Here is a 47,786-nt window from a genome sequence, read left to right as displayed (position 1 = left end):
CGTGCTTGGCCGGCCAGACACTCCGGCGGCCATTGCTTTGACCGGCATCGCCGGAAAACTTGCTGCCAGGCCCAGGGGCCTGACGGGGATGAAACTGGGCCTGCAGCCGCGTTAACGCAACATCGCCCATCAGAGGCAGCGGGGGCCTAGGTGGCTTCGGTATCGAACGGCGCGGGTTCGCCCGGAGGCAGCGACTGGACTACACGATCGGGACGGGAGGGACCCGTCCCGCCCGCGGCAACCGCCCCTGCACCGGCGACGGCAGCCACCGCTGCCGGCGCTCCGGCACTGACGGACTTGGTGTCGTCGTCCAGGAGGGCTTCCTTGATGATGCGCCGCGGATCGTACTGGCGGGGATCGTATTTCTTCCAGTCGACATCGTCGATGTCGATGCCGACTTCTTCCTTGATCTGCTCCCGGGCACCGGAGGCCATCCGGCGGACTTCCTTCACGAGATTCGCAAGTTTCTGGGTGTATTCGGGCAGCCGCTGGGGACCGATCACCAGGATGCCGATGATCAGCAGGAGGAAGAACTCCGGGCCGTTGATTCCAAACACTTTAGGAAGATTACCCTCTCCGGAGCCCCGCTGACGATTCCTGCCCGCCAGCGTCGCACAGTGCCTGCATCACGGAGCCAGCATCTCCCCGAGTTTGCGGATTCCCCGCGCCAACCGGACGGTGGGAGAGTCGTCCGCTGCGGTCGCCGGGGAGGCGGCAGGCGCGGTGCTGACACCCGCGTTAATTCCTTCTACGGCGAGGACGCTGAGCCGCTGCAGCACTGGAACGGCGTCATCAGCCTGCTCCGCCGGGAGGTCGGACACAACAGTGAAAGTTCCTGCAGTGGTCTCCACGGTGGCCGTCCAGGGCGCCAAGCTGCTGACCAGCAGCTTCCCCTCGTTCTCACCGAAGTTCTGTTCGGAGTTCTGTTCGGAGTTCTGCCCGGCGTCCTGACCCGACTCCTGCTGGGCGTCCACGGGATGGTGTTCCACGATGGTGGCATAGTGTTGCCCATCAGTCAGGTGCATTTCCACCGCCGGCCGCCCATTCAGCGTTATGGCATTGGCGCTCCGGACATGGAAGCCGAGTGATGCCAGGTCCGGACAGACCCAGCCTTCAGAGCGTAGGGCCAACAACTGCGGAGCACTGATCTCCCTGCCGTCGGCCGGTAGCTGGGCCGTATGCTGCACCAGGCTCCCGCTGATGGCCGATTGGGCGACGGGCAGGCTGTCCCCCGCCAGCGCAAACGCGCTGACGGCAAGAATTCCAGCGGCTGCTGCTGTCCCGCCGGCGGCAAGTGCCACGGCCCGCGCGGCCCGGTACGGGCTCGGGGCTGGCTCGGCCGCGGCCGCGAGCAGCTGCGTCCTGGCCAGCAGCCGGGCCGTCAGGTCCTCGCTGGCAGGCGGCACGGCCGCGTCACGGAGCCGCTCGATGTACTGGCGTTCACGCTTCAGCGCCGCTGCACATTCTGCGCAGGTCTGCACGTGGTCGGCGCCGCGGTGATGCCGGCGGCCGAAGGGGTTCTGGGGCGTCATGGTGCCGATCAGAGGATGCTGGCGATGCGCGGCAGCGAAAGCTTCGGCGTGCGTCCTTGCTGTGGCCTGGGATCGCGGTGGGCCAGCTTTTCGCGCAGCATGGTCCGGCCCCGGTGGATACGGGAACGGACGGTACCCAGTTTGACGCCGAGGGCAGCGGCCACTTCGTCGTAGGACAGGCCTTCCAGGTCGCAAAGCACGACGGCGGCGCGGAAGTCCGGGGGCAGCTCCTCCAAGGCAGCCTGCACATCGAGGTCCAGGTTGTTGTGTTCGAAGCTCTGTTCCGGTCCGGGTTCACGCCCGGGGATCCGGGACTCGGCGTCATCGGCCAGCGCGTCAAACCGGATGCGGGTTTTCCGGCGCGCCTGGTCCAGGAACAGGTTGGTGGTAATGCGGTGCAGCCAGCCATCCAGTGTCCCTGGCTTGAAATTCTCCAGTGACCGGAAGACGCGGACGAACACCTCCTGGGTGAGGTCCTCGGCGTCGAACTTGTTCCCCGTCAGGCGGTACGCCAGCCGGTAGACCTTGGCGGAGTGGTTGGCCACCACTTCCTCCCAAGTGGGCCTGACCCATACAGCGGCGGAATCTTGCGTCGCAGGGACAGGCGCCATACCTGATGCTGACATCGTCCACTCCCATCGTGGATTGCTATCGCCCGGATACTGTTGACATCTTTTGTTCGGCGCCGATCACCTCAGGGATGACCGGATATCCATCATTTCAAAGTTGGCTGGGAATTTCCTGACCGGGGCGGTTCTTCAGCCAGAGGCACAACGATTCCCTTCCGCGGCTGGCACCCCCGCACACAGTAGGCTGTACTAAACACTCCCCTGCCGCCCAGAAAGCGAATCACATGAGCGCCGACAAATCCACGAGCTGGTCCTATGCAGAAGATCTGCCCGCAGAGGATGAGGTTATGCTTCGTGCCAGGGAGCGCTCCTTCGAATTGGGCGTGACGCCCATCGGCGCAGGTGTTGGTGCGGTCCTGACGGTGTTGGCTGCGGGCTCGAAGGCCCAGACCGCCGTCGAAATCGGCACAGGCGCGGGTGTCTCGGGGGTATGCATCCTGCGGGGGCTCGGACCGCAGGCCGTGCTGACCACCATCGACGTGGACGTCGAACATCTGAAGGCGGCACGTGAAGCCTTTTCCGAGGCCGGCAGTCCGGCCAACCGCACGCGCACCATTTCCGGCCGCGCCGGTGATGTCCTGCCGCGCCTGACCGACTCCGCATATGACCTGGTGTTTGTTGATGCCGACAAGCCCGGCCTGCCCGGCTACGTGGAACAGGCCGTCCGGCTCCTGAAGGCCGGCGGGCTGCTCATCATCAACGACGCACTGGACAAGGACCGCGTGGCCAACCCGGCTGTCCGGGAGTCCAACACGGTGGTGCTCCGCCAGGTGGGCAAGGCAATCCGCGACGACGACCGCCTGGCGTCCGCGATGCTTCCCACGGGCGACGGCCTGCTGGTCGCGGTTAAGAAGTAGATCCACAGCAAATAAGCCAAGGTCCGCAGCGGGTTGGCTGCGGACCTTGGCCCTGCGGGATTATTCGGCAACGCCGAACAGGATTATTCAGTCACGCCGACGAGGCATTCCTTAAGGTTGGCCGCCTCCGCAGCGTTCAGTTCCACCACAAGCCGTCCGCCGCCTTCGAGCGGTACGCGCATGATCAGGCTACGGCCCTCTTTGGTGACTTCCATAGGGCCGTCGCCGGTGCGTGGTTTCATAGCCGCCATGAGGAATTTCCCCTCCATTTAGTCCCAGGACATATCAGCCCGGATGGGCTGTGTCCGCATGGTCAAATCAAGCCGCTATGGCGGCCCGTACTGATGCCGCCATGGCTGAACATTTCTGAATGCTTTTTGTCCCTGCTTACTTACTATTATCCCGTAATGACCCGCACGTAGCTAATCGATGGACATTTACGGCCGCGTCGGATTCCCCAATCCGCCGGCCAGGCGCCGCCCGCGATCACGGCGGATAATCGCCGCCGCCCGGAAGCTGCGCCCATGCCCACAGCCAGACGATCCACACGATCTGGAGCAGGACAAACATTGTCAGGACCGTGCCGCGGTATGCCTTCGACCGGGACAAGAGCGCGGCAGCCAGGGCCAACGGGAACAGCGGGAGCAGCATCCGGAAAGTACTGGTCTGGGGGTGGAGGAACACCAGGAGGTAGCCCATGTAGCAGGCGCACCACAGGCGCAGTTCCACACCAAGCCGGACCACCGGCGGGGAGAACAGTAGGAGGGCAAAGAGGCCCGCAAAGACGAATGGCGCCACGATCCCCAGGACGGGGCCAAAGAGGTCGACGCCGGCGTCGAACCAGGGCTTGAAGGGCACCAGGTCATGGCCGCGCCACACTGTTTCGGTTTTGGTATACGCCTCAATGTCTCCGGTGGCGGCCCAGGCCGCTGCCGGCCACAGCAGTGCCGAGGCACCGCACACCACGGTTAGGCCCGCCAGGGACGCCAGCTCCCCGAGGCTGTGGGTGCCCGGCCGCTCCCCGCGCCCCCGTTCGACCAGTCGCCAGAGGAAGAGAAGCCCCACCATGGCGGCAAAGGGAACACCCACGGGTCGGGAGAGGCACAGCAGCAGGACCACCGGCATGGCAACGAAATAATGACGCCTGATGACGAGCAGCAGGGCGGTGGCCAGCAGGAAAACGGTAAGGGGTTCCGCGTACGGGACCTGGAGAATGGCGGACACCGGAAAGGTCGCGAAGAATGCCACGCCCCAAAGCGCCGCAGTGTGCGAAGCCTTGTGCCTGAACAGGCGGTACAAAACCAGCGCCGCACCCAACCCCGCCAGCATGGCCACGACCGTCAGCGCCGCGGCAGGGCTGATTCCGGTCAGGCCTGCGAGCGCACGGCCCAGGGCCGGGAAGAGCGGATAGAAGGCCCACGCATTTTCCTGCACGTTGCCGGCGGCATCCGTTGGAAGCGGTGAGGGATAACCGTCGGTGATGATCCGGCCGTACCATCGCGCATCCCAGATATTGATGAAGTTCCAGTAGTCAGGGCCGGCCGGAAACCACGGGTTGGGCCCTTGGTGCAGGGCTGCTGCCATAAAAATGCAGGCACTTACCAGCCGGGCAGTGGCGTAGAGGGCGGCAACCTGCAGCCACCAGGGCCAGCGTTGGACCGCCCACTTGGCGCGGGCGCCGAATGCGGTGATCAACGCCGTCGGGCCCGTCCGGTCCCCCGTGTCAGTGCTCAAGCGCCGGCCTCCGGGCGCGCCGCCCGTTCCGATTCCAGCAGCCGCGCCCGGAGCCTGCCCATTTCTTCGTCTTTGGCCGCGATCTGGTCCCGCAGTTCGTCGAGGACCTGGTCCACCTGATCCATCCGGTATCCACGCAGGCCGAGGGAGAAGCGGACCCGGTCGACGTCGGCAGGTGCAGCGTCCGCGGGCAGCAGCACCGGCGGAAGGTTGGCGGGCGGCTGCCCGAACCCCGGGTAGAGAATCGGATTCTCCGGGACCTCGGAGCCCGCGGCCGGTTCACTGCCCCGGCGGAGGCTGCGCAGAATGCCGCGGCGGCCACCGGCGCCTGCCCACAGGGTGGCGGCGATCAGCACGATGGCGAGGTAGACCAGGAAAAAACTCACAGCACCCATCGTGCCAGATACGGGCCGACGGCCTATTCGGGCCGTTGCTCGCCGTTGGTGGAAACCGGGGGCGTCCAGTGCAGCACCAGTTGCACCGCTTCGGCGGGATCGTCCACCACCTGGATGAGGTCCAGGTCCTTTGCGGAGACCATTCCCTCGGCCACAAGGGTGCCTTTGATCCATTCGATCATCGGCCCCCAGAAGTCGACGCCGAGGAGCACGATCGGGAAGGAGGTCACTTTCCGGGTCTGGACCAGGACCATGGCTTCAAAGAGTTCATCCAGCGTTCCCAACCCGCCGGGAAGTACGATGAAGCCCTGGGCATACTTGACGAACATGGTCTTCCGGGCGAAGAAGTAGCGGAAGTTAATGCCGAGGTCCACCCACTGGTTCAGGCCCTGCTCGAAGGGCAATTCAATGCCCAGGCCAACGGAGACGCCGTTGCCTTCCACGGTGCCGCGGTTGGCGGCCTCCATGGAGCCCGGACCGCCACCGGTAATGACGGCCACACCCGCGGCTGCCAGCTTCCGGCCTACTTCCATGCCCATTTCGTAGTACGGGCTGCCGGGCTTGGTGCGCGCCGAGCCGAAGACACTGACGGCGGGCCCCAGATCGGCAAGCGCGCCGAACCCCTCCACGAACTCGCTCTGGATCCGGAGGACACGCCAGGGGTCTGAATGGACGAACTGTCCTGCGCCTTTGGTATCAAGCAAATGCTGGTCGGACATTTCCACAGCGGCCTGCTTGCGACGGAGTTCAAGGGGCCCCTTACGGCGCGGCTGGGAAGTTTTGGCCGGATCTGCGTTGATGCTCATCCCCCAAGGCTAATGCCAAGGCCAGCGTGCCTGTGGCAGGTATCTCTTGAATCACGATCCGCGCGAACTTGTCGTGATTCACCTCATAACCAGCCAATGTTCGCTAGATTCTTCTTTATGACTACTCATGTGCCCGGCGATGCGCTCGTCTCCCTGAATGGTGTGAATAAGCATTACGGTCAGTTGCACGTTTTGAAGGACATCAATCTCCACGTCCGTAAGGGCGAAGTGGTGGTGGTCATTGGCCCGTCAGGCTCAGGAAAGTCCACGTTGTGCCGTGCCATCAACCGTCTGGAAACCATCGAAGGCGGCACCATCAGCATTGATGGAAAGGTGTTGCCGGAGGAGGGGAAGGAACTGGCCCAGCTCCGCGCCGACGTCGGGATGGTCTTTCAGTCCTTCAACCTCTTCGCGCACAAGACCATCCTTGAGAACGTGACGCTTGGTCCCATCAAAGTCAAAGGCGTTGCCAAGGCCCAGGCCGACAAGGAAGCCATGGCATTGCTGGAGCGCGTGGGCGTGGGGCATCAGGCCCCCAAACTCCCGGCGCAGCTCTCCGGCGGCCAGCAGCAGCGCGTGGCCATCGCCCGTGCCCTGGCGATGAAACCAAAGGTCATGCTCTTTGATGAGCCCACCTCTGCGCTGGACCCCGAGATGATCAACGAGGTCCTTGACGTGATGATCCAGCTGGCCAAGGAAGGCATGACCATGGTTGTGGTCACGCACGAAATGGGCTTCGCCCGGAAAGCCGCCGACCGTGTGGTTTTCATGGCGGATGGCCAGATCGTGGAGGATGCCAAGCCGGAAGAATTCTTCACCAACCCGAAGAGTGACCGCGCGAAGGACTTCCTGTCCAAGCTGCTCACGCACTGATTCTCCATCAACGAACACACACTCCAGTTCGCACCCAGGCCGTGACCCACGGCCGACCAATGAAAGGAATGTCATGAAGGCATTTATGACCCGCCGGAAGTCGTTCTTCGTGGCGGCCACTGCTGCCCTGGCGTTGTCCCTGAGCGCATGCGGCGGCACCACCCCCGGCACCACCAGCGATCCCACTGTTGCCGACAAGCCGACGTTTGCCGCCGGCACCACCATGGCCAAGCTGTCCGCCGCGGGCACCATCAAGATCGGCACCAAGTACGACCAGCCGCTGTTCGGCCAGGTGGGCCTGGACGGCAAGCCGGTGGGCTTCGACGTCGAGATGGGCAAGCTGATCGCAGCCAAGCTGGGCATCGCCGCGGACAAGATCGAATGGTCAGAGACTGTCTCAGCCAACCGCGAACCCTTCATTGAGCAGGGCAAGGTGGACCTTGTCATTGCCACGTACACCATCAATGACAAGCGCAAACAGGTTGTCAGCTTCGCGGGCCCGTACTACGAGGCCGGCCAGGCGCTGATGGTGAACAAGGACAACACGTCCATCACCAAGCCTGAGGACGTCGCAGGCAAGAAGGTCTGCTCCGTCACCGGTTCCACCCCGGCCGCGACAATCGTGGACAAGTACAAGGCCGAGCTCGTGCCGGCAGCCACCTACTCCGCTTGCCTTGAGCCGCTGCGCAACAAGCAGGTCGAAGCGATCACCACGGACAACGTGATCCTGGCCGGCTTTGTGGACAAGGAACCGGATGCCTTCAAGCTGGCCTCGGATCAAACCTTCACCAAGGAGCCCTACGGCATTGGCCTGAAGAAGGACGACACCGAATTCCGCAACTGGATCAACGACCAGCTCGAGGCGTTTGCCAAGGATGGGTCCTACAAGAAGGCCTGGGAAGCAACGGCAGGCTCGGTCATCAAGACCGCCCCTGAACTTCCCGCCATCAACCGCTACTAGGTAGCCACGGCGGCTTCCGGGGAATTCGTTGAACGCGTTCCCCGGAAGCCGCCGGCCTGCTTTTTGACCGCCTACGCCCAGAGCCGAAGGATCCTATGGAAGTCATCATTGAAAACCTCCCTCTTTATTGGGAAGGCCTTCTCCGCACTCTTTTCCTGTCCGTCGTCTCCGGGATCATCGCCCTTATCCTCGGAACACTCCTGGCGGCAGCCCGCGTATCCCCCGTTGCGGCACTCCGGGGATTCAGCACCGTCTACGTGGAAATCCTCCGGAACACCCCACTGACCATTGCCTTCTTTTTCGCAGCGATCGTCCTGCCTCGCCTCGGCGTGACATTCCAGCAGTTCGAGGTCGCAGCGATCATCGCCCTCAGCGCCTATACAGCGGCCTTCATTGCTGAAGCCGTCCGCTCGGGCGTTAACAGCGTCCCGCTCGGCCAGGCTGAGGCCGCGCGCAGCATCGGCATGAACTTCGGCCAGGTCCTGAATCTCATCATCCTGCCGCAGGCGCTTCGGACCGTGATCCCGCCGCTGATCAACATCCTGATTGCCCTCGTCAAGAACTCGTCCGTCGCCGGCGCGTTCTTTGTCCTGGAACTGTTCGGCTACGGCCGCCAAATGGCCAACGCCAACGGTGACCAGGTCATGGCAGTACTGCTCGGCGTTGCGTTCTTCTATCTGCTCCTCACCATTCCGCTGGGCATCCTTGCCAGCACGGTGGAACGAAAGGTGGCGATTGCCCGATGACTTCAGTCCTCTACGACGTTCCCGGCCCCAAAGCGCGCCGGGTCTCGCTGATCGGTTCCGTGGTTGGAACCGTGCTGATCCTTGGACTTCTGGCATGGATTGGCATGACTCTCGCCCAGCAGGGCATTTTTGAAGGTCGCCGCTGGGCGATCTTCACCCGGGGCGACGTCTGGACGCTGCTCGCCAATGGCCTCGGCGCAACGCTCACCGCCGCCGCTCTCGCCGCAGTGATCGCGTTTCCCCTCGGCCTGATGTTCTGCCTGCTGCGCATCTCGCTGGTCGCCTGGATCCGGATTCCCGCCCGCGTGGTCCTGGAGTTCCTGCGCGGCATGCCGGTTGTGCTGATGATGCTCTTCGTCCTGCTGGTGTTCGGGACGAGTTCCTTCGTCGCGGTGGTGGCCGGGCTCGTCCTCTACAACACCGCTATCTTCGCGGAGATCATCCGGGCCGGCATCCAATCACTGCCGAAGGGACAGCGGGAGGCGGGCCTGACCATCGGCCTGACCAGCTTCCAGTCCCGGATGCTCATCGAGCTGCCGCAGGCTGTCCGCCGAATGATGCCGTCGCTGGTTGCCCAACTCGTGGTGCTCCTGAAGGACACCTCCCTGGGCTACATCGTGGCGTACGGTGAACTTCTGCGCGCAGTGCAGGTCATGGCGGACTTCCTCGGGAACGCGTTCCTGTTCCCCATCTTCTTTGTGGCTGCCGCCATCTACATTGTGATCAACATCTGCGTTTCCCGGCTCGCAATCTGGATCGAGCGCCGCGGTTCCACGAAGACGGCAGGCGGCGTTGCCAAAGCGCCAACCGCTGTGGTCGCACCGGAACTACCGGATATACGCGAATCCAAGTAGCCACATCCACCCCACACGCAGAAGGGTCCGCAGCCTGCAGGCTGCGGACCCTTCTGCGTGCAGGCTTACGCCGCGAGCCAACTCCGAAGCGCCCGCAGGCACTCCCGGATGGCGTCGGCGTCGACGTGCTCGTTGTCCTTGTGGGCCAGCAGCGGATCGCCGGGGCCGAAGTTCACTGCCGGGATCCCCAGTTCGCTGAAACGCGCGACGTCGGTCCAGCCGTATTTCGGTTTCGGCTCGGCTCCGACGGCGGCCACGAAGGACGCGGCAGCCGGGTGGTTCAGTCCCGGGCGCGCACCGGCGGCGGCATCCGTGCGGACCACAGCGAAGCCCGCCAACAGTTCTCGCACATGCGCCTCCGCCTGGTCCGGCGTCTTGTCGGGGGCGAAGCGGTAGTTGATTTCGACGACGCAGCGGTCCGGGATGACGTTGCCGGCCGTGCCGCCATTGATCTTCACGGCGTTGAGGCTCTCGCGGTAGTCGAGGCCGTCCACGTTAATGGTCTGCGGCTCGTAGGCTGCCAGCCGGGCCAGGATGGGTGCCGCTGCGTGGATGGCGTTGCTGCCCATCCACGCACGGGCAGAGTGTGCTGCCTCACCCACCGTCGTGGCCTCAAAGCGGCTGGTGCCGTTGCAGCCACCCTCGACGGTGCCATGGGTCGGCTCCAGGAGGATGGCAAAATCGCCGCCCAGGAGGCTGCCGTGGTTGCGGACCAGCCGGCCCAGTCCGCTCTTGACCTCTTCCACTTCCTCGTGGTCGTAGAACACGAAGGTGACGTCGCGCTGGGGTGCCGCGCCGCCGTCGAACATTGTGGCCGCCAGCGCGAGCTGCACGGCGACGCCGCCCTTCATGTCCGTTGCCCCGCGTCCGTAGAGGATGCCGTCCCCCGGGATGCCTGAATCCCAGGTGGACGGGACGGTACCGCGCGCGCCTTCAGTAACCGGCAGCGGCACTGTGTCCAGGTGTCCGGCGAGGATGACGCGTTCCGTCCTGCCGAGTTCCGTGCGGGCGATGATGGCGTCACCGTCGCGGACCACCTGGAGTTCCGGGATGGCCCGCAGCGCCACTTCGACAGCGTCCGCCAGTTCCGTCTCATTCCCGGAGACACTGTTGATGTCCATCAGGGCGGCGGTCAGCACGGAGACGTCCTGGCGGAGGTCCAAAGGCGCGGTGATCGATTCAGGGGCGGTTTCGGCAGTCACGTTGCCAGTCTAGTTCGAACCCGGTGCCCGCCTCTCGGTACACTGGGGCCATGACTGAGACCGCTACCTCCGCCGCGCCCAAAGACCAGAACGCAACTTCCGAAGCCCGCTCCGCCTACGGCTTCGGGTTGGCAACCATCGCCAGTGCCACGGGCGAGGATAATGCCGAAGCCACGGTCCTGGACGTCTGGTTCCCGGCGCCGGCGCTGGGCATCGCGGCCGATAACCTGCGTGCCGTGGAGAATGCGGACGAAACCCTGGTCCAGCTCGCCGAGAGCGGCATCGACGCTGACCGCGGGACCGAGCAGAAAGTGGTCTTCGTCCAGATCAACCTTGACGAAGCTCCGGCTGACACCGCAGACGCGTACCTCCGGCTGCACCTGCTCTCCCACCGGCTGGTCCGGCCCAACACGATCAACCTGGACGGCATCTTCGGCAAGCTGCCCAACGTGGTGTGGACCAACTTCGGCCCCGCCGCGGTGGAAGGCTTCGAACTGACCCGCGCCAAACTTCGCCGCCGTGGTGCCGTCACCGTCTACGGCGTGGACAAGTTCCCCCGCATGGTGGACTATGTGGTGCCCGCCGGCGTCCGGATCGCCGACGCCGACCGTGTCCGTCTCGGTGCCCACCTCGCCGAAGGCACCACCGTGATGCACGAAGGCTTTGTGAACTTCAACGCCGGCACCCTGGGCGCCTCCATGGTGGAAGGCCGCATCTCCGCCGGCGTCGTCGCCGGCGACGGCAGCGACGTGGGAGGCGGCGCGTCGATCATGGGCACCCTCTCCGGGGGCGGCAAGGAAAAGATCGTCATCGGTGAGCGCGTCCTGCTGGGCGCCAACTCCGGCGTCGGCATCAGCGTCGGCGATGACTCCGTGGTGGAGGCCGGCCTCTACGTCACCGCTGGAACCCGTGTGCTTGTTCCCGGGCCTAAGGACGAGAACGGCGAAGACACCGCCAAGATCGTGAAGGCAGCCGAGCTGTCCGGCGTCCCCAACCTCCTGTTCCGGCGCAACTCCACCACCGGCGCCGTCGAGGCGCTGCCGCGCAAGGGCCAGACGGTGGAACTCAACGACGCCCTCCACGCCAACTGACCCGTCGGTGGCACGTGGACGCAGTTTCGTTCGCCCCACCGTGCTGCTGCTTACCCTGGCGCTGGCGGGCGCCGGCATCTACACAGCAGTCTCCTTCCTGCAGCGCTCCGAAACCCTGGTCTCGGAGCGCTGCACGGCCGACGTCGGGACCCAGAGCGCAGAGCTTGCAACGGACCAGGCGGTTAATGCCTCACTGATTACAGCGGTGGCGGTGCAGCGCGGGCTGCCTCCCCGGGCAGCCAGCATCGCCCTTGCCACCGCGATGCAGGAATCCAAGCTGCGCAATATCGCCCATGGCGACCAGGCCGGCCCTGACTCCCGTGGACTCTTCCAGCAACGTCCCTCGCAGGGGTGGGGAACCGAGGCCCAGGTGATGGACCCGTACTACGCTGCCAATGCTTTCTACGATGCCCTGGTCAAGGTTCCCGGCTACGAGTCCCTGGAAATCACCGACGCCGCCCAGCGTGTCCAGCGCTCGGCCTACCCCCTCGCGTACGCCCAACACGAAGATATGGGCCGGTCCTTTGCGTCCGGCCTGACCGGTCAGGCGCCCGCCTCCGTGCTGTGCACTTTGCGTGCCCCGCAGGAACCGGGCATCCCCGCCGCCGTCGAGTCCGAGCTGGCCCAGGCGTACGGGCCGCTCGCCATCACCACGGAGAATGATTCGCTCGTGGTGGCAGCTGACGGCACCCAGGCCTGGTCCGTGGCGCAGTGGGCAGTTGCCAATGCCAAGGGCCTGGCGGTGACGCGCGTGGATGTTGCAGGACGGGGCTGGGACCGTGAGGATCAGGGCGGCTGGCAGGAATCCGACGCGCCCGCCGGACAGGTCCGCATTACAGTGGCACCGGCCGGCACCGGCAGCTGACGGCCTGGCAGCTACAGGCCGGGGTGCTGATGCCCCGGACGCTGACCGCCCACCCTCAGACCAGGATGTCCACCACGGGCTGGACGTAGCTGCGGAAGAGCTCCGGCGCGGACATGAGGTTATGGCTCATGATGATCTTGTCCGGCTCCACATACCAAGCCCGCTGTTCGTTCAGCGGCAGTTCGATGATGGTCAGGGTGAAGTCCCGTGACCGCCGGCCCACCTCCAGCAGGCGGTCATCCACCATGTCGCCCAACAGCTGGTCCGAACCGCTGGCCACCCGTTCTGCTTCCAGCCGGACGTACTCGCTGCGGCGTTCCCGTGCCCAGGTCAGCGCGGACCCGAAATGCGCCTGCAGGACGCGCTGGAGGGCGGGGGAATTTCCGAATTCTTCAAAATCCGGTGGGGACAGCTCCGGTGACGTCTGGGGGTGCGCCTTCAGCAGCTGCTCCCACCAGGCTTCCCATTCGGTCTTGAGTGCGCTCAGCCCGCCGACGTCGGAGGTGAGATGCGAGTGGTCGGCATGGCGGATCTTCGGCGCGGCATGCGACAACGCGGGGTGGCCGGCGCCGTCGAGTCCTGCCGCATCACGGACAAAGAGCGCGATCATCAGAGGCCCGGACGTGTCCGTAGTAATCTGCCAGCCGGAACCACCTGTGTGATGCATCCCTACTCCTCCTGTGGCCTGCCTTTACCGGCCTGACCAGCCGGTTCCGCTCCCCCGGCTCCCAGTCTATTCCCGATGCCACCGGACGGTAATGTCAGGCGGCCAGGCTCTTCAGGTGCCGGTCCAGGACGTCATGGCACATCTGTGCCGTCATCCAGGCGGGCTGCAGGAGGGCGTGCATGCACAGCCCGTCCAGCGTAGCCAGCAGCCTCTCCGCCTCGACCGCCAGCGACTGCTGCCCGTCGCCGTCGTCCGGTACCAGGGCGGTGATGACCTGCCCGACGACGGCGGCCACCTCCCGGTGGCTCCGATCGGCCTCCGCCGCGAGGAAGGGACGGATCCTGGCGGCGTTTTTGAAGGCCATCCACACACAGGCGTCCACGGCCCGTTCCTCGTCAAGCGGCAGAAATTCACCCAGCAGGGTTAAAACCGCCTCATGATGCGGGCCGGTCCCGGGTTTGCTGGCGGCCATAGCCGGCAATGCCGCGGTGAGCCGGCCCGTGATCCGGTCCACAACGGCGGCAAAGGAATGGCTGAGCAGTTCTTCACTGCTGGCGAAGTAGTGCCGGACGGAGCCTACGGCGAGGCCTGCTTCGTCCGCCACCTCCCGCAGTGACGCCCGCTCGAGGCCGTCGACGGCGATGATCCTGAAGACCGCGTCAACGATTTCTGCACGCCGGGCTTCGGCATCAACAATTTTGGGCACCCCTATTATTTAGCACACCCGTGCTTAAATCCACGCATCCGCGGAATTGGGATAGCGTGGGGGCATGAAAATTCTGGTCACAGGTGGCACCGGGTACATCGGTTCGCACACAGTCTTGTCCCTGCAGGAAGCCGGCCACGATGTGGTGGTGATCGATAACCTGGTGAACTCCAGCGAGGAGTCACTGCGCCGGGTTGCCGAACTTAGCGGCAAGACCGCCGAATTCCACAACGTGGACCTGGTGGACGAAGCCGCAGTGGAAGGCGTCTTTGCCGCCCACACGATCGACGCCGTGATCCACTTTGCCGGGCTCAAGGCCGTGGGCGAGTCGGTCCGCGAACCGCTCAAGTACTACTACAACAACCTTGTGGGCACGCTGAACCTGATCCGGGTGATGGACCGCCACGACGTCCGCTCCATCGTGTTCAGCTCCTCCGCCACCGTGTACGGCGAGCACAATCCCATCCCCTATGTGGAAAAGATGGAGATCGGCGCCAACAACCCCTACGGCCGCACCAAGGAACAGATCGAGGACATCCTCGCCGATCTGGGCGCTGCTGACACGCGTTGGCACATTGCCCTGCTGCGCTACTTCAATCCGGTGGGCGCGCACCCGTCAGGCCGCATCGGCGAGGACCCCCAGGGCATCCCCAACAACCTGGTGCCCTTCATCGCCCAGGTGGCCGTGGGACGCCGCGACAAGCTCATGGTGTTCGGCGGTGACTACGACACCCCGGACGGCACCTGCCTGCGGGACTACATCCACGTCGTCGACCTCGCCGAAGGCCACGTGGCAGCCCTCAACCACGTGGCGGACCGCTCAGGCGTCTACCGCTGGAACCTTGGCTCCGGGAAGGGCTCCTCCGTGCTGGAGGTCCTGCGGTCCTTCGAGAAGGCCGTGGGCCAGCCCATCCCCTACGAGATCACAGGACGCCGCGCGGGCGACCTCCCGGCCTTCTGGGCCGACGCCACCTCCGCCCTGGCCGACCTGAGCTGGTCCACCACGAAGACCGTGGACCAGATGTGCGAGGACCACTGGCGCTGGCAGAAGAACAACCCCCTGGGTTACACGTCATAAACAGCAACTGAACAGCAACGCGGGGTCACTTACTGCCCGATCCGAAGGGAAAATCAGGCAGTAAGTGACCCCGCGTTGCAGTTGCCGGTAACGTACGACGGCGGCCGGTCACCTTCGTGGAGAAGGTGACCGGCCGCCGTCGTACTGCCGATGAGCCGGTGGGGATTAGCGGACCGGGTAGTCGCGCTCGGGCTCGCCGATGTACAGCTGGCGCGGGCGGCCGATCTTGGTGTTCGGGTCGCTGATCATTTCACGCCACTGGGCGATCCAGCCCGGCAGGCGGCCGATCGCGAACAGCACGGTGAACATCTTCTCCGGGAAGCCCATGGCCTTGTAAATCAGGCCGGTGTAGAAGTCCACGTTCGGGTAGAGCTTGCGCTGGATGAAGTAGTCATCGTTCAGCGCCTTCTCTTCGAGGCGCATGGCGATCTCGAGCAGTTCGTCGTTGCCGCCGAGCTTGGTGAGGATTTCGTGGGCCGTGGCCTTGACGATCTTGGCGCGCGGATCGTAGTTCTTGTAGACGCGGTGTCCGAAGCCCATAAGGCGGACGCCGTCTTCCTTGTTCTTGACCTTCTCCATGTAGTCCTCCGGCTTGGTGCCGTCGGCCTGGATCTGGCGGAGCATCTTGAGCACTGCCTCGTTGGCGCCGCCGTGGGCGGGACCGAAGAGTGCGTTGATGCCGGCAGACACCGAGGCGAAGAGGTTGGCGTTGGAGGAGCCCACCAGGCGCACCGTGGAGGTGGAACAGTTCTGCTCGTGGTCAGCGTGCAGGATGAGGAGAAGGTCCAGCGCCTTGGCGATGACCGGGTCCACTTCGTACTGCTCGGCCGGCAGGCCGAAGCTGAGGCGGAGGAAGTTCTCCACGAGGTTGTGGGAGTTGTCGGGGTAGAGCATGGGCTGGCCGATGCTCTTCTTCAGGGCGTAGGCTGCGATGACCGGCATCTTGGCCAGCAGCCGGTACGTGGAGACTTCTACCTGCTCAGCGTTGAACGGATCCAGCGAGTCCTGGTAGAACGTGGACAGCGCCGACACGGCCGAAGAGAGCACAGGCATCGGGTGGGCATCACGCGGGAAGCCGCTGAAGAAGCCCTTGAGCTCTTCGTGCAGCAGCGTGTGGTGACGGATACGCTGGTCGAAGGCTTCCAGCTCCGTGGGTGTCGGCAGGTTGCCGTAGATCAGCAGGTAGGACACCTCAAGGAAGCTGGAGTGCTGCGCCAGCTGTTCGATGGGGTACCCGCGGTAACGCAGGATGCCGGCATCGCCGTCGATGTAGGTAATTGCGGACGTGGTTGCTGCGGTGTTCATGAAGCCGGGGTCAAAGGTGACTGCGCCCGTCTGCTTGAGCAGCTTGGAAACGTCGTAGCCTTCGTTTCCTTCAACAACCTGGATGCGCGGGAGCTTGAGCTCGCCTCCTGCATGGTGCAGGGTTGCGCTGTTGGTCTCAGTCATGGAGTCCCCTTCATGAGGCGCGAGGGCCTCTGTCGAAAGCTTGATCCAACATCCGGTGAGCCGTGGCAGTGACCCTGTTCATCCAGGAATCCAATACCCGGGCTGCCTTCTTGTAGAAAGCCACCATTGATAGTCACTTAAAAAGTACCGTCCGATTGCGGGTGTCACTAATCGGAGGCGTGCGAAACCCCCGTAAAATGCCGCCTTTGTGGCGCGAGTCACATGATTGTTACGGCGTCGTGGCCAGTCTGGCCACGGCGGCGTCAATCCGTTCATCAGTGCCCGTCAATGCGACACGCACAAACCCGTTGCCGGCTTCGCCGTAAAAGACGCCTGGCCCCACCACGATGCCTCGCTCAGCAAGCCGGGCCACGGTGTCCCAGGTGCTCTCTCCGGCGGTGGACCAAAGGTACAGTCCGGCGTCGGAATCCTTGATCTCCAGCCCGAAGCCCTGCAAAGCCGGGACCAGGCGCTCCCGGCGTCCGCGGTAGAGGTCCTTCTGGGCCTGGACGTGGGTGTCCTCGCCCACCGCAACGCGCATTGCTTCCTGCACCGGGTAGGGGACGATCATGCCGGCATGCTTACGGCTGTTGACGAGGTTGGCCATGATGGCCGGGTCACCGGCCACAAACGCTGCGCGGTAACCTGCCACGTTGGACTGCTTGCTCAGCGAGTACACGGCCAGGAGGCCCTCGTGGGACCCTCCGGAAACGCGCGGATCCAGGATACTGGGCACGGGCTCGCCGCCGCGCTGTGCGTCCCACGCGCCCCACCCGAGTTCGGCGTAGCACTCGTCCGAGGCCACCACGGCGCCCAGTTCGCGGGCCTGCGCCACAAGCGCTTTGAGGGACTCAACATCCCTGACGCTTCCGGTGGGGTTGCCCGGGGAGTTTACCCAGATCAGCCGCACGCGTGCGCGGGTGGCATTGTCCAACTCGTCGAGGTGGTCCGTAGCGACGGAGGTGACGCCGGCGAAAGTAGCCCCGATGTCATAGGTGGGGTAGGCAACCTTGGGGCGGACGACGACGTCGCCCGGCTTCAGCCCGAGCAGGAGCGGCAGCCACGCCACCAGTTCCTTGGAGCCGACGGTGGGCATAATGTTCTTAGGGTCCAGGCCGGGGACGCCGCGGCGCCGCTCGAACCACGCCGCAATGGCTTCCCGCAACGGAACGGTGCCGTGGACCGTGGGGTATCCCGGGGCGTCCGCGGCGGCCCTGAGGGCATCCTGGATCACAGCGGGAGTGGGGTCCACAGGCGTGCCGATCGACAGGTTCACTGCCCCGCCAGGGTGCTCAGAGGCTTTGGCCAGGTACGGTGCCATGGCCTCCCACGGGTAGTCGGGCAGGCTCAGGCCAAAGCCGTTCACGGCAGCGGTCAACGCGATGCCCGGCTCAGTGGTCTTGGTTCTGCGGCGGCAGGGCGGCGATCATCGGGTGATCCTTGCCCGTGTTGCCCACCTTGGCGGCGCCACCGGGCGAGCCCAGGTCATCGAAGAATTCGACGTTGGCCTTGTAGTAGTCAGCCCACTCTTCGGGGGTGTCATCCTCGTAATAGATGGCTTCCACCGGGCACACCGGCTCGCAGGCACCACAGTCGACACACTCATCGGGGTGGATATACAAGGAACGCTCACCCTCATAGATGCAGTCAACGGGGCATTCCTCGATACATGCCTTGTCCTTGACATCTACACACGGCTGCGCGATTACGTACGTCACGTCCCTTGCCTCTCCACGATATTTCCCGGCAGTGGCCGGCACTTGAATCCGGCACCGGCCGGACTATTGACTTCTGAGCCTATTATCTCCCAGCCCGTCCACGCGAACCTAGCCGGCCGCCTTAGTATGAACTGGTGAGTCCCGCCCAGCCTACGCCCCGAGAATTTCTGGCCACCGCCGCGCCCGGAACACGGGTTGTAGTGCGTTACCGGATTGACGGCGGCCTGACGGACGCCCTGGGGCATCTGGTGGCCACTGACGACGGCGGCTGCACAGTCCGCACGCGGAAGGCCGACGTCGTGATCCCCTTGGACCTGGTGGTGGCTGCCAAGGAAGTGCCGCCGGCGCCCGAGCGGCGCCCAGCCCGCGTCCGCAACTGAAACTCCCCTGACACAAGAGAAACTGCCGGCATGACGGCGGGGTTCCCGCCTGCCGTGCCGGCAGTTTCTGTGATGTGCTATTTAGGACTAGGCCTTGGCGCGTGCCCGTGTGGACTTGGCGCGTTCGCTGGCGTCCAGGATGAGCTTCCGGATACGGATGGACTCCGGGGTCACCTCAACGCACTCGTCTTCGCGGGCGAATTCCAAGGATTCTTCCAGAGTCAGGTTGCGCGGCGGCGTCATGTTCTCGAAGGTGTCCGAGGACGCTGCACGCATGTTGGTGAGCTGCTTTTCCCTGGTGATGTTCACGTCCATGTCATCGGCGCGTGAGTTCTCGCCAACGATCATGCCTTCGTAGACCTCGGAGGTGGGCTGCACGAAGAATGACATGCGTTCCTGGAGCTTGATCATCGCGAACGGGGTGACCACGCCAGAGCGGTCGGCCACGATCGAACCGTTGGTGCGGTACTCGATGGGGCCGGCCCACGGCTCGTAGCCCTCGGCGATGGAGGAAGCAATGCCGGCACCGCGGGTGTCGGTGAGGAACTTGGTGCGGAAGCCGATCAGGCCACGGGCCGGAACGATGAACTCCATGCGGCACCAGCCGGTGCCGTGGTTGGCCATGTTGGTCATGCGGCCCTTGCGGGCTGCCATCAGCTGGGTGACGGCACCGAGGTACTCTTCCGGCACGTCGATGGTCATGTGTTCCATCGGCTCGTGGATCTTGCCGTCGACGGTTTTGGTGACAACCTGCGGCTTGCCGACAGTCAGTTCGAAGCCTTCACGTCGCATCTGCTCAACCAGGATGGCCAGCGCGAGCTCGCCACGGCCCTGGACTTCCCAGGCGTCGGGACGCTCGGTGGGGAGAACCTTGATGGAGACGTTACCGATCAGTTCCTTGTCCAGGCGGTCCTTGACCTGGCGGGCCGTGACCTTGGCGCCCTTGACCCGGCCGGCCAGCGGCGAGGTGTTGATACCGATGGTCATGGAGATGGCGGGATCGTCCACGGTGATCAGCGGCAGCGGCTGCGGGTTGTCGACGTCGGTGAGGGTCTCACCAATGGTGATTTCCTCGATACCGGCAACGGCGACGATTTCGCCCGGACCTGCAGACTCGGTGGGAACACGGTCCAGTGCCTTGGTGGCCAGCAGTTCGGTGATCTTGACGTTCTTGAGCTCTCCGTTGGCGCGGGCCCAGGCAACGGTCTGGCCCTTGCGCAGGGTGCCGTTGTAGATGCGCAGCAACGCGAGGCGGCCCAGGAACGGGGAGGCGTCCAGGTTGGTCACGTGTGCCTGGAGGACACCGTTCGGGTTGTACGTCGGGGCCGGGATGTGCTCGATGATGGTCTTGAACAGCGGCTCAAGGTCTTCGTTGTCCGGAGCGGAGCCGTCGGCGGGCTGGTCCAGGGAGGCGCGGCCCACCCTCGCTGCTGCGTAGACAACCGGAACTTCAAGGATCTTGTCGAGGTCCAGGTCCGGAACTTCGTCGGCGAGGTCCGAGGCGAGGCCCAGGAGGAGGTCCATCGACTCGTGGACAACTTCCTCGATGCGGGCGTCGGGGCGGTCGGTCTTGTTGACGAGGAGGATCACCGGCAGGTGCGCGGCCAGGGCCTTGCGCAGCACGAAGCGGGTCTGGGGCAGAGGGCCCTCGGATGCGTCCACGAGGAGTACAACGCCGTCCACCATGGACAGGCCGCGCTCTACTTCGCCACCGAAGTCGGCGTGGCCGGGGGTGTCGATGACGTTGATGGTGATGGTTTCACCGTTGGAGGACGGTCCGTTGTAGGCCACGGTGGTGTTCTTGGCCAGGATGGTGATGCCCTTTTCGCGTTCCAGGTCACCGGAGTCCATGACGCGGTCTTCAAGGTGGTTGTGTTCGGCAAAGGAGTTGGTCTGCTTGAGCATGGCGTCGACCAGAGTGGTCTTGCCGTGGTCAACGTGGGCCACGATCGCGACGTTGCGGAGGTCACTGCGCGATGCAGTGGCTACCGCGGTGTTGGTGGTGGTTTCAGACATGCGTGATTGCTCGATTCAGTGGTGAAGTCAGCTGTTGTTTCGCGACATTTCCAACCGGAACGCACGACGGATTAGCCCAATAACACAGGGCTCCTTCCCTCATTCTAAACGCTGAGCCTATTGTTGGCCTAAAAATCTCGGATCGGCCCAGTCCGGCCGGTGGGTAATTCCGGCGCGCCGCGGCCCAAAGAGTGACCAAGCTCACTGGATTTTTGTGACTTGATGCTCCATCATTGCTGTGGTAACCACAGCAAGCCCGGAGAATCCCTGATGCGAAAAGCCTCGGCTCTGACCCGCTTTGTCGCCTCTGGAATCGCGGTAGCCGCGCTTCTGGGCGGCTGCGGACAGACCCCAGCAGCAACACCGGACTCCGGCCTGCCATCCCCGGCGCAGGCGGCCGCGGCCGGCGCATACCAGGCCCGCGGCGGCGATCCGATCAGCCTGCCTGACGGTTCTGTGTACCGGAACCCGGCCAGCGGGCGTGACGAGGTGGTGGTGCCGGACATGCGGCACACTGCCCTCCTGATCGGCGATTCCCAATCCGAACCTGCTGACGGGTGGCCGCGTCTTGGCCTTGCCGCCGTTGGCTACAAGGTCCACTTCTGCGGGCTCGGCGGCACGGGATTCGTGGCGTCCAACGGCAAGACGGGCAACTACATCGACGCCTTGCAGCGCGGCGACTGGAAACTGCCGTACGGGACGCCCGCGCTGATCGTCATCCAGGGCGGCGGCAACGACGCCGCGCACGGCGCCACCGATGCCCAGATTGTGGCCAACGCCGACCGCCTGATCGGGGCACTCCGGGAACGCTATCCAGGCGCCAGGATGGCCATGATCGGCACCCTGGCCCGCGGCGCCAACTACGGTGGCGGGCGCAGGACCCAGGTGGACGCGCTGCTGGGCACGGTGTCCGCCAGGAACGGCATACCCTTTGTGGGCGTGGGCGACTGGCTGTCGAAGTACAACCTCGCGAAGAACCTGGCAGATGCCGTCCACATGGATGCCGCTGGGCGCAGGTCACTGGGCGGGCTGCTTGGATCCAGGCTTAGGCAGCTGGGGCTCGAGGGCCCACCGCTGGACGGAACCGCCCCGGTGGCGGCTTCCCCAGCGGACTGAACAGACTTTTAGCGGGCGGAACTCGCCCTTGGCGCGCTGAACAGACCGTTAAGCAATGGAGCCGTTAGAACGGAATGGAGCCGGCGCCCTGAAGGCACCGGCTCCATCCTTAACCCAGGATACTGCGGCCGGATCAGGCCACTTCGGGCGGAAGCATCAGCTTCGCACCGGGAATGGCATTGAGCAGCGCCTTCGTGTACTCCTGCTGCGGAGACTCGAAGACGTCGTCCGTGGAACCGGTCTCCACCAGCTTGCCCTTTTCCATCACACAGACGTGGTCGGCAATCTGCCGCACCACAGCCAGGTCATGGGTGATAAAGAGGTAGGTCAGCCCGAGGTTGGCCTGCAGGTCCGCGAGCAGGTTCAGCACCTGCGCCTGGACCAGTACGTCCAGCGCGGACACGGCTTCGTCGCAGATGATCACTTCCGGATCCAGTGCTAGCGCACGGGCAATGGCAACGCGCTGGCGCTGGCCGCCGGAGAGCTCGTTCGGGAACCGCTGCATGCTTGATTGCGGCAGCGCCACATGGTCGAGCAGCTCCCGGACCTTCTTCTCCCGGCTCGCTTTGTCGCCGATCCTATGGACGCGCAGCGGCTCCTCGATTGTACGGAAGATGTTGTACATCGGGTCCAACGAGCCGTAAGGATCCTGGAAGATGGGCTGCACCCGCCGCCGGAATTTGAACAGTTCCGACGCTTTCAGCAGCGAGGTGTCGACGCCGTCGAAAAGAATCTTTCCATCGGTCGGCTTTTCGAGCTGCAGCACCATTTTTGCCACGGTGGACTTGCCCGAGCCGGACTCCCCCACAATCGCAGTAGTGGTTCCCCTCGCGACGCCGAAGCTGACCCCGTCCACGGCTGCGAAATCCGTCGACTTCCCCAGCCCTTGCCGCAGCTTGTATACCTTGCGCAAGTCCCTGATCTCCAGGACATGGTCCGCGGCAGCCGCCTCCGCATCAGGGGCGAGAAGATCAGACGCTTCCACGCCCTGTTCCTTGGCGACCTGGATCCTTCGGCTCGCCAGTGAAGGCGCAGACTCAACCAGCCGTTTGGTGTATGGATGCTGCGGATTCTGGAGCAATGCCAGCGAAGGCCCGGCCTCCACCACTTGCCCCCGGTACATCACCACAACCTTGTCCGCACGCTCGGCTGCCAGTCCCAGGTCATGGGTGATCAGCAGCACAGCCGTGCCCAACTCCGTGGTCATGGTGTCCAGGTGATCTAGGATCTGCCGCTGGACCGTGACATCCAGTGCCGACGTCGGCTCATCCGCGATCAGGAGACGCGGCTGGCAGGAGAGTCCGATGGCAATGAGGGCGCGCTGGCGCATACCGCCTGAAAACTCATGCGGGTACTGTTTGGCGCGCCGGTGGGCATCCGGAAGTCCCGCCTGAGCCAGTACCTTTGCGATGTCGTCCGGACCACTGGGGCGGCCGTTCGCGCGGAGGGTCTCCTTGACCTGATAGCCGATCTTCCAGACCGGATTCAGGTTGGACATCGGGTCCTGCGGAACCATGCCGATGGTATTGCCGCGGAGCTCGATCATCCGTTTCTCGGTGGCATGGGCGATGTCTTCACCGTCGAGCAGGATCTGTCCGCCGGACACCGCACCATTGGTGGGCAGGAGGCCGATGGCGGCCAATGCTGTGGTGGATTTGCCGGAGCCGGACTCCCCCACGATGGCCACTGTCTCCCCGGGCATGATGGTCAGGTGGGCGTTGCGGACTGCCTGAACCTCGCCAGTGCTGGTCTTGAACGTGATGGCAAGGTCGCGGATTTCCAGAAGGGGACTGGTTCCTGAATACCCTGCCTCGTCGACGCGAACGTCGGGAATCGTCATCTTTTCGCCTCTCATCGCTGCCGGCTCTTCGGGTCAAGGGCGTCACGCACGGCGTCGCCCAGCATGATGAAGCTGAGCACTGTAATGGACAGGGCAGCAGCCGGGTAAAGCATGATTTCCGGCTTCGTCCGAATGGACGACTGCGCACCCGCAATGTCATTGCCCCAGGACATGATGCTTTGCGGCAAGCCAATACCAAGGAAGGACAGCGTAGCCTCCAGCACAATGAAGATGCCCAGGTCCAAAGTTGCCAGAACAATGATCGGGGCCAGGGCGTTCGGCAGGACGTGGCGCAAGAGTGCCCCAACCTTCGACACGCCCAAAGCGCGGGCGGCTGTGACAAAATCAGCATTTCGGACCTCGATGACCGCGCCGCGCGCCATGCGTGCCATTTGAGGCCACGCCAGCAAGGCAATAATCACCACCACAGTCCATACGCTCTTGTTCTCCCGGAAGGCGGGTAACTGGGTAATGACCAGAGCGCCAAGGACCAAAGGCAAGGCGAAGAAGATATCACCGAGCCGAGCCAGGACCGAATCTACCCAGCCGCCGTAGTATCCCGCGATCGCACCAATCGTCACGCCGATGATCACGACGCAGAGCACAGACAGGACGCCAACCGAGAGCGAAGCCTGCGTTCCGTGGACCACCCTCGAATAGATGTCGCACCCCTGGAACGTAAACCCGAATGGGTGCCCGGGCGCTGGACCGGCCTCGGAATTGCCTAGTTGGCAGTCATCGTTCGGCGGCACCGTCGACAGGAGGCTGGGGAACAAGGCGATGATGATCAAAGCCAGAATCAACAGCGACGAAATGATGAACAACGGACGACGGCGAAGCTTGCGCCAGGCGTCAGCCCAAAGGCTCAGTGGTGCCTGATCCGTCTTCAGGGCATCTGTTGCCTGCAGCGGCGTCTCATCTATGGGTGCAACAAAATGGGTATCTCTACTGGTCATAACGAATCCTCGGGTCCAGCCAGGCGTACAGGAGATCAACGAGCAGGTTGGCGACCACAAACACCAGCACCAGCACGCTGACTATAGAAACAATGGTGGGGCCCTCACTCCGCAAAGTGGCCTGGAAAAGCTTGTTGCCCACGCCCGGAACATTGAAGATGGCTTCCGTGACAATCGCGCCGCCCATCAGACCGCCAAGGTCTGCGCCTAGGAACGTTACGACGGGGATCAGGGAGTTGCGCAGGATGTGCGCCACCACAACGCGGGGCCGGGAAAGACCCTTCGCGGTAGCTGTCCGCACGTAGTCGGCATTCATGCTCTCGCTGACCGATGCCCGCGTCAGCCGGAGCACGTAGGCAAACGACACCAGGCCCAGAACCGTTGCCGGCAGCAGTAAATTGCCCCAATCGGCGTTGGCGCCGACGGTCGGCTTGGCCCAGCCCAATTGAACTCCGAAGACCAACTGGAAAGCAAAGCCGAGAACGAAGGTGGGAACCGCGATGACAACCAGCGAGGCCACCAGCACGGTGGAGTCAAACCAGCCACCACGACGCAGCCCGGCAAAGACGCCGAAACCCACGCCGAATACCGTTTGGATAGCCAGCGCCTCTATTGCCAACATGGCTGTCACTGGAAAGACCCTCGCTAACGAGGCCGCAATTGGCTGGCCCGTGAAGTCGTTGCCCAGGTTGAAGGTGAAAATATTCTGGAGGAAAAGTCCGTACTGGACCCAGAAGGGTTCATCCAGGTGGTACTGGCTGCGCAGTGTATCGATGACGGCCTGTGGTGGTTGGCGGTCGCCGAATAGTGCTGCAATAGGGTCACCCGGCAGGGCGAACACCATGTAGTAGACCAAAAGAGTGGTGCCAATGAAGACGGGGATTGCCTGAAGGAGCCGGCGAAGGATAAAGCGGACCACCGGATCACCAGCCTTCCGGATGCGAAGAGAAGTGTTTCATTTGTGCCTTCCTGCCGAGCAGGACAATGGGGGCCCGGCTTTTGACCGGACCCCCATACGCCTGGCGGCAAGTTAGATCCTGGAGACTACTTGGCCGTGATGTTGTAGTAGAGGATTCCGCCATTCCAGCCGGTTTCGGCCTTCACAACGTTTTCGCTCCACACGATCGGCTTTGCCTGGTCCCAGAGCGGCAGTCCGGGAAGGTCCTCGAAGAGAACTTCCTGGGCCTCGTTGAACTTGGCATTCGCCTCATCCGTAGTCTTCGCGGCAAGCCCTTCCTGGAGGAGCTTGTCGAACTCAGGGTTCGAGTACTTCTCGTAGTTGGAGGATGCGCCCGTTGCCCAGACCGGTCCGAGGAAGTTGTAGAGCGACGGGTAGTCACCCTGCCAGCCGGCGCGGCTCAGGCCCGGGAGGGACTGGGACTTGCGAAGGTTCAGCACTTCAGCGAACTTGGCAAAAGGCTGGATTTCGGCCTGGATGCCGAGGTTGTTCTTGAAGCCGTTGGCAACGGCGTCAATCCATTCCTTGTTGCCACCATCAGTGTTGGAGGCAATCTGCAGCGGCTTGGAATTGTCGTACGGCTGGATCTTGTCAGCCTGGGCCCACAGGTCCTTGGCCTTCGCGGCGTCAAACTTCAGGATTTCGCTGCCCTTGAGGCCTTCCTTGAATCCGTCGATAACGGGCGGTGCGAAGGCCTTGGCCGGGGTGCGGGTTCCGTTGAAGACCACCTTGGCGATCTCTTCGCGGTTGATGGCGTAGGACAGTGCCTGGCGGCGCAGCTTTCCGGCTTCACCCTGGAAGTTCGGGTTGTAACCCGGGATGTTCAGTGTGGAGTTGGTGGCCACCGGCTTCGTGGCGTTCCTGTCCTGGAAGTCTGAGACGTAGGTCTTCAGTGCGTTGGACGGCAGTACATCCGAGATGTCCAGGTTGTTGGCCTGAAGATCCGTGTATGCGGGGCCCGGATCGGTGTAGAACTTGAAGGTCACGCCACCGTTCTTCGATTCGCGCGGACCGCTGTAGTCAGCGTTCTTGACGAGGGAGATCGACTGGTCATGTACCCAGGAGCCGGTCTTTTCGAACTTGTACGGACCATTGCCTACGGGGTTTTCGCCGAAGGTCTTTGGATCCGCCAAAGCAGCGGACGGCAGCGGGAAGAACGCCGAGTAACCGAGGCGCAGCGACCAGTCAGCTTCCGGCTGAGCCAGCTTCACCGTGAGGGTCGAATCATCCGTGGCCGTCAGGCCGGACATTGTCTCGGCGGTGGGCGCCGGAGTGGTGGTGGTCTTGCCATCAGCCGCCTTTTCGGTGGTCACGGCCGAGACATCTGCATAGCCCGCGATGGACTCGAAGAAGAATCCGTTGTTCTGCAGGTTCTTGGAGTTCGCTGCGAAGTTCCAGGAATCAACGAACGTCTTGGCGGTGATCGCTTCACCGTTCGTGAACTTCTGGCCCTGCTTGACCTTGATGGTCCAGTTCTGGGCGTCAGGGGACTCAATGGACTCTGCCAGGGCGTTGACCGGCTTGCCGTCAGCATCGTAGCTCCGCAGGCCTTCGAAGAGCAGCTCGACAACGCGGCCGCCGTAAACTTCATTCGTATTTGCCGGCAGCAACGGGTTCTGTGGTTCGTTGCTGTACGCGGTGATCACCTTGTTGGGATCGCCGGCCGACTGGCTGGCACCGTCATTGCTGCCGCCTCCAGCGCCGCAGCCTGTCAGGGCAAGGGCAGCGATCGCCACCATGCCGAGTGCTTTGGAAGTGCGCGTGAAACGCATTCCGCCTCCTATGAGTTGTGGGAGATATTCAGGGGAAATCTTTTGCTCCCCGGCAGGCCGATCACAGGTTCTCACTGTGACGTGGCCTACATATACGAGTAGCCTAACCGCACAAAGTCCAAATACTGGTACTCCGTTGCCAAACCGTAACCAGTTAACCGCCAATAACTAGCCGGTACCCGGAAGTTGCGCAAGTCACATGCTACTCGCTGGTAGGGGATGCTGCGAATCGAGGACGGGGCCGGGCTCCCACAGCGGTGACAAGCCCCCAGGACGCCCTATTTCAGGCGCCACTCCCACACATTCCACCAAACGCCCAAAGGGCCTGAGCTGGGCTTGATACCCGTCACGCGGCTGCTGAAAGCCACGGTTCCAGTGGTCTGGTACAGCGGCAGGCCGTAGGCGCTGTCCCACACGCGTTTGTCGATGTCAGCCAACAGTTCGTCCTGCTTTGCAAGGTCCGTAGTGCCGGACAGTTGCTCCATGGCTTTGTCTGCGTCGCCGTCGGAAAATCCGTTGAAGTTGCTGCCGCCACCGGTCTTAAAGATCTGCGGGACGCGGCTGACGCCGACCCCGGGTCCGATGGAACCGAGGATGGCGGCGTCGTAGCTGCCGCCGCCGAGCGCTTTCGCCCAGTCCGAGCTGCCGAGGCCCGCGTCTTCAACAGTGAATCCGGCGAGGCGGGCGGAATCGCGGATCAGGGAGAAGACCCGCACGCGGTTGGGGTTGTCCCTGTTGTACAGAATGCGGACCGTCGGGGCGGCATCCCGCAATTGCGACTTCGCGCCTTGGATGTCCACGTCAGAGTATTCGGCCGAACCGTTGTTTTTCACGGCGTCCGGATACTTCGGATGGGGTGGCAGGAAGACGTGCGAGTCCAGGGGTTTCGCGTCGGCGACAAATCCGCCCACCACGTCATCCACGATCTCCTGGCGCGGAACAGTCTTCAGGAAGGCCTCCCGGACATCCTTGTTGGCGAACGGTCCTGAAAAGTTGAGATCGAGGTGGTCGTAGCCGGACTGGCTGAAGCGCTGGACGGTATTGCCCTGCTCCACCAGACCGTCGAAGAGGCTTTCGGTGCCGGCAGAGGGCTGCGGGGCAATGATGTCCGCCTGGCCGTTCCTGAGCGCGGCAATGGCGGTAGAGGCGGCACCGGTGAACCGTACGGTGATGTCATCGAGGTAGGGCTCCGGTCCCCAGACATAGTCCCTGTTCCGGACCAGCCGGATCGAGGCGTCCGGAACGATGTCCCGGACGATGTAGGGGCCGCTTGAAAGGTACATGGCCGGGTCATCAGGAAGCGTTTTGGTGTCGAAGCCTGAGTTCCAGAAGTTGCTGACCCGCTTCAGAGGGGCGTTGACCGAGGGCTGTTCCGTGTCGCCCCGGGGCGAGCCCTTGATCAGGTCCACGAGGTCGTCTTCGTCGTTAAGGCCGCTCTTGGCGGCGACAACATGGGCGGGGAGCCCGACGTCGAACGCTACTTCCCAATCAGCGTACGGCGCGGCGTATTCCAGCGTGATGGAACGCCCGTCACTCCCGATCTCCGGGAGTGCGGTGGCCCCCAGGCCGCTCTTGTCAGCCGCGGCCGAAAAGTACGTAGTCCCGGTCCCCGCCCGGGGTTCCGCGTCGTCGAAGTAGCCCGAGCCGGCGGCCCAGGACAGGAGGAGGTCGCCGGCGTCAATGGCTTCGCCGTCGGACCATTTCACACCCTCGCTGACGGTGTACTTCACCTTCAGCGGCTTGTCGGAGATTTTCTCGATCCGGCCGAATTTCTCGTTCCGGACCACCTTTTCGGTGTCATCCACGTAGTAGAACCCGGAGTGGGTGATGTGGCCGATCTTGGTGTTGATGTCCGTGTTTCCGTCGGCACTGAACGGGTTAAAGGACGTGAAGGCGTTCACCTCGGCCACAGTGGCGCTGCCGCCGCGGTTCGTCTCACCGACCACCACCGGCGGCGCACCCCCGGAAGCGGAGCACCCCGAGATAACCAGCGCCGCAACGACGGCCCCGGTGATGACCTGAATCAGACGCCTCAGGGGCATGCCGTCTCCTTTGCCTGTCCGGAATCAGACGTTGAAGCGGAACGTACTTTATGTGCCCGCACGACGTTGAATGTCCTTGGTTTTCCTTGAATTCTAGCGGTCCAGGGCGTCGGCCAATGTCCGCCTATCATGAGCTTCAGACGCACACCGATCCTTGAAGGAAGCCCATGCCTGTCTCCCCACTTCCTCTACGCAAGCTTGGATTCCTCACTATTGGCCTGTTCGATCCGGCGGATCCGGCCGCAGGGCACGAATCGACGCTGCAGGTCATCGAACTGGGCGAGCGGCTTGGATTCGACAGCGCCTGGCTCCGCCACCGCCATCTGCAGTTCGGAATCTCCTCCCCCATTGCGATCATGGCCGCGGCCAGCCAGCGCACATCCCGGATCGAGCTTGGCACCGCCGTGACCCCGCTGGGCTGGGAAAACCCATTGCGCCTGGCCGAGGACCTGGCCACCGTGGATCTGCTCGCCGGCGGACGAATCAATCCGGGACTCAGCGTAGGTGAACCAATGAACTACGACACGGTGAAACACGAGCTTTACCCGGATTCCGCCGAGCTGGAGGACTTCAGTTATGCCCGCGTGGACCGGCTTGCCCGTTTGATTGCAGGGGAGCCGGTCCGGGAATTTTCCGGCAAGCAGGGTGTCGTCGAGGAGTTTTCCAACCGCGTCGAGCCGCACTCTTTCGGGCTGCGTGAACGGCTTTGGTATGGTGCGGCAAGCAAGAAATCGGCCATCTGGGCCGGGGCCAACGGATTCAACCTGCTCTCCAGCAGTGTGATCTTCCCCGAGGCTGACCAAGAACCGTCATTCGCCGACATCCAGCAATCACAGATCCGCGCCTACCGTGAAGCTGCCGCGAATTCCGCCCAATCGCGCGGACAAGCCCGGGTCTCGCAAGGACTGGTGGTGATCCCGACCGATTCGGCTTCAGCGAAACAGCGGGAAAAGTACCTGCGGTACGTCGACGAACGAACTCCCCGCACCCGGGCGCCGCAGGGGCCGAAGAGGATGCTGTTCGCCCAGGATCTTATCGGCACCAGCGATCAGATTGCCGAACAGCTGTACGCACACGCCGGGTTCCAGGAGGTCGACGAAGTGGCATTTGCGCTGCCCTTCAGCTTCGATCACGAGGACTACGTCCAGATCCTCACCGACATCGCCACGACATTGGGTCCCGCCCTGGGGTGGACGCCAGCAGGTTAAGGATTCAAGCCTGCCGGCTGGAATCACGCGGTCCTACATAGAGCTGCTCCGAACAGGACGGGATCAGCTGATCATTGCCGGGGTGTCTGTCTTGTCTTGCGGATCTGGTGTGGTCATTGCTGGGATCATCCGATCATGTAGACCATGCCGCGTCCCTCGTCAGCGAGGTTCGCCGTAAAGGTCCGCGCCTGCCGAAGGTAGCTCCGGACATAGTCGACCTCACCAGCAACGTCCGGACTGAAGCAATGCGATTCCCGCAGCCGCAATTCCACGTCCTCGGCGCAGACCTCTTCCAGGTCCCTTGCGACAGCCAACACCTCCGGTGGGGTCAGTGTCCGCACCCAAGGCTCCCAACCCATGCCGTTCATGACCACTGCGCCTTCGAACATCCGATAGGCACGACGGGTGATCAGGTCTGGTTCCGCTGGTGCAGTGAGGCACTGCAAATGCCGCCATGCTTTGTCGAGGTACAGCATGTCCCGGTTCGGCACCGCTTGCTCAAACGTCGGGGTGCTGATCGTGGCACCGTGTTCGAATCCCCATGCATCGGCGAGCGGATCATCGGAGAGAAAGCTGAGAGGATCGGCAAGCGCTTGGTCGGTCAGGTTGCCGTCGAATGCGTACGCGTAGTATCTGATTCCCATTCGCCAAGCATCGCCGGACTGCGGGCTGCACGTAACCGCCACATGCGGGTATGTGGATAACCACCGTCAGTGCCAACACGAAAATCGCGCCCAGGCTGTGCCAAGGCGCGATTCTCGTAGTTGGGGCTAGACGTTGAAGCGGAACTCCACTACATCGCCGTCAGCCATCACGTACTCTTTGCCTTCGATGCGTACCTTGCCACGGGACTTGGCTTCGGCCATGGAACCGGCCTCGATGAGGTCATGGAAGGAAACCACTTCAGCCTTGATGAAGCCACGCTGGAAGTCGCTGTGGATGACGCCTGCTGCCTGCGGCGCGGTGTCGCCCTGGTGGATGGTCCAGGCGCGTGTTTCCTTCGGACCGGCCGTGAGGTACGTCTGGAGGCCCAGGGTGTGGAAGCCGACGCGTGCCAGTTGGTCGAGGCCGGACTCGTCCTGGCCGTTCATTTCCAGCATTTCGCGCGCTTCCTCCTCGTCCAGCTCCACAAGGTCGGATTCGAGCTTCGCGTCCAGGAAGATGGCGTCCGCCGGGGCCACCATGGCCCGCAGTTCGTCCTGCTTCTCCGGGCTGCCCAGGATGCCTTCGTCGGAATTGAAGACGTAGATGAACGGCTTCGCGGTCAGGAGGCTGAGCTCCTTGAGATACTCCATCTCCAGCTTGTCGCTCTTGATCGAGGAGAAGACCGTGTCCCCGCGTTCCAGGACCGCCTGCGCAGCCTTGATGGCTGCCAGTTCGGCAGCTTCCCGCTTCTTGATCTTGACTTCTTTTTCGATCCGGGGAATGGCATTTTCGATGGTCTGAAGGTCAGCGAGGATCAGCTCGGTGTTGATGGTTTCCATGTCCGAGCGGGGATCCACTTTGCCGTCAACGTGGATGACGTCGGGGTCATCAAACACCCGGACCACCTGGGCAATGGCCTCGGCCTCACGGATGTTGGCAAGGAACTTGTTGCCCAGGCCTTCGCCCTCCGATGCGCCCTTCACGATGCCGGCGATGTCCACGAAGGACACCGGAGCGGGTAGGAGGCGCTGCGAGCCAAAGATGTCAGCGAGCTGCTGGAGCCGGGGATCCGGCAGGTTCACGACGCCGACATTGGGTTCGATGGTAGCGAACGGATAGTTCGCAGCCAGCACCTGGTTCCGGGTCAGTGCGTTGAAAAGAGTTGATTTGCCGACGTTGGGCAGTCCGACGATGCCAATAGTAAGAGCCACGAGCATTGATTCTACCGGTTGCCGGACGCATGGGCCCCAGGCGGTCCCCCGCAGTGTCGGCACATGGTGGAACGCCTGGTGGAATATGTCGGTTCCGTAAATTGTCACAGGGTCATGCCACAGTGTGGATATGGATGCTTTAGCCCTGATTCTTGCCCTGTTGATGCTGCTGGTGGGTGCCGTCGCCGGCGCCGCCGCCGCCTACTTTTCCCTCCGCCGGCACAGTCGTGCCCTGGAGGAGGACTTCGATGCTGTTTCGTCGCGGCTTTCCGAGGTCAGCGCCCAGTTCGCCGCCGCGGATGCGGAGCGCCGCCTGCTCTCGATGCAGAACCGGGAACTCGGCGAGTCCCGCAACCAGGACGGGAGCGTCCTCCGGGCACTCGCCCCCGTGGCGGAAAAGCTGACCGCGGTGCAGCAGCAGGTGGCACTGCTGGAACGCGACCGTCTGGAACAGTACGGCCAGTTGGCGCAACAACTTCAGGAGGCCAGGCTTTCCGATGCCCAGCTGATCCGGTCCACGCACGCCCTCGAGTCAGCGTTGCGCTCCAACAGTGCTCGTGGACAGTGGGGCGAAGTTCAATTGCGCCGAGTGGTCGAGGCATCGGGCATGCTCAAGCACGTGGATTTCCTGGAGCAGGTCCACAGTGCCGGGGCCGATTCAGCGGTCCGTCCCGACCTCGTCGTCCAACTGCCGGGCCAGAAGCAGCTGGTGGTGGACGCGAAGGTTCCGTTGTCCTCTTACCTGGAGGCCCAGGAGCTGGGTGCGCGCCAGGACTCGGGTACAACCGGGAATCCCGGCAGCCAGCAATCCCTGCTGGCCGCCCACGCCAAGGCGCTGCGGGCCCACGTGGACTCGCTCAGCAACAAGAAGTACTGGGACATCCCCGGGAACTCCCCCGAGCTGGTGATCTGCTTCCTGCCGGCCGAATCCATCCTGGCCGCCGCCCTGACCGCCGATGCGACGCTGTTGGACCACGCGCTTTCCAGGAATGTGGTTCTTGCCTCGCCCAGTACGCTGCTCGCGGTGCTCAAATCGGTGGCTTTCACGTGGCGCCAGGATGTGCTGACGGACAGTGCGCGGGAACTGTTCGACCTCGCCCGTCAGCTGTACGAACGAATGGGAACGCTCGGCGATAACGTGGGCAAGCTGGGTTCGTCACTCAAGTCTTCGGTGGACCGGTACAACGCCCTGATCGGCACCCTGGAAGCGCGGATCCTGCCCACCGCACGGAAGCTCAATGCCATGGATGAATCCGGGTTGCTCACTCCGCCGGCACTCGAGGTCACGCCGCGTTCGCTGGCGGCCCCGGAGTTTCAGCAGGACGAAGCCGCCGCCTGACGGTGGGAATGGGTGGTTGAGCTTTGGTTTCGACAAGCTCAACCACCGGAGGTCGGGAGATGTCAGTCGCGGGAGCGGCGGCCGCCGAGCGCCCGGCTGACGTCTCCGGCTTCCTTCAGGGTTGCGCGGAGTTCCTTGGGCAACGAGAAAAGGAGGTCTTCTTCGGCCGTGACAACTTCTTCCACGGAGCCGTACCCGTAGTCGGCCAGCAGGCGCAGGACGTCCGTGACCAGGAGCTCCGGAACTGAAGCCCCTGAGGTGACGCCGACGGTAGCCACGCCTTCAAACCATGCCTCGTCCACTTCGTTGGCGAAGTCCACGCGGTAGGAGGCCTTGGCCCCGTACTCCAGGGCGACTTCGACCAGACGGACAGAGTTCGAGGAGTTGGCCGATCCCACCACAATGACCAGGTCAGCCTGGGGTGAGATTTTCTTGATGGCCACCTGACGGTTGGTGGTGGCGTAGCAGATGTCGTCGCTGGGCGGATCCTGCAGGGTGGGGAACCGATCCTTCAGCAGCCGGACCGTTTCCATGGTCTCGTCCACGCTGAGGGTGGTCTGGGACAGCCAGATGACCTTTTCCGGATCCCTGACGGTTACCTTGTCCACTTCGTGGGGACCGTTGATGATCTGGATGTGTTCCGGTGCTTCGCCGGCGGTGCCCTCGACTTCTTCGTGACCGTCGTGGCCGATCAGCAGGATGTCGAAGTCGTCCTTGGCGAACCGCACGGCCTCCTTGTGAACCTTGGTCACCAGCGGGCAGGTGGCGTCGATGGTGCGCAGCCCGCGGTCTTCGGCTGACTGGACGACGGCCGGGGATACCCCGTGGGCGGAAAAGATCACCAGGGCGCCTTCCGGGACCTCGTCGGTCTCGTCGACGAAGATGGCTCCCTGCGCCTCCAGCGAGCTCACCACGTGGACGTTGTGCACGATCTGCTTCCGGACATATACCGGCGGACCGTAGTGCTCTAGGGCCTTCTCGACGGCGATAACGGCCCGGTCCACACCGGCGCAGTAGCCGCGGGGAGCAGCCAGGAGGACCCTCTTGGGACCGGTCACCGGAGCCGCGGCGGCTACCTCCTCAGGCGAGCGCCGCCTGCGCGGGACAGTTGGCATCGAGAGGGACACAGCTGAGGAAGTCATCTCTCCATGCTACCGGGTGGGGGCCCGCCGCCCTGGCGAAGCGATCCGGATCACAACGGCCGCAGCGACAAGCACAGCGCCGGTTATCGCGGCACCACCGACCCAGGATTGGAAGCTGCTGGACGCGGCCGCCACAAACGCATCCTTGAACATGTCCGAAAGCCCGTTGCCGCTGGCCGTCCCCACGACGGCATCCCTGGCGACCTGCGAGCCGGCAGCCCACAGGCCCGCCAGTGCCAGCGCCCCCAGTCCCACAGCGAGAATCACGGTCCACCGACGGCGCGCGGACACCAGCGCCAGCGCAAAGGCGATTCCCGCTCCAATGGCAAGGGAGTAGCCGAGCGGCGCGTAGGCGGACGCTCTCTCGACCATTTGGCGCTGCTCAGGTTCGCCAACGTTGACCAGCGTCTGCTCCGGCGCAGTCAGCGGGAGTCCGGTGGTGCGTGCGAGCTCCTCCGTCGCCAGCGCCACCAGGGGTGCCACGTCCAACGTAAGCGACGACGGGGAGTCAGGTTCGGCGGGAGCCGATGCGGGTGCGGCGAAGCTGAGCCGGTGGCTCTTCCGCAGTGTTTCCTCCCAGGCCGCCGGGTAGCCGGGCAAAGCTGTGAGGGAACCGGCCGCCGCCTCAAGCACTGGCGTGACCAGACCTGCCAGGGCGTCCGGGATGGCCCCTGCATCGATGGTGCCCACAGCGGCCGCGGCGAGCCGCTGCTGGAATTCTGCGTCCTGCCCCAGGGGAGCGGCCAGGGCCACAAAGCCATCCTCCTGAACCACGTTGCGGTCAAGCCAGATGGCGGGTACGGCCAGGGCGGACAGCAAAACGCCCACGACGACGGCGATGGCTGAAACGAAGGTGCGCAAAACGGGTCCTCACGGGTTGGCGGCAGCACAGCCATCATAGAGCTGGTGTCTGGACAAAGAATGTCAGTCTCGGGTGATACAGCTTATGGATAAGGTTGAATGGCAACCGCCAGCTCACTGACGGCCGCCCTTCAAGCACGAACCGCTACCTGCCGAACAAAGGACCACCATGCCGCCACCCACAGTTTCCCGGGGCAGCGGACATGTCTGAACAGACTGCGCTGCCGGGCACTGCTGCCACCACGTTGCCTGCCACGGCCGGTGAGACCAGCCCGGACAATCCATGGCCCCTGCAGTTGCTGTCCCAGAAACTCAAGGCCCATATCGATCGCACCCCGTCCGCATGGGTCGAAGGCCAGGTCATCGAAATGAACCGCCGCGGGGGTAACGCGTACCTCACCCTCCGGGACGTGGACGCGGAAGTTTCCCTGCCGGCGTCGGTCTGGACCAAGGTTCTGGACCGGCAGAACATGCCCCTGGAGCGTGGCTCCCGCGTGGTGGCCTTGCTCAAGCCGGAGTTCTGGCTGAAGACCGGGCGGCTCAACATGCAGGTTCGGGACATCAGGCCTGTAGGGCTTGGCGACCTGCTGGCGCGGATCGAACGGTTGCGCCAGGCCCTCTCCGCCGAGGGGCTGTTTGCCGACTCACGGAAGAAACCACTGCCGCTGCTCCCGCACCGTATCGGTCTGATTACCGGACGGGACTCCGACGCCAAAAAAGACGTCGTCCAAAACGCCGCACTGCGCTGGCCCGCAGTTGAATTCGAGATCCGGGAAGTGGCGGTCCAGGGCAACACTGCGGTCTCGCAAATTATCCGCGCCCTGCAGGAACTGGACAGCCGCCCCGACGTGGACGTCATTGTCATCGCCCGGGGCGGCGGAGCCTTGGAGGACCTGCTGCCTTTCAACAGCGAGGAACTGATCCGTGCTGTCGCGGCCACGGCCACCCCGGTGGTCAGCGCCATCGGACATGAGGCGGACCGTCCCCTACTCGACGACGTGGCGGACCTGCGCGCGTCGACGCCCACTGATGCGGCCAAGCGGATCGTGCCTGACGTTGCCGAGGAACTGGCGGGCGTGCGCCAGGCACGGGAGCACCTGCGCAGAAGCATCGGCAGGCTCGTGGACAGGGAGTCGGACCGGTTGTCCGCACTCCATTCCCGGCCTGTTCTGGCCGCCCCGGAAGCCATGGTCACCGGACGCGCGGAGGAAATCGAACGCCTCCTGCGGAGATCATCGGCCGCTGTCAGTTCAACGGTGGTACGGGCGGCTGACCAGCTGGTTCACCTGCAGGCCCAGGTCCGTGCCCTGTCACCACAAAAGACGCTGGACCGCGGCTATGCCGTGGTCGAACTGGCCAACGGCCGGCCGGCCCGTGCCACTGAAACTGCCGGCCACGCTGTGGTCCGAGACCCGTCGGAGGCGCCGTCGGGAACTGCGTTGTCCGTACGCGTAGCCCATGGCCTGTTCGGCGCCACTTCCACTGGGGAACTTCAACAAGGAGAAGCACATGCCCGAAACAAAGCCTGACCCGGAAATCCAAGCACTGAGCTATGAGGAAGCCCGCGAACAGCTGGTGCAGGTGGTGGGGAAGCTTGAGGCGGGCGGCGCCAGCCTCGAGGAATCCCTGGCACTCTGGGAACGCGGCGAAGCCCTGGCAAAGCGCTGCGAGGAGTGGCTGGAGGGCGCCCGCAAACGGCTCGCTGCCGCCCGCGACCAGCCGCTCTGACCAGTCACAGAAGGCGGCCCACCCCTCGGAACGACGCGCCCCAACAGGTCAGGACCGTTCAACCAGTTCCCGTTCGATCGGGACGTCGAACTCCGCCTTTGGCCATTCCAGCTTCATGTCAGACAGCGCGCCCAGCACCAACTGCTGCACCGCGATCCTGGCGTACCATTTCTTGTTGGCCGGAACCACGTGCCAGGGTGCGGCTTCCGTGTTGGTCTCGTCGAAGGCAGCCTGGTAGGCGGCCATGTAGTCGCCCCAGAAGGCTCGTTCCTTGAGGTCACCGCTGCTGTATTTCCAGTGCTTGGCGGGGTTGTCCAGCCGGGCAAGGAGCCGTGCCTTCTGTTCATCCTTGCTGATGTTGAGCATCACCTTGATGATTTTGGTTCCGGCATCGGTCTGGCGCGCCTCGAACTCATTGATGGCCCGGTAGCGGCGCCTAATTTCGTCAGGCGTCGCCCAGTTATGGACCCGGTGGATCAGGACGTCCTCATAGTGGGAGCGGTCGAAGATGCCCACCATGCCCGCTCCGGGCACCTCCTTCTCGATCCGCCAGAGGAAGTCATAGGACTTTTCCTCCTCGGTGGGGGCCTTGAAGGCTTTGAACTGGACGCCCTGCGGATTCATGGTGGCCATGACATGGCTGACGATTCCGCCCTTGCCCGCGGTGTCCATGGCCTGCAGGATCAGCAGAAGCCGTTTTCTCCCGCCGAAGCGCGACTCCGCGAACAGCTTTTCCTGAAGTTCGGCCAACGCGCCGTCCAGTTCAGCCAGAATTGTCTGGCCATCGGCTTTGTTGCCCTTGTAACCGGGCGTCGCGTCGGAGTCAGCGTCGGCCAGCGAGAACCCTTTCCCCACCCTCAGCGTATCGACGGGGTGCTTCTCGAACTCAACGACGTCGGCCATTGGGGTCCTTTCCCAAGGTTCCACGCGCCGAAAGACGCGTCACCACAGGCTAGTTCCCTTGGTACCGGCTAAGGAAGTCCCCCATGCGTCCGATCGCTTCTTCAATGTCCTTGACGTTCGGCAACGTGACCATGCGGAAGTGGTCAGGCCGGACCCAGTTGAACGCCCGGCCGTGTGACACCAGGATCTTCTGCTCCTTCAGCAGGTCCAGGACAAATTTCTCGTCATCACGGATGTGGAAGACTTCCGGATCCAGGCGCGGGAACAGGTACAGCGCGCCACGGGCCTGCTGCGTGCTCACACCCGGGATCGCGTTGAGCATGTCGTAGGCCTTGTTCCGCTGTTCCAGCAGCCTGCCGCCGGGCAGGATGAGGTCATTGATGCTCTGGTAGCCGCCGAGCGCGGTCTGGATGGCGTGCTGGGCGGGCACGTTGGCACAGAGGCGCATGTTGGCCAGGAGGCTGATGCCCTCCAGATAATCGGAGGCATCCTTCTTCGGGCCCGAGATGGCCATCCAGCCGGCACGGTAGCCGCAGACGCGGTAGGCCTTGGACAGCCCACTGAAAGTGAGGCAAAGGACGTCGTCGCCCGTCAGCGCGGCCATGTTGATGTGCACGGCGTCCTCGTACAGGATCTTTTCGTAGATTTCATCCGCGAAAAGGATCAGTCCGTGCTTCTCGGCCAGCGCCACGATCTTCTTCAGCGTCTCTTCCGGATAGACCGCGCCCGTGGGGTTGTTGGGGTTGATCACCACGATGCCCTTGGTGCGGGGCGTGATCTTGGCTTCAAGATCCTCAAGGTCCGGCTGCCAGCCTGATTCCTCATCGCAGAGGTAGTGCACGGGCTTCCCGCTCGCCAGGGCCACGGAAGCGGTCCACAGCGGGTAGTCCGGTGTGGGGATCAGCACCTCATCGCCGTCGTTGAGCAGCGCCATGAGGGACATGGTGATCAGTTCGCTGACGCCGTTGCCCAGGTAGATGTCGTCCACATGGATGTTCTGGATTCCGCGGGTCTGGTAGTACTGGGAGACCGCGGTCCGGGCCGAGAAGATGCCCCGGGAGTCGCTGTAACCCTGGGCATGGGGCAGATGGCGGATCATGTCCACCAGGATCGCGTCCGGGGCTTCAAATCCAAACGGCGCAGGGTTTCCGATGTTCAGTTTGAGGATCCGGTGACCCTCCGCCTCCATCTGCTGGGCGGCCTGAAGAATCGGTCCACGGATGTCGTAAAGGACGTTGTGAAGCTTGGTGGACTGCTTGAATTCTGCCATCCATCAAATATGCCATATGACGGATGTACTTCTGTTGAGACCTCAGACACAGACGTGTAGAGAGCGGACGACGGCGGCTGCCGGCCCGTGTGGGTCCGGCAGCCGCCGTCGTGATTGCGTTGTGGAGTCAGGTGCTACTTGACGATGCCCTTGTCCTTGAGCCACGTGGCGGCGGCGTCTTTGGCATTTTGCTTCTGGCTGCCGCTGACTGCGCGGTTGAGGTTGACCAGGTCCTCAGTCGTGAGGATCTTCGACACGGCATTGAGCGCGTCCTTGGCCTTGTCGGTCATTTTTGCCTTGTTGTACAGCGGCAGGACCTGCTGGGCCTTGAAGTTGTTCTTGGGATCCTCCAGGACCACCAGGTCGTTGTCCGCGATGGACGGTGTGGTGGTGTAGATGTCAGCCACCTGGACGTCGTCGGTCAGCAGTGCCTGCAGGGTCAGGTTGCCGCCGCCGTCGCTGAAGGGCTTCAGTGCCTTGAGTTCGCAGCCGTAGTTCTTTTTGAGTCCCGGGAAGCCATAGGCGCGGGTTTCGAACGTGGCCGGCGCCGCCATGGTCAGGTCCTTGCAGACCTTGGCGAGGTCCTCAATGGACTTCAGCTGGTACTTCTCCGCGGTGGCCTTGGTGACCACCATGGCGTCCTTGGACTCGGCCTTGGACGCCTCCAGGACTGCCAAACCCTCGGGGAGCTTGCCCGGCAGCGCCTTGTAGATGTCGTCGGCCGAGACCTCGGCAGCTTCAGGATCCACATGCGAGAGCAGGTTGCCGGAGTAATCCGGGACAAGGTCAACCGAGCCGTCCTGGACCGCTTTGAAGTAGATTTCGCGGGCACCGATGTTGGGCTTGGTGGTTGCCGTGACCCCTGCAGCAGTCAGCGCGCCGGCGTAGATCTCAGCGACGATCTGGCTCTCCGGGAAGTCAGCCGAGCCGACCACCAACGAGCCGCCGCCGGCGCTTCCGGCGCTGGTGCTGGGGGTGGCCAACGGGTCACTCCCGCCGCAGGCCGTCAGCGCGACGGCCAGGCCGACGCCGGCAGCCATGCCAGCCAGTCCCCGGCGGGTAAGGATTGTCCTGGTGTTGTCTTTCATGGGGTACCTCCTTGAACGGCAGCTGGCGCAGGCGCGGCAGCTGGGAGATCAGCGGAGGCCTTTTGGCCACCGTGCAGATCGGTTTTGAGGCCGGGCGAAAGAAGGGCTCTTTGCACCGCGGCCAGGATGAGGTCAACAACGATGGCCAGCCCTGCAATCAGCAGCGACCCGGCAAGCATCCGCGGGAAGTCCTGCAGCGCCAAGCCGTCAAAAAGGTAGCGGCCCAGCCCGCCCAAGGGCAGGTAGGCAACCACCGACACCGTGGCGATGACCTGCAGCACGGCGGTTCGGACACCGCCGAACATGACCTGCAGCCCGTTGGGCAGCTCAACCCGGAACAGGATCTGCAGCTCGGTCATGCCCATGGCCCGGGCAGCGTCCACCACGGCCCGGTCCACACTCGAAATGCCGGCATACGTTCCGGCAAGGAGCGGCGGCACGGTCAGGATGACCAGCGCCCACACCGGCGGCATCAGGCTGCTTCCCGCAAGGAGGGCGAAGAGGACCAGCAGGCCCAGTGTGGGCAGGGCCCGCAGCGCCCCTGCCACCGCTACGGCCACCACGCGTCCGCGGCCCGTGTGCCCGATGTAAAGCCCTGCCGGAACCGCGATGGCCGCGGCAATCACCAAGACCAGCCCGCTGTATTGGAGGTGCTCCAGCAGCCGGACCGGGATGCCGGAACTGCCGGTCCAGTGCAGCGGATCGGCAATCCAGGCGAGGGTGTCCACAAAAATGTTGCTCATGGCGCGGCCCCTGTGTGGATGTTGGCGTCGGCCAGGTAGCTGGCGGCGGAAGGCGCCGCGGGGCCGGACGCTTTAGCGGCGCGGGTCCACGGCGTCAGCAGCCTTTCCAGGACGACCAGTACAGCATCCATCAGCAGCGCGAGCACCAGGATGGCGATGATTCCCACCACCACTTCCGTGACGAAGTTCCGTTGCAGTCCGTCGGTAAACAGCATGCCCAGGTTCCCCACCCCCAGGAGTGCCGCGACACTCACCAGGGAGATGTTGCTGACGGAGACCACCCGCAGCCCGGCGAACATCACCGGAAGGGACAGTGGCAGGTCGATCTGGACAAAGCGGAGCCACGGCTTGTACCCCATGGCGATCGCAGCCTGCCGGAGATCCTCCTCCACGGAGTCAAAGGCATCCAGGGCGGCCCGGACCAGCAGCGCCACAGCGTAGATGGTCAGGGCCACAATCACGTTGAGCGGGTCCAGGATCCGGGTTCCGAGAATCGAGGGCAGGATGATGAACAGCGCCAGCGACGGGACGGTGTACAGCAATGAACTGGCGGTCACCACCACCGACCTGAGCGCCGGGTGGGTCCGCGCCAACTGCGCCAGCGGAATGGAAATGACCAGCCCCAGGACCATCGGGATGAGGGCCAGGACCAGGTGCTGGCCCGCCAGTCCCATGACCATGCCGCTGTTTGCCAGGAACCACTCCATCAGAGCGCAGCCTGCCTGACCTGGCGGGCTTCCTCAATGACGCCGAGGACTTCCTGTGCCCTGATGGTTCCCAGGACCTTGCCGTCGCCGTCCACCGCCACACCTTGGCCGGACGGGGACGACAGGGCCGAGTCCAGCGCCCGCCGCAGCGTCTCGCCGGGGCGGAAGAGTGACCCGCCCGGGATGAGCTCTGAGTCCGTCCCCGGCCTCGCCCAGCCCAGCGGGCGCAGGTCCGGATCCACCACGAGCTGCCAGTCAGTCACCGCAGCGGGATCGCCGGCGAACTGGCCGCCACTCATCACGAGCGTGGGCACCGGGTGGATGGTCACGGCGTCGGACGTGGTGAACCCGAGGTGGCGGAAGCCGCGGTCCCGCCCCACGAAGGAGGCCACAAAATCATTGGCCGGTGCCCGGAGGATTTCCTCAGGGGTGGCGTACTGGGCCAGCCGGCCGCCGACGGCGAAAACGGCCACCTTGTCGCCGAGAATGGTCGCCTCGTCGATATCGTGCGTGACGAAAACGATGGTTTTAGCGAGGTCCTTCTGCAGCCTCAGGAGTTCATGCTGCAGTTCGTCACGCACTACGGGGTCAACGGCGCTGAACGGTTCATCCATCAGCAGGACTGGCGGATCGGCGGCGAGCGCCCGGGCCACACCGACGCGCTGCTGCTGGCCGCCCGAGAGCTGGGAGGGGTACCGCTTCCCGAGCGCGGAAGCCAGCCCGACGACGTCGAGCAGTTCCGTGGCGCGTTTGCGGGCCTCGGCCTTGGAAACGCCGTTGAGCCGGGGCACGGTGGCGATGTTGTCCAGCACGGAACGGTGCGGCATCAGCCCGGAGGACTGCATGACGTAGCCCATGGACCGTCTCAGCTCCGCGGCAGGAACCGAGGTCACGTCCCGCCCGTCCACGGTGATCACGCCGGACGTCGGTTCCACCATGCGGTTGATCATCCGCAGCGAGGTGGTTTTGCCGCAGCCGGACGGCCCTACAAAAACGGTGATGGAGCCCCTGTCGATGGACATGGTGAGCTGGTCCACGGCGGGCTGCCCGCCCTGATACTGCTTGGTGACGCTCTGGAACTCAATCATGGCTAGGTCCATTCCCGGACTTACCTGTTCTGTTGGACGGCATCGGACAGTGTTTGGGTCATAGGCTCACTGATATTTACGGTAACGCAATCCGTTCACAGCTTAACCGGATCCGAAGGCAATCCGGGCAAGCGAATCCCTACTGTAATCATTCGTTGGACAGCCGCCCGCGGATGGGTCCTTCGATCACAAGGTGCCCGTGCTGTGCTTACGCCCGGCCCTGCCCGCGCCTAGAGTTGGTCTGTGACCAACTTGGAAGTGGCTCCGCAACAGGAACTTTGTCCACCCGCAGGCCCTGAAGGGACGTCCGGCCCTTGCCTGCAGCTCTGGCCCGAACGGGAGGTTCCGCTGGGCGGCGTGCGGGCCATGAACGTCCGGCGCACGCTCCCACAGCGCGGCCTGCCCACCATCGGAGCCTGGTGCTTCCTGGACAGTTTCGGTCCGGACCGCATCGCCATGTCCGTACTCCCCCACCCGCACACGGGCCTGCAGACGGTCACCTGGCCGCTTGCTGGGAACATCCGGCACCGGGACAGCGTGGGCAGCGACGTTGTGGTCCGGCCCGGTGAGCTGAACATCATGACCGCCGGGCACGGGGTGTCCCACTCCGAGTTCGCCGTGCTTCCAGATTCCGATGCAGGTCCCGACGCCGGCGCGCCGCTGCCCGTGCAGCGCGGCCTGCAGCTCTGGGTAGCGTTGCCGGATACGGAACGCCATCGCGAACCTGCGTTCGAGCAGCACCGCGAACTGCCTTCCGTGACGGGGCTGGGTTTCACTGCGACGGTGATGGTGGGCGAATTCGCCGGGGCGGTGTCACCGGCCACGATGTACTCCCCCATTATCGGAGCGGACATCTCCTGCGACGGCCTTGCCGTCCTGCCGCTGAACGCTCACTTTGAGCACGCCGTCCTGGTGCTCGACGGCGGGCTGACGCTGGACGGGCAGGAGGTCCCGCCCGGGCCGCTGGGCTACCTGGGTGCGGGACGTACGACGCTGGAGTTCCAGGCCCTCCCCGGCACGCGGTTGCTCCTGATCGGCGGGGAACCGTTCCAGGAGGAACTGCTGATGTGGTGGAACTTCGTGGGCCGCACGCACGACGAAGTGGAGCAGGCCCGTGCGGACTGGGAAGCCCAGGCCGCACTGCCAGACGCTGCTGCCCGGGAAGCCCGCTACGGGCTGGTTGAAGGGCACGGCCCGGATGCGGGCGCCGAAGCCGGACGCATCCCCGCCCCCATCATGCCGGCCGTCAGGCTGACACCCCGGAAGCGGTCAGTGGGCCCCTGACGCTTCCGAGACCAGCTTCAGGACGCCAAACACAGGGTCCTGGTCCAGGACACGGACATCGGAGACGCCGGCGGCGGCCAGGTGGCTCCGGAAAGAGTCCTGCAGCGGAATCACGTTCATGCCGAGTCCGCTGCCGAGAATTACCGGGCCGTCGATTCCAAGCTTCCGCAGGGCCTGCGCAGCCAGGCCCGCAAGGTCTTGGCCGGCCTGGTCCAGGAGCTCCTGGCTGGCCGTGTGGCCCGCCGCAGCCGCCTCCACCACCAGGCGTGCCTGCTGGGCCCAGAACCGGCGGCCGGTGTCCGGGGAATGGAAGAGCGCAATCAGCTTGTTGGGGTGGTCCACTCCGCAGGCTGCAAGCAGCGCTTCGGTCAGCTGGTCCGCCGGTAGACCCTGGTTCATCCGGCGCAGGCTGTGCCGGACCGCCTCACGGCCCAGCCAGTAGCCGCTGCCTTCATCCCCAAGCAGGTAGCCCCAGCCGCCGGCACGGGCCTCGTCGCCTGCGGCATTCCTTCCCCAGGCTGCAGAGCCGGTTCCCGCAATCACGGCCACGCCGGTACTGGCGCCGCCCGCGGCCAGCAGCAGCCGTGAATCGTGGACCACTGTGACTTTGGCTCCCGGAACATGGGGTTCGATCAGCGCGGCAAGGGCTGCGGCGTCGTCGTCGGTGTCTATGCCACCGGCCCCGGCATACACCTGGGCCACGTGGCCGCCGCCGATCCGGGAGAAGAGATCCGCGAGGTTCATCGCCGCCTGTTCGCGGCTGACGTTCTGGACGTTGGAACTGCCGGCGGACTCGTCAGCCACGGCAACGCCGTCCTCAAACCTGACGCCGCGGGTCTTTGTACCTCCGATGTCCAGGCCGATGATGACCCCCGCGAGGGGACCTGGGGCGGCCGCGGACGTGGCGCCGCCCAGCGGGTGGTGTCCGGAAGTTGTGGTCTGGGGGTGCTCGCTATCAGTCACGTCCCCCAGCCTACTGAAACGCTGCCGGCGAAACGCTGCCGGGCCGCGGGACGACGTCGTGTCTCAGCACCGCGCCGCCTATCCCCTGCCTGAACGGGCGGCCACGAGGCCCGCCAGCAAGTGCGGGCCCTCCTGCAGGACCATCTCCCGGAAGAAGCGCACAGGATCGGGCTCGGCGTCGGGGCCGGGTTTCCGCCGGCGCCAGCCCAGCCCGATTTCGCGGAACGCCAGGCCGGATTCCAAGGCAAGTTCGACCCAGCCCAGGTTGCCGGTCTCCGGGCTGATGTGGCGCCCCGGGGCATTGCCGCCGGGCGGCAGGATGCTGACGCCAAGTCCCGCGGCGACCAATCCACGGGCGGTGTGGGTGTCCTGGCTTTCGAAGGCGATCCGCGGCCGGAAGCCTGCCTCGCGGAACAAGGCATCCGTCAGTGACCGCATGCCGTAACCCGGCTCCAGCGCGACGAAGGGGTCCCGGCGGATGTCCTGCATCCTGACGGCGTCCCGTCCGGCCAGCGGGTGCCCGTGGTGAACCACCAGCCGGAGGGGCTCACGGTAGAGCGGCGCCGAAGCGATGGTGCTGCTTGCCGCCGGAACAGGGGCGGTCAGTGCCAGGTCCGCCTGGCCCGAGGCCAGCTCCGCCAGGCAGGTGTCCCGCGCCCCCTGGCTGAGAATGAAGCCGGCCTCCGGGTGGCGGCTGCGGAAGGCACTGATGAGCACGGGCAGGGTGGCCTCCCCGAACGTGTGCTGAAAGGACAGCGACACCTTCCCCCGCACCACGTCCGACTCGTGCCGGACCAGGTCCAGTCCGGCCTGGAACTCGGTCAGGGCCGACTCGATGTACGGCAGCAGCGTCCGGGCGGCCGCTGTGAGGCGGATGCCCCGTCCGTCCCGGATCAGCAATTCTGTTCCGACGACGGCGCTGGCCCGGGACAGTGCCCGGCTCACCGTGGACTGGGGTACTCCAAGGAGCTCGGCCGTTTCCGTGACGTGCTGGGTCCGGCCCAGCTCGGCCAGGATGGGGAGGAGCGGCAGGAGCTTCACCAGCTGTTTGTGGTCCGCGTGCATGGGCTTCACCTTCCAAACGTTCCACTCTAGATATGAATTGTCCCTAAAAGATGCATTGGAAGCATACATTGCCGAAGCCTACCCTTGAGCCATGCCACAGAATGCCGCCATCCCAGGAACGTTCAGTCCAGCGCAGGATCACTGGGCGGGACATCCCAAAGGCTCCGCTGCCTACAACAAGATTCTGGCCGGCCTGGCCTTCGCAGGCGTGGCAACGTTCGCCCAGCTCTACTCCACCCAGGCGGTCTTGCCGCTCTTGGCGGCAGACCTGAAGGTAACAGCGGCAGAGGCCGCATTGACCATTTCGCTGGCCACCGTGGGCCTGGCCATCACCGTCATTCCGTGGTCCTTCCTCGCGGACAGGATCGGCAGGGTGAAGGCCATGGCATGGGGCATCTCCGCCGCCACTGTCCTGGGCCTGCTGGTACCGCTCGCTCCCACTTTCGGCGCCCTGCTTGCCTTGCGGCTGCTGGAAGGCATGGCGCTGGGCGGGATCCCGGCCATCGCCATCGCCTACCTGAACGAGGAAGTGAACAGGGCCCATGCGGCCGTGGCCGCAGGCAGCTACGTTGCCGGCACTACGCTGGGCGGGCTGGCCGGCCGGCTCGTGGCAGGCCCGGCAGGTGAGCTGTGGGGCTGGCGCACGGCCGCCCTGGCCGTTTCCCTGCTGGCAACAGTGGCCGCGGTACTCTTCCTGGTTCTGGTACCGCAGGCGAAGGGATTCACCGCCGCCAAAGCCGCCGGGCTGCGCGGTGCCATGGCGACGCTCGGCGGGCATGTGCGCAATCCCCGGCTGCTGGCGCTCTACATCCAGGCCTTCCTGATGATGGGCGGGTTTGTGGCCGTCTACAACTACCTCGGCTTCCGGCTGTCCGCTGAGCCTTTCACGCTGCCTGCCACCCTGATCAGCCTGATCTTCCTGGCGTACCTTTCCGGAACGTTCTCTTCCCGCTGGGCCGGCGGGTTGACGGCCAGGTTTGGCCGCAGGAATGTGCTGCTGGCTGGCATCCTCCTGATGGTGGCCGGGCTGGCGCTGACGCTTACGCAGCTGCTCGCCCTGATCCTTGCCGGCCTGGTGATTTTCACCGGCGGCTTCTTCGCGGCCCACAGCATCGGCGCAGGCTGGACCGGAAGCATCGCCACCACCGGCCGCGCCCAGGCATCGTCGCTCTACAACCTGGCCTATTACCTGGGCTCCAGCGTCATCGGCTGGGCCGGCGGACTGGTGTTCCAGTCCCTGGGCTGGACGGCGCTTGCCGTGGCAATCATGGCCCTGGCGTGCATCACGGCGGTGACAG

General features: G+C 64.2%; 47 protein-coding genes. 16 read left to right on the top strand and 31 right to left on the bottom strand.

From position 1 onward, the window contains the following. Window positions 1-146 precede the first annotated feature (146 nt). The 3 genes from V6M49_RS15035 to sigE all read right to left on the bottom strand — a co-directional run bounded on the left by V6M49_RS15035 (window position 147) and on the right by sigE (window position 2,158). Window positions 147-557 carry a Sec-independent protein translocase TatB gene (locus V6M49_RS15035; protein ID WP_104062139.1) on the bottom strand — a complete coding sequence of 137 codons (411 nt, stop codon included), beginning with the start codon at window positions 555-557 and terminating at the stop codon, window positions 147-149. A gap of 69 nt (window positions 558-626) precedes the next feature. Beyond that, entirely contained in the window at window positions 627-1,532 is a 906-nt protein-coding gene (locus V6M49_RS15030) for an anti-sigma factor (RefSeq protein ID WP_332761758.1), read from the bottom strand. 8 nt (window positions 1,533-1,540) lie between these two features. Beyond that, window positions 1,541-2,158, bottom strand: a complete 618-nt coding sequence (gene sigE, locus V6M49_RS15025; protein WP_058931858.1) for an RNA polymerase sigma factor SigE — start codon at window positions 2,156-2,158, stop codon at window positions 1,541-1,543. Between the two features lie 227 nt (window positions 2,159-2,385). Between sigE and V6M49_RS15020 the strand changes: the two genes are divergently transcribed. Beyond that, on the top strand, window positions 2,386-3,018 hold the full coding sequence (locus tag V6M49_RS15020; RefSeq protein WP_056343985.1) for an O-methyltransferase: 633 nt from the start codon (window positions 2,386-2,388) through the stop codon (window positions 3,016-3,018). 83 nt (window positions 3,019-3,101) lie between these two features. Here V6M49_RS15020 and V6M49_RS15015 read toward each other — a convergent pair whose 3' ends face one another. The 4 genes from V6M49_RS15015 to V6M49_RS15000 form a co-directional block, all read right to left on the bottom strand. Beyond that, window positions 3,102-3,269 (bottom strand): DUF3117 domain-containing protein, encoded by a 168-nt coding sequence (locus V6M49_RS15015; RefSeq protein ID WP_009357720.1) that lies wholly within the window; start codon window positions 3,267-3,269, stop codon window positions 3,102-3,104. A gap of 235 nt (window positions 3,270-3,504) precedes the next feature. Continuing rightward, window positions 3,505-4,713, bottom strand: coding sequence for a hypothetical protein (locus V6M49_RS15010; RefSeq protein ID WP_332761760.1), 1,209 nt, complete (start codon window positions 4,711-4,713; stop codon window positions 3,505-3,507). Between the two features lie 35 nt (window positions 4,714-4,748). Next, window positions 4,749-5,147, bottom strand: a complete 399-nt coding sequence (locus tag V6M49_RS15005; RefSeq protein ID WP_104062137.1) for a DivIVA domain-containing protein — start codon at window positions 5,145-5,147, stop codon at window positions 4,749-4,751. Between the two features lie 23 nt (window positions 5,148-5,170). After that, window positions 5,171-5,953: a TIGR00730 family Rossman fold protein gene (locus tag V6M49_RS15000; RefSeq protein ID WP_056343990.1), complete on the bottom strand. Its 783-nt coding sequence runs from the start codon at window positions 5,951-5,953 to the stop codon at window positions 5,171-5,173. Between the two features lie 117 nt (window positions 5,954-6,070). On the opposite strand from V6M49_RS15000, the gene V6M49_RS14995 reads away from it, so the two are divergent. The 4 genes from V6M49_RS14995 (at window position 6,071) to V6M49_RS14980 (ending at window position 9,387) form a co-directional block, all read left to right on the top strand. Further along, window positions 6,071-6,826 (top strand): amino acid ABC transporter ATP-binding protein, encoded by a 756-nt coding sequence (locus V6M49_RS14995; protein WP_104062136.1) that lies wholly within the window; start codon window positions 6,071-6,073, stop codon window positions 6,824-6,826. 73 nt (window positions 6,827-6,899) lie between these two features. Beyond that, on the top strand, window positions 6,900-7,787 hold the full coding sequence (locus V6M49_RS14990) for a glutamate ABC transporter substrate-binding protein (RefSeq protein WP_332761753.1): 888 nt from the start codon (window positions 6,900-6,902) through the stop codon (window positions 7,785-7,787). 95 nt (window positions 7,788-7,882) lie between these two features. Continuing rightward, the gene (locus V6M49_RS14985) at window positions 7,883-8,533 is read left to right on the top strand and encodes an amino acid ABC transporter permease (protein ID WP_056343998.1); all 651 of its coding nucleotides are present in this window, start codon (window positions 7,883-7,885) and stop codon (window positions 8,531-8,533) included. Further along, window positions 8,530-9,387 (top strand): amino acid ABC transporter permease, encoded by an 858-nt coding sequence (locus V6M49_RS14980; RefSeq protein ID WP_332761750.1) that lies wholly within the window; start codon window positions 8,530-8,532, stop codon window positions 9,385-9,387. Before V6M49_RS14985 ends, V6M49_RS14980 begins: the two co-directional genes overlap by 4 nt. Before the next feature lie 65 nt (window positions 9,388-9,452). Here V6M49_RS14980 and dapE read toward each other — a convergent pair whose 3' ends face one another. Continuing rightward, a complete protein-coding gene (gene dapE, locus V6M49_RS14975) occupies window positions 9,453-10,589 on the bottom strand; it encodes a succinyl-diaminopimelate desuccinylase (RefSeq protein ID WP_141141093.1) in 1,137 nt (378 codons plus the stop codon). Window positions 10,590-10,639: 50 nt separating this feature from the next. Here dapE and dapD point away from each other — a divergent pair, with 50 nt between their 5' ends. After that, the gene (dapD, locus tag V6M49_RS14970) at window positions 10,640-11,680 is read left to right on the top strand and encodes a 2,3,4,5-tetrahydropyridine-2,6-dicarboxylate N-succinyltransferase (protein WP_332761747.1); all 1,041 of its coding nucleotides are present in this window, start codon (window positions 10,640-10,642) and stop codon (window positions 11,678-11,680) included. A gap of 7 nt (window positions 11,681-11,687) precedes the next feature. Then, window positions 11,688-12,545 (top strand): hypothetical protein, encoded by an 858-nt coding sequence (locus V6M49_RS14965; protein WP_442959737.1) that lies wholly within the window; start codon window positions 11,688-11,690, stop codon window positions 12,543-12,545. A gap of 55 nt (window positions 12,546-12,600) precedes the next feature. On the opposite strand, the gene V6M49_RS14960 is transcribed toward V6M49_RS14965, so the two are convergent. Then, a complete protein-coding gene (locus V6M49_RS14960; RefSeq protein ID WP_332761743.1) occupies window positions 12,601-13,212 on the bottom strand; it encodes a hypothetical protein in 612 nt (203 codons plus the stop codon). 94 nt (window positions 13,213-13,306) lie between these two features. Then, window positions 13,307-13,918 (bottom strand): TetR/AcrR family transcriptional regulator, encoded by a 612-nt coding sequence (locus V6M49_RS14955; protein ID WP_332761741.1) that lies wholly within the window; start codon window positions 13,916-13,918, stop codon window positions 13,307-13,309. A 64-nt stretch (window positions 13,919-13,982) separates the two neighbouring features. Between V6M49_RS14955 and galE the strand changes: the two genes are divergently transcribed. Beyond that, window positions 13,983-14,996: a UDP-glucose 4-epimerase GalE gene (gene galE, locus V6M49_RS14950; RefSeq protein ID WP_104062128.1), complete on the top strand. Its 1,014-nt coding sequence runs from the start codon at window positions 13,983-13,985 to the stop codon at window positions 14,994-14,996. A 165-nt stretch (window positions 14,997-15,161) separates the two neighbouring features. Here galE and V6M49_RS14945 read toward each other — a convergent pair whose 3' ends face one another. From V6M49_RS14945 to fdxA, 3 genes are all read right to left on the bottom strand, one after another. Then, on the bottom strand, window positions 15,162-16,445 hold the full coding sequence (locus tag V6M49_RS14945; protein ID WP_104062127.1) for a citrate synthase: 1,284 nt from the start codon (window positions 16,443-16,445) through the stop codon (window positions 15,162-15,164). 229 nt (window positions 16,446-16,674) lie between these two features. Further along, window positions 16,675-17,823 (bottom strand): succinyldiaminopimelate transaminase, encoded by a 1,149-nt coding sequence (gene dapC, locus V6M49_RS14940; protein ID WP_332761738.1) that lies wholly within the window; start codon window positions 17,821-17,823, stop codon window positions 16,675-16,677. Between the two features lie 13 nt (window positions 17,824-17,836). Next, window positions 17,837-18,163 (bottom strand): ferredoxin, encoded by a 327-nt coding sequence (fdxA, locus tag V6M49_RS14935; RefSeq protein WP_026265673.1) that lies wholly within the window; start codon window positions 18,161-18,163, stop codon window positions 17,837-17,839. Between the two features lie 134 nt (window positions 18,164-18,297). Here fdxA and V6M49_RS14930 point away from each other — a divergent pair, with 134 nt between their 5' ends. Then, window positions 18,298-18,543 (top strand): putative acetyltransferase, encoded by a 246-nt coding sequence (locus V6M49_RS14930; protein ID WP_248759736.1) that lies wholly within the window; start codon window positions 18,298-18,300, stop codon window positions 18,541-18,543. Between the two features lie 87 nt (window positions 18,544-18,630). Here the strand turns inward: V6M49_RS14930 and typA are convergent, their stop codons facing one another. Next, window positions 18,631-20,559, bottom strand: a complete 1,929-nt coding sequence (gene typA, locus V6M49_RS14925) for a translational GTPase TypA (RefSeq protein WP_104062125.1) — start codon at window positions 20,557-20,559, stop codon at window positions 18,631-18,633. A 270-nt stretch (window positions 20,560-20,829) separates the two neighbouring features. Here typA and V6M49_RS14920 point away from each other — a divergent pair, with 270 nt between their 5' ends. Beyond that, window positions 20,830-21,675, top strand: coding sequence for an SGNH/GDSL hydrolase family protein (locus V6M49_RS14920; RefSeq protein ID WP_332761728.1), 846 nt, complete (start codon window positions 20,830-20,832; stop codon window positions 21,673-21,675). A gap of 133 nt (window positions 21,676-21,808) precedes the next feature. Here the strand turns inward: V6M49_RS14920 and V6M49_RS14915 are convergent, their stop codons facing one another. The 5 genes from V6M49_RS14915 to V6M49_RS14895 form a co-directional block, all read right to left on the bottom strand. After that, window positions 21,809-23,515, bottom strand: a complete 1,707-nt coding sequence (locus V6M49_RS14915; RefSeq protein WP_332761726.1) for an ABC transporter ATP-binding protein — start codon at window positions 23,513-23,515, stop codon at window positions 21,809-21,811. Between the two features lie 11 nt (window positions 23,516-23,526). Next, complete coding sequence (locus V6M49_RS14910) at window positions 23,527-24,471, bottom strand: ABC transporter permease (protein ID WP_332761724.1); 945 nt, start codon at window positions 24,469-24,471, stop codon at window positions 23,527-23,529. Next, the gene (locus V6M49_RS14905) at window positions 24,461-25,390 is read right to left on the bottom strand and encodes an ABC transporter permease (protein ID WP_332761722.1); all 930 of its coding nucleotides are present in this window, start codon (window positions 25,388-25,390) and stop codon (window positions 24,461-24,463) included. Before V6M49_RS14905 ends, V6M49_RS14910 begins: the two co-directional genes overlap by 11 nt. A gap of 125 nt (window positions 25,391-25,515) precedes the next feature. Next, window positions 25,516-27,201 carry a peptide ABC transporter substrate-binding protein gene (locus V6M49_RS14900; RefSeq protein ID WP_332761720.1) on the bottom strand — a complete coding sequence of 562 codons (1,686 nt, stop codon included), beginning with the start codon at window positions 27,199-27,201 and terminating at the stop codon, window positions 25,516-25,518. Between the two features lie 278 nt (window positions 27,202-27,479). After that, a complete protein-coding gene (locus V6M49_RS14895; RefSeq protein WP_332761718.1) occupies window positions 27,480-29,243 on the bottom strand; it encodes an ABC transporter family substrate-binding protein in 1,764 nt (587 codons plus the stop codon). Window positions 29,244-29,410: 167 nt separating this feature from the next. Between V6M49_RS14895 and V6M49_RS14890 the strand changes: the two genes are divergently transcribed. Beyond that, window positions 29,411-30,451 carry an LLM class flavin-dependent oxidoreductase gene (locus tag V6M49_RS14890; RefSeq protein ID WP_332761717.1) on the top strand — a complete coding sequence of 347 codons (1,041 nt, stop codon included), beginning with the start codon at window positions 29,411-29,413 and terminating at the stop codon, window positions 30,449-30,451. A gap of 125 nt (window positions 30,452-30,576) precedes the next feature. On the opposite strand, the gene V6M49_RS14885 is transcribed toward V6M49_RS14890, so the two are convergent. Together V6M49_RS14885 and ychF are read right to left on the bottom strand one after the other, a co-directional pair. After that, window positions 30,577-31,095, bottom strand: a complete 519-nt coding sequence (locus tag V6M49_RS14885) for a DUF1877 family protein (protein WP_104062117.1) — start codon at window positions 31,093-31,095, stop codon at window positions 30,577-30,579. A 126-nt stretch (window positions 31,096-31,221) separates the two neighbouring features. Then, a complete protein-coding gene (gene ychF / locus V6M49_RS14880; protein WP_104062221.1) occupies window positions 31,222-32,307 on the bottom strand; it encodes a redox-regulated ATPase YchF in 1,086 nt (361 codons plus the stop codon). Between the two features lie 130 nt (window positions 32,308-32,437). On the opposite strand from ychF, the gene V6M49_RS14875 reads away from it, so the two are divergent. Beyond that, on the top strand, window positions 32,438-33,646 hold the full coding sequence (locus tag V6M49_RS14875) for a DNA recombination protein RmuC (RefSeq protein ID WP_332761715.1): 1,209 nt from the start codon (window positions 32,438-32,440) through the stop codon (window positions 33,644-33,646). Between the two features lie 62 nt (window positions 33,647-33,708). Here V6M49_RS14875 and V6M49_RS14870 read toward each other — a convergent pair whose 3' ends face one another. After that, window positions 33,709-34,788, bottom strand: coding sequence for a 4-hydroxy-3-methylbut-2-enyl diphosphate reductase (locus tag V6M49_RS14870; RefSeq protein WP_332761713.1), 1,080 nt, complete (start codon window positions 34,786-34,788; stop codon window positions 33,709-33,711). Window positions 34,789-34,797: 9 nt separating this feature from the next. Continuing rightward, a complete protein-coding gene (locus V6M49_RS14865; protein ID WP_141141108.1) occupies window positions 34,798-35,649 on the bottom strand; it encodes a hypothetical protein in 852 nt (283 codons plus the stop codon). 203 nt (window positions 35,650-35,852) lie between these two features. Here V6M49_RS14865 and xseA point away from each other — a divergent pair, with 203 nt between their 5' ends. Further along, the gene (gene xseA, locus V6M49_RS14860; protein WP_332761712.1) at window positions 35,853-37,178 is read left to right on the top strand and encodes an exodeoxyribonuclease VII large subunit; all 1,326 of its coding nucleotides are present in this window, start codon (window positions 35,853-35,855) and stop codon (window positions 37,176-37,178) included. Continuing rightward, entirely contained in the window at window positions 37,159-37,377 is a 219-nt protein-coding gene (locus V6M49_RS14855) for an exodeoxyribonuclease VII small subunit (protein ID WP_058931826.1), read from the top strand. Before xseA ends, V6M49_RS14855 begins: the two co-directional genes overlap by 20 nt. 48 nt (window positions 37,378-37,425) lie before the next feature. Here V6M49_RS14855 and V6M49_RS14850 read toward each other — a convergent pair whose 3' ends face one another. The 6 genes from V6M49_RS14850 to V6M49_RS14825 all read right to left on the bottom strand — a co-directional run bounded on the left by V6M49_RS14850 (window position 37,426) and on the right by V6M49_RS14825 (window position 43,188). Next, window positions 37,426-38,280, bottom strand: coding sequence for a polyphosphate kinase 2 family protein (locus V6M49_RS14850; RefSeq protein ID WP_141141110.1), 855 nt, complete (start codon window positions 38,278-38,280; stop codon window positions 37,426-37,428). Between the two features lie 49 nt (window positions 38,281-38,329). Then, window positions 38,330-39,550, bottom strand: coding sequence for a pyridoxal phosphate-dependent aminotransferase (locus V6M49_RS14845; RefSeq protein WP_058931824.1), 1,221 nt, complete (start codon window positions 39,548-39,550; stop codon window positions 38,330-38,332). A gap of 134 nt (window positions 39,551-39,684) precedes the next feature. Next, a complete protein-coding gene (locus V6M49_RS14840) occupies window positions 39,685-40,638 on the bottom strand; it encodes an ABC transporter substrate-binding protein (protein WP_141141111.1) in 954 nt (317 codons plus the stop codon). Next, a complete protein-coding gene (locus V6M49_RS14835) occupies window positions 40,635-41,381 on the bottom strand; it encodes an ABC transporter permease (RefSeq protein ID WP_141141112.1) in 747 nt (248 codons plus the stop codon). The genes V6M49_RS14840 and V6M49_RS14835 overlap by 4 nt, the downstream gene beginning before the upstream one ends. Then, the gene (locus V6M49_RS14830; RefSeq protein ID WP_058931821.1) at window positions 41,378-42,088 is read right to left on the bottom strand and encodes an ABC transporter permease; all 711 of its coding nucleotides are present in this window, start codon (window positions 42,086-42,088) and stop codon (window positions 41,378-41,380) included. Before V6M49_RS14830 ends, V6M49_RS14835 begins: the two co-directional genes overlap by 4 nt. Next, on the bottom strand, window positions 42,088-43,188 hold the full coding sequence (locus V6M49_RS14825; protein WP_332761709.1) for an ABC transporter ATP-binding protein: 1,101 nt from the start codon (window positions 43,186-43,188) through the stop codon (window positions 42,088-42,090). Before V6M49_RS14825 ends, V6M49_RS14830 begins: the two co-directional genes overlap by 1 nt. A gap of 231 nt (window positions 43,189-43,419) precedes the next feature. Between V6M49_RS14825 and V6M49_RS14820 the strand changes: the two genes are divergently transcribed. Next, window positions 43,420-44,460 carry a pirin family protein gene (locus tag V6M49_RS14820; protein WP_332761707.1) on the top strand — a complete coding sequence of 347 codons (1,041 nt, stop codon included), beginning with the start codon at window positions 43,420-43,422 and terminating at the stop codon, window positions 44,458-44,460. On the opposite strand, the gene V6M49_RS14815 is transcribed toward V6M49_RS14820, so the two are convergent. Next, window positions 44,446-45,375 (bottom strand): N-acetylglucosamine kinase, encoded by a 930-nt coding sequence (locus V6M49_RS14815; protein WP_332761759.1) that lies wholly within the window; start codon window positions 45,373-45,375, stop codon window positions 44,446-44,448. The genes V6M49_RS14820 and V6M49_RS14815 overlap by 15 nt on opposite strands. A gap of 126 nt (window positions 45,376-45,501) precedes the next feature. Then, window positions 45,502-46,488 (bottom strand): LysR family transcriptional regulator, encoded by a 987-nt coding sequence (locus V6M49_RS14810; RefSeq protein ID WP_104062107.1) that lies wholly within the window; start codon window positions 46,486-46,488, stop codon window positions 45,502-45,504. Window positions 46,489-46,579: 91 nt separating this feature from the next. On the opposite strand from V6M49_RS14810, the gene V6M49_RS14805 reads away from it, so the two are divergent. Continuing rightward, window positions 46,580-47,786: MFS transporter (locus V6M49_RS14805; RefSeq protein ID WP_332761704.1), on the top strand; the 1,207-nt coding region annotated here is incomplete at its 3' end.

Origin of the sequence: Pseudarthrobacter sp., assembly GCF_036675385.1 — a bacterium.
In the GTDB taxonomy this organism is placed as follows: domain Bacteria; phylum Actinomycetota; class Actinomycetes; order Actinomycetales; family Micrococcaceae; genus Arthrobacter.
Note: the sequence above shows the minus strand (reverse complement) of the source record. Positions and strands in the feature narration are given on the sequence as shown.

Coding starts and splice junctions, on each gene's coding strand:
- V6M49_RS14910 (WP_332761724.1), bottom strand. CDS start 24,471: ATGACCAGTAGAGATACCCATTTTGTTGCACCCATAGATGAGACGCCG.
- V6M49_RS15020 (WP_056343985.1), top strand. CDS start 2,386: ATGAGCGCCGACAAATCCACGAGCTGGTCCTATGCAGAAGATCTGCCC.
- V6M49_RS14915 (WP_332761726.1), bottom strand. CDS start 23,515: ATGACGATTCCCGACGTTCGCGTCGACGAGGCAGGGTATTCAGGAACC.
- V6M49_RS14990 (WP_332761753.1), top strand. CDS start 6,900: ATGAAGGCATTTATGACCCGCCGGAAGTCGTTCTTCGTGGCGGCCACT.
- V6M49_RS15015 (WP_009357720.1), bottom strand. CDS start 3,269: ATGGCGGCTATGAAACCACGCACCGGCGACGGCCCTATGGAAGTCACC.
- V6M49_RS14845 (WP_058931824.1), bottom strand. CDS start 39,550: ATGGCAGAATTCAAGCAGTCCACCAAGCTTCACAACGTCCTTTACGAC.
- V6M49_RS14920 (WP_332761728.1), top strand. CDS start 20,830: ATGCGAAAAGCCTCGGCTCTGACCCGCTTTGTCGCCTCTGGAATCGCG.
- V6M49_RS14855 (WP_058931826.1), top strand. CDS start 37,159: ATGCCCGAAACAAAGCCTGACCCGGAAATCCAAGCACTGAGCTATGAG.
- V6M49_RS15000 (WP_056343990.1), bottom strand. CDS start 5,953: ATGAGCATCAACGCAGATCCGGCCAAAACTTCCCAGCCGCGCCGTAAG.
- V6M49_RS14945 (WP_104062127.1), bottom strand. CDS start 16,445: ATGACTGAGACCAACAGCGCAACCCTGCACCATGCAGGAGGCGAGCTC.
- dapD (WP_332761747.1), top strand. CDS start 10,640: ATGACTGAGACCGCTACCTCCGCCGCGCCCAAAGACCAGAACGCAACT.
- typA (WP_104062125.1), bottom strand. CDS start 20,559: ATGTCTGAAACCACCACCAACACCGCGGTAGCCACTGCATCGCGCAGT.
- V6M49_RS14830 (WP_058931821.1), bottom strand. CDS start 42,088: ATGGAGTGGTTCCTGGCAAACAGCGGCATGGTCATGGGACTGGCGGGC.
- V6M49_RS14985 (WP_056343998.1), top strand. CDS start 7,883: ATGGAAGTCATCATTGAAAACCTCCCTCTTTATTGGGAAGGCCTTCTC.
- xseA (WP_332761712.1), top strand. CDS start 35,853: ATGTCTGAACAGACTGCGCTGCCGGGCACTGCTGCCACCACGTTGCCT.
- V6M49_RS14835 (WP_141141112.1), bottom strand. CDS start 41,381: ATGAGCAACATTTTTGTGGACACCCTCGCCTGGATTGCCGATCCGCTG.
- V6M49_RS15030 (WP_332761758.1), bottom strand. CDS start 1,532: ATGACGCCCCAGAACCCCTTCGGCCGCCGGCATCACCGCGGCGCCGAC.
- V6M49_RS14840 (WP_141141111.1), bottom strand. CDS start 40,638: ATGAAAGACAACACCAGGACAATCCTTACCCGCCGGGGACTGGCTGGC.
- V6M49_RS14960 (WP_332761743.1), bottom strand. CDS start 13,212: ATGCATCACACAGGTGGTTCCGGCTGGCAGATTACTACGGACACGTCC.
- V6M49_RS14850 (WP_141141110.1), bottom strand. CDS start 38,280: ATGGCCGACGTCGTTGAGTTCGAGAAGCACCCCGTCGATACGCTGAGG.
- V6M49_RS14980 (WP_332761750.1), top strand. CDS start 8,530: ATGACTTCAGTCCTCTACGACGTTCCCGGCCCCAAAGCGCGCCGGGTC.
- V6M49_RS14885 (WP_104062117.1), bottom strand. CDS start 31,095: ATGGGAATCAGATACTACGCGTACGCATTCGACGGCAACCTGACCGAC.
- V6M49_RS15005 (WP_104062137.1), bottom strand. CDS start 5,147: ATGGGTGCTGTGAGTTTTTTCCTGGTCTACCTCGCCATCGTGCTGATC.
- V6M49_RS14995 (WP_104062136.1), top strand. CDS start 6,071: ATGACTACTCATGTGCCCGGCGATGCGCTCGTCTCCCTGAATGGTGTG.
- galE (WP_104062128.1), top strand. CDS start 13,983: ATGAAAATTCTGGTCACAGGTGGCACCGGGTACATCGGTTCGCACACA.
- V6M49_RS14825 (WP_332761709.1), bottom strand. CDS start 43,188: ATGGACCTAGCCATGATTGAGTTCCAGAGCGTCACCAAGCAGTATCAG.
- sigE (WP_058931858.1), bottom strand. CDS start 2,158: ATGTCAGCATCAGGTATGGCGCCTGTCCCTGCGACGCAAGATTCCGCC.
- V6M49_RS14870 (WP_332761713.1), bottom strand. CDS start 34,788: ATGACTTCCTCAGCTGTGTCCCTCTCGATGCCAACTGTCCCGCGCAGG.
- V6M49_RS14890 (WP_332761717.1), top strand. CDS start 29,411: ATGCCTGTCTCCCCACTTCCTCTACGCAAGCTTGGATTCCTCACTATT.
- V6M49_RS14895 (WP_332761718.1), bottom strand. CDS start 29,243: ATGCCCCTGAGGCGTCTGATTCAGGTCATCACCGGGGCCGTCGTTGCG.
- V6M49_RS14810 (WP_104062107.1), bottom strand. CDS start 46,488: ATGCACGCGGACCACAAACAGCTGGTGAAGCTCCTGCCGCTCCTCCCC.
- V6M49_RS14875 (WP_332761715.1), top strand. CDS start 32,438: ATGGATGCTTTAGCCCTGATTCTTGCCCTGTTGATGCTGCTGGTGGGT.
- V6M49_RS14900 (WP_332761720.1), bottom strand. CDS start 27,201: ATGCGTTTCACGCGCACTTCCAAAGCACTCGGCATGGTGGCGATCGCT.